This window comes from Oceanobacillus sp. GQ8 (genome assembly GCF_059758495.1).
Window position 1 is genome coordinate 1 of sequence record NZ_JCAXEV010000005.1, and the last position, 56079, is coordinate 56079.

The following is a 56079-nucleotide window of genomic DNA, read 5'->3' on the forward strand; positions in this document are numbered from 1 at the left end:
AAAAACCCCCTTGCATTTTCTATAAAAAATGCGTATAATATATCTTGTCCTTGTTTTTAAGAAGGTCTGGTAGTAATAGCGGAGAGGTCACACCTGTTCTCATGCCGAACACAGAAGTTAAGTTCTCCAGCGCCGATGGTAGTTGGGGCTTTGCCCCTGCAAGAGTAGGACGCCGCCAGGCCTTAAGATATATTTCTACTATTCAATAGAGGTAACCATTAAAATTGAATATTTTACTCACATCGCGGGGTGGAGCAGTCTGGTAGCTCGTTGGGCTCATAACCCAAAGGTCGTAGGTTCAAATCCTGCCCCCGCAACCAAATTTATTATTAAAGTGAAACAAATATAAACATTTTGGTCCGGTAGTTCAGTTGGTTAGAATGCCTGCCTGTCACGCAGGAGGTCGCGGGTTCGAGTCCCGTCCGGACCGCCATACTTATAAAACTTCGTACACATGAACTCATTAAGAGCATCATGTGTTTTTTAATGTTTTAATAATAAATAAATATATTGTTAACGCTAGATAGAGACTCTAATAAAAATACCAACTATTCTTTTTCAATTCCCTCTTTTTTTGCTATCATTAGGATTGTATATTAGTTGGGAAATGGTGATAAAAGTTGGATGAATTCTCTTTTATAAATTCAATTAAACAGATTAGTTATAAACAGCCATCTTTAGTAAAAGGGATTGGCGACGATGCTGCTGTATTTAGAAGTGAAAAGGATATCGTAACGGCAGTCGATATTTTTGTAGAAGGAATACACTTCAGTAGAGAGACTATGTCTCCATTTCAAACAGGTTATAGAGCCCTAGCTGCAAACATTAGTGATTTAGCTGCAATGGGAGCAATACCAGCATTTTATCTTGTTTCTGTAGTAATTCCTAAAACATGGACTTTAAAAGAAGTAGAAGAAATCTTTTCCGGAATGAAAGAATTAGCAAGGTATGATCATATGGACCTTATTGGTGGGGATACAGTATCTGGTTCAGAGCTGTCTATTTCTATTACAGTTATTGGCTTAGTAGAGAAGGGCATGGCTCGATTTCGTCACACAGCTCAACCAGGAGACCATGTTTTTGTAACAGGAACACTAGGAGATGCACGAGCTGGATTGCATATTTTAACGGATAAAACCAGTTCATATATCAATTCATCTTACTTTGTAAAAAGGCATCAAATGCCATCTCCCCGGTCCACTTTTGCTGTTTCTCTGGCAGGCATTGACCGAATCACGTTAAATGATGTAAGTGACGGCATTGGAAATGAGGCAAATGAAATTGCCGAAGCCTCCGGTGTTACGATTACGTTATATGATGAGAACATTCCTGTAAGCGACGACTTCCAACAGTTTCCGCCATCCTTTCAGCAAGAATGGAAGTACTTTGGTGGGGAAGATTTTGAGCTTTTAGGAACAGTAGCTGAAGAAAACTGGGATGCTCTTGTAAGAATGGCGAATGATACAGGTACCCAGATAACTAAAATTGGTTTTGTAACAGAAGCGGAAAAAGAGCCTTCTGTTTACGTAATAAAAGATAATAAAAAAACGCGTTTAGATAAAAACGGTTATACACATCTAAAGTAGGTGAATCAATGGATACACACCAAGTAAAGGTTCATACAGAAGTAGAAACAAGACAGGTTGCAGCACAATTAGCCGTACTATTAAAACCAGGAGATGTGGTTACATTAGAAGGCGAATTAGGTGCTGGAAAAACGACGTTTACGAAAGGCCTAGCAAATGGTCTTGGTGTTAAGCGCCATGTAAGTAGCCCAACATTCACTATTATCAAAGAATATCAGGGTGAACTTCCCCTATATCATATGGACGTATATCGACTGGAAAACTCGGAAGAAGATATTGGGTTTGATGAATATTTTAACGGTGATGGGATCTGTGTGGTAGAATGGGCGCAATTTATCAATGAATTCTTACCTGAAGAGAGATTGGAAGTTGAAATTCAATATGCAGGTAAGGAAAGTAGAACGATACAATTTAAAGCATATGGTACGCACTTCGAAGGGATATTACGAGAACTGTAAATAGCATCTAAAGAACCTTCGAGTACTGAAAACATGAGGAGTAACGTGAATGAATATACTTGCAATTGATACTTCTAATCAAGTGTTGGGGATCGCCATCGTAAAGGATAATAAACCTATTGGAGAAATGAAAACGAATTTAGCCAAGAATCATTCCGTGCGCTTAATGCCTGCTATAGATCAGCTTATGAGGGATGTCTCCATAACGCCTGATGAGCTTGATCAAATCGTTGTGGCTAAGGGGCCTGGTTCGTATACTGGTGTACGCATTGGACTCGCAACAGCGAAATCTATGGCTTGGGCATTAGAAATCCCAGTAATAGGTGTTTCTAGCTTGGAAGTCTTGGCATATCAAGGAAGATTCTTTAATGGTTATATCTGTCCCTTCTTTGATGCGCGCCGTGGGTTAGTCTATTCAGCAGTCTATGAATGGAAAAATGGACAGCCTGAAGTAGTATATAAGGAAGAAAATCTTTTAATGGCGGATTTGCTTGAAAATCTTGCTCAAGAAGATAAACCCGTATTATTTTTAAGTCCGGATATCGATATTTACATGGATGCAATCAACACACAGCTTGGGAAGCAGGCTGTGATACCAGAGTTAGTCTACCATGTAGCAGACGCCAGCCATTTAGTGTTAGCTGGAACAAGGAAACAGGCAGAGCCTACTCATGCACTGACTCCAAATTATCTTCGTCTTGCTGAAGCGGAGGCAAAGTGGTTAAAGCAACAGAAGGAACAGCAGAATAATGAGTGAGATAACGATTCGGAAAATGGAGATAGCTGACGTCGATCAAGTCATGGAAGTTGAAAGAGTATCTTTTACCACGCCATGGACAACAGATATCTTTTACCAGGAAATTGTTGATAATCAATATGCTTATTATTATGTGATAGAATGGAATGGAAGGATTGTCGGGTATGTGGGTACTTGGGTTGTCTTGGAGGATGCTCAAGTAACGAATATTGCGATCATGCCGGAATTAAGAGGTAACAAACTTGGAGAAAAGCTATTTCAATATATGCTTTTACAAGTTAAGCTAATAGGGGCGACACGTCTTTCGCTTGAAGTACGTGAATCGAATATTCCCGCACAAAAATTATATCGCAAATTTGGGTTGGTACCTGGTGGAATAAGAAAAAATTATTATACAGACAATCAGGAAGATGCCATCGTTATGTGGGTGAATATATTATGAAAAATGATACGATTATATTAGGAATAGAAACCAGCTGTGATGAAACAGCAGTTGCTATCGTGAAAAATGGAACGACGATTGTCTCCAATGTGGTAGCATCACAAATTGAAAGCCATAAGCGCTTTGGCGGGGTGGTTCCAGAAATCGCTTCAAGACACCATGTAGAACAAATGACACTCGTGCTTGAAGAGGCCTTTGCACAAGCGGAGCTCACATGGGATGAAATAGATGCAATTGCCGTGACAGAAGGCCCGGGCCTTGTTGGTGCCTTACTGATTGGAGTAAACACGGCAAAGGCTTTAGCTTTTGCAAAACAAAAGCCACTCGTCGGTGTTCACCATATTGCTGGTCATATTTATGCAAATCGTCTGGAGACGGAATTTCAATTTCCGCTATTAGCTCTTATCGTGTCAGGGGGGCACACGGAGCTAGTACTGATGAGAGAACATGGTAGCTATGAAGTAGTCGGTGAAACGAGGGACGATGCGGCAGGTGAAGCCTATGATAAGGTTGCTAGAATGTTAAGTTTACCGTACCCTGGCGGACCACAAATAGACCGACTAGCAACAGAAGGAGAAGCAAACATTAATTTCCCTCGAGCTTGGCTTGAAGAAGGTAGCTATGACTTTAGCTTCAGTGGCTTGAAGTCATCAGTGATTAACACGATTCACAATGCAAGCCAGCGTGGAGAGGAATTAAAGAGTCAAGATATTGCTGCTAGCTTTCAATCAAGTGTAGTAGACGTACTTGTTTCCAAGACATTGCGTGCTGCAAAAGAATATAAAGTAAAACAAGTAATCGTAGCAGGTGGTGTGGCAGCGAATAGTGGTTTACGTAATGCGTTGAAAGCTACCTTTGCGGATACGGAAGTCCCGCTCCTAATTCCTCCTTTAAAGCTTTGTACCGATAATGCAGCCATGATTGCGGCAGCAGGCACGATCGCTTATGAACAAGGGAAAAGGGCTTCTTGGGATTTAAATGCTAACCCATCTCTTATATTAGAATAAAAAGTATCCACAGTTATGCACAAGACTGTGGGTAACCTATGAAGAAAACGGTTTACAAAGGTGTTATCTGGGGATAAAAATAGTGGATAACTTATAATGTGTTTGTGGATAATGTGCATAACTGTGTTGACAACCTTTGTTTTCGCATTTAAGAAGAAATAGAACCTGTGGATATGTTAAAAAGATTTAAATCAATCGTTTGATTAAGCAAAATGGAAATTTGGTGAATGGAAGATGTCCAAAAAACAATCCTTTTATATACAGAATGACCTTATTACATTGTTTATCTTATTTGTTTCGGTGAGTCTGCTTGCAGTATACAATGCACAGCAATTGGAGCAATACGATGAAAACTTTGTATTGAAACAGATAGTCTGGTTCACGATTGGTATTTGTATTATTGCAGCAATACAGTATTTTGATCTGGATCAATTGTATAAGGCAAGTATTTTCATATACCTAACTGGCCTTTTAGTACTTGCGATCCTCCTTGTTAGTCCTGAAAGTATTGCCAAACCCGTAAATGGGGCAAAAAGTTGGTTTACCTTGCCTGGCTTATCCTTACAACCAGGGGAATTTGCTAAAATGACAACAGTGTTATACACAGCCGCAGTGATTAGTAAGCATAAAGAAAAGTTTGTTGTTAGCAATCTCAAAAGTGATTTCTTATTGTTGTTTAAAATTCTTGGTTTAACAGCACTTCCAGTCATGCTGATTATGTTGCAACCTGACTTTGGAACAGCAATGGTATATTTATTTGTCTGTGGAATGTTGATCATTTTGTCAGGTATTAGCTGGAAAATTATCGGTTCTCTTATTTTGGGGATATCTTCTTTAATTGGGGTTGTGCTTGGATTTATCGTAAGATTCCCGGATATAGCAAAGGAAATAGTCGGAAGTAGTAATGCATATCAGATTGACCGAATTATGACGTGGTTTAATCCAGATCAGCAATCACCAGATGCGACCTTCAACTTTGACCGGGCTCATATGGCACTTGGTTCTGGACAGTTATTTGGTAAAGGAATTGGTAGTTTGCAGGTTGCCACACCAGAAGCTCAAACGGATTTCATCTTTTCCGTCATAGGAGAAAGCTTTGGGTTTATTGGTAGTGCATTGGTCATTTTTCTTTACTTTATGTTGCTATATAAACTAGTTACGCTTGGGTTAAGTATGTTTAAACATTCTCCTTTTGGTTCATATGTTTGTTTTGGATTTATGAGCATTCTACTTGTCCACGTCTTCCAAAATGTTGGAATGAATTTGGGGATAATGCCTATCACAGGGATCCCGCTCCTGTTGATAAGTTATGGTGGTAGTTCTGTGTTATCCACAATGATCGGATTAGGGCTTGTGTACAGAGTGGCTGTAGAGCATTCTATACAAAATGATTATCTTTTCAAATAAAACAAAACCCGCATGATTGCATGCGGGTTTTGTTATGTTTAGCTATTACGCTTCTTCTTGTAAGGCTGTCCATTCTTCCATAAAACCTTCTACTTTTTGTTTTAGATTGCTTGTTTCTTCTGTTAGAGCAAGTGCCTTCTCATGATCTTGATATACTTCAGGCTCTGTCATTTTTTCTTCTAGCTTTTCAATCTCTAATTCATATTGCTCAATAATCGTTTCTAATTCTTGAATCCGTCGTTCTTTCTTTCGTCGCTGACTTTGAAGCTGTTTCTCCATTTTGAAGTCACGTTTACGCTGGTCGGCTTTTTGAACTACTTCTTCTGTTTGTTGTAATCTTTTGAGTTCTGCTTCTTCTTCTTTTTTCTCAATATAATAATCATAATCGCCCAAATATATGGTGATGCCATCCCGCTGCATTTCGGCTACCTGATCCGTAATTTTATTTATAAAATAACGGTCATGCGAAACAAATACAATGGTGCCAGGAAAATCGAGAAGAGCTGCCTCAAGTACCTCTTTACTGTCTATATCGAGATGGTTTGTCGGTTCATCTAGGATGAGCAAATTAGCTTTCTGCATCATTAGCTTAGCTAGGGCAAGGCGTGCCTTTTCTCCACCACTAAGAGCACTTACAGGCTTCAACACATCATCCCCAGAAAAAAGGAAATTTCCAAGAATCGTGCGGATATCCTTTTCATTTTCGGTCGGATATTCATCCCACAATTCTAATAATACAGTCTTGGAAGAAGTAAGATTGGCCTGTTCCTGATCATAATAACCAATTTGCACATTTGTTCCGATATGAATGTTGCCACTGTTAGGTGGGAGTTTACCCATGATGGCCTTTAGTAACGTCGTTTTACCGACCCCGTTTGGTCCTACCAAGGCAATTCTTTCGCCTCTATTCACATGAAGTTTAACGTCTTCAAAGATGTTTTCGGTTGCATCACCATAACCAAAAGCAAGCTGATCTATTTTTAATACATCATTCCCACTGCGTCGGTTAATCTGGAAAGAAAAAGAAGCGGAGGACTCATCGCCTTGAGGCCTGTCCAATCTTTCTATTTTCTCCAGTTGCTTTCTTCTGCTTTGTGCTCGTTTCGTGGTAGAAGCTCGTACAATATTTCGCTGCACGAAGTCTTCAAGCTTTTTAATTTCCGACTGTTGTTTCTCAAATTCCTTTAAATCCTTCTCATAATCCAAGGCCTTTTGATCAAGGAATTTACTATAGCTTCCATGGTACTTCTTTGTTCTGTGTCGAGAGATTTCGTAAACAATCGATACTGTTTTGTCCAAGAAGTATCTATCATGGGAGACAATTACAACTGCTCCTGGGTAGCTGACTAAATAGTTTTCAAGCCAACCAAGTGTATCAATATCTAAATGGTTTGTCGGCTCATCTAGAATAAGTAGTTGTGGTTTGGTGAGCAATAGCTTGCCTAAGGCAAGGCGTGTTTTTTGGCCACCACTCAGCTCTGTAATTGGTGTGCTATAATCATAATCTTGAAAATGTAGCCCTGTCAGAACTGCTTTAATATCCGCTTCATAGGTATATCCACCACTTTGTTGATATACCTGTTGTAATTGATCATAATCATGTAGTAATTTCTGATAAGCGGTTTCAGATAAACTTGCTGTATCCGCCATTTGGTTTTCAAGCTTGCGAATTTCTTCTTCCTTGCTTACTAGTCCAGAAAACACACCTAGCATCTCATCCCATATAGTTAGGTTGGAGTCGAGAGCAGTATGCTGCGAAAGATAACCTATGGTCAAATCCTTTGGTTTGAAAAGTTCCCCGCTATCATATGTCAATTCTCCGGCCATGATCTTTAAAAGCGTGGATTTACCAGCACCATTTCTGCCTACTAGCGCGATTCTGTCGTTCTCTTTTACTTCTAATTTTATATTTGATAGTATTTCATCCGCTCCGAAAGCCTTTGAAATTCCATTAACCTGCATAAGTATCATACCTGTCACCTCATCTCTCTTAGTTTACCTTACCTAGACACATCAGTAAAATACAAGATGCTGTCAAAAATTTCATAATGAATTGTGAAAAGAATCACGACTTATTATTAAGTTTCTGCTAAAATAGAGGGAGAGAGAAATGAAAAATAGACCAGTTTTACCAGATTACATAGCATTTTCAGCAGAGAGGGCAACGCGCTGCTCTGTGAATGATAATTTTAATACATAATTATTGTACCGAAAGAAGGAATAACGATGGATCAAAATAAAATACCACAAGCGACTGCTAAACGATTGCCATTATATTACCGCTTTCTTAATAACTTAAATCACCAAGGTAAAAAACGTGTCTCTTCCAAGGAATTAAGCGAAGCAGTAAAAGTAGATTCCGCCACGATACGCAGAGACTTCTCCTACTTTGGCGCGCTCGGTAAGAAGGGGTATGGATACAATGTTGAATATTTGCTCGGTTTCTTCAGGAAAACCCTGGACCAAGACGAGTTAACCGATGTTGCCTTAATTGGTGTCGGTAATCTTGGTACCGCATTCTTGCATTATAACTTTATGAAAAACAATAACATAAAGATCCAAATGGCATTCGACGCAGATGAAAACAAAGTCGGCTCTACCATTGGTGGGGTTCCTATTTATCACATTAAGGATATGGAAGAAAAGCTTAATGGGATTAAGGTCGCCATTTTGACCATTCCAGCGAGTGAAGCAGACGGGATAACAGATAGACTTGTTGAGCATGGCATCACGGGTATACTCAACTTCACCCCAGCAAGAATATCGGTACCTAGCCACATTCGTGTGCACCACATTGATCTCGCAGTAGAACTGCAAGCATTAGTGTATTTCCTAAAACATTATCCACTTGTATCAGAAGAGATAGAAGAAATAGAAGAATAAAGTCATGTTGACAAAGCCCTTCAAATTTGAAGGGCTTTTATTTTGTTTGATTAAAAGGAGTTTGGCAGATGAATAGAAAAAGAGAAGATCGAGGCTATTCCAATCAACCGGAAGAGCGATCCAATCGATCATAGAAGCGTTGCAATCAACCAAACACTTCATCACTCCCATACCTTGTACTAAACAAACGACATTTGATGAATATTCAAAAATACCTCTTTTATCTGAAAACTATACAGGGAATAAGACATCTGTCTATTCACTTAGTAATGAGGTATGATTATGACTGGTTTGCTGTTGCAGGATAACTTAACTTTAGGAGGTAAGGTAAATATGAAAAAATTTGTAGTTCTCATAACAGTACTTATTATCGCTTTATTCCTTAGTGCGTGCTCTGAGTCAACGAGCAGTGAAGAACCAAGTGATGAGAAAGAAAAAGAAGAAGAAACAGAAGCGGAGGAAGAGCCAGAGGAAGAGGCTGTTCCAGGCGATGAAGAGTTGTTTGAGGTACTAGAGGTGAATATTCAGTCTATGATGGATCAAGACATAGATGCACATATGGAAACCATACATAGCGAATCACCTGCCTATAACAGTACTAAAGACTTATTAGACCAAGTATCTGCTTATACATTGGATATGAAGTTGTCTGATCTAGCTGTTGAAGAGAAATCGGAAGAAGAAGCACGAGTAGCTTATATACAGACTTCCATGAAAGTAGATGGACCAGAATACCAGAATAACCTTACGAAGGGTGTTCATACATTGAAACCTGAAGACGGGGTATGGAAGATATATGGCTCAGAAGTAAAAGAAACCATTCCACTCGATGAAAACGGAGAAGAGATAGAAGAAGGAGCAGCTGAAGATGTTGCGATGGAAGGGCAGTATGCTGATTTGATCACCTCATTGGAAATGCCTTTTGATAGCGATAAATGGGTGCTTGGTAATTATAATGAAGCCCAAGGAGAAGGGATTGCAGAATTTCTAATTAATGATGAAACGTTTCAGAATTATACAGAGCTATTAACTGTTCACGTTTTCGCAGATGCAGCGTCGAATGGCGGTATTACCACATTTGTTGAAGCGATGGAAACGAATTTAACGAGTATGATAGATGGAGAACTGGAATTTAAGCGGCTGGATGAAACGGATCAGGAGGTTATCTACGAGTTTAGTGTAACGGACGATAGCACACACTATGATCAGGAAGAAGTAGCGCGTGCCTTTAGCAAAGATGGCCACCTTTATGTCGTTCGTTACACGACGATGGAAAAAATGATTGAGAATAAAGAGGATTGGTTAGATAAACTAAAGAACGTAAAATAAATCGCAACCATACAAAAGGAGCAGCATTCTACATGCTACTCCTTTTTATTCTTTTTAATACGAAAATGTAAACTGATTAATCGTATACTTACACCAAATTCAAGGGTGGCAAACAGCGCCAGAACCATTGTGGTGATATTCCAGATCGTGTCCTGTGCGCTAAGAATGGCAATGTAGATGAAAAACACTCCCATTACAAAGTAAATGGCGGCCATTGTTTTTGGTGAAATTTTCATGGGTAAACCTCCAACGTGGTAATCATTCACCTAGAATCCAAAGATAATTGCTTGCAAGTCCTGTAATTGCTTTTGCATTCTCTCAATATCTTCTGGTGTCAGATTATATTGCAGCAGGACAACAATTGTGTTCATTGCTGCATGTACAAAGATAGGAACTAATATGCGCTTCGTCTTTACATAAAGAAAGGCAAACACAAGACCCATCGAACCGTATACCAGAATATGCTGTGGTTCTCCGTGGATGATACCGAAAATAAAGGCGGAAATTAATGCTGCGATAAAAAAGTTTGTTCTCATGTAAAGTTGTCCAAAAATAATCTTTCGAAAGATTATTTCTTCGAGTACTGGTGCGATAATTGCTGGGACTAGGAGAAATAAAGGAGTAGCCCGAGCGATATTCATAATATTTTGCGTGTTTTCGGATCCTGGGTCGATTCCAAAGATTTGCATTTCCAGCATTGCTGCAATTCCTTGGGAAAAGTAGGCCATAAACACACCAATTATGGACCAGGCCACCGCAACTCCAACACGAGACGCCTCGTGACTTCGTGTCATTTGCATGTCTTTTCTTAAAAGTAGCAGTACAACAATTAAACCTAGTATAAAGCTAATAATTGCCCAATAAGTGACTGCCTGATACCTGGTAATTTCAAATGTAACAAGCAAAAGTGGGGCCATCAGAATCCCGGAGAACTGCATAATGATGTAAGAGATAATGACCCACCAATAACGTTTTGGCAAAATACAACGACTCCTTTAGCGAACATGTAGTGTTATTTTTATCCCGGTGCTACCGTCCGTAAGACTCCCACTTCAAAACATGAAGTGAGATTAAACGGACGCTAACACCCCGATTCGTTCAACTAACAATCAGTGGGAGAAGAACGAAAACCCCTACTGATGGAAGTTTCACTTTATTATATGTGCGTATTTAATGGACTAGTAGAATATTATTTGCATTCATTAAGTATTCTATCATAAATTAGTACGAGGTTATAACAGAAGCACTTTTCCTGACATAAACAAAAAATCTTAAATTCGTGAGTGCAATGCTTGCATTTTTTTAACAATTTATTTATCATATTAATTGGAATTAGCACTCGGTTATGCAGAGTGCTAATAACTAAAAATATATCTAGAATTAAGGAGGCTTTCTACATGATTAAACCACTAGGAGATCGTGTTGTCATCGAGCTTGTTGAACAGGAAGAAAAAACTGCAAGCGGTATCGTACTTCCAGATTCTGCAAAAGAAAAACCACAAGAAGGTAAGGTTGTTGCTGTAGGTTCTGGTCGCATAACAGAAAATGGAGAAAAAGTCGCGCTAGAAGTAGCAGAAGGCGATCGCATTATTTTCTCAAAATTTGCCGGTACAGAAGTTAAATATGAAGGCACAGAATACTTAATTCTTCGCGAAAACGACATTTTAGCTGTAGTTAGCTAGTCTGGCCGAATAAGTACATTCACATAATTCATATGTATTGAAAATAGATAATAATCAAGGAGGGCTTTATCAATGGCTAAAGAAATTAAATTTAGTGAAGACGCACGTCGTGCAATGCTTCGTGGTGTTGATACATTAGCAGATGCTGTAAAAGTTACTTTAGGACCAAAAGGGCGTAACGTCGTTCTAGATAAAAAATTTGGTTCTCCACTCATCACAAATGATGGTGTAACGATTGCAAAAGAAATTGAATTAGAAGATCACTTCGAAAACATGGGTGCACAGCTTGTATCTGAAGTAGCTTCTAAAACAAATGACGTTGCTGGTGACGGTACGACAACTGCAACAGTTCTTGCACAAGCAATGATTCGTGAAGGACTTAAAAACGTAGCATCTGGTGCTAACCCAGTAGGCGTTCGTCGCGGTATTGAAAAAGCAGTAGAAGTAGCTGTTAACGAACTAAAAGCTATCTCTAATCCAATCGAAAGCAAAGAATCCATTGCACAGGTTGCTGCTATTTCTTCTGGAAACGAAGAAGTAGGAAACCTAATTGCAGAAGCTATGGAACGCGTTGGTAACGATGGTGTTATCACAATTGAAGAATCTAAAGGATTCAACACAGAGCTTGAAGTAGTAGAAGGCATGCAATTTGATCGCGGATATGCTTCTCCATACATGGTTACAGACCAAGATAAAATGGAAGCAGTTCTTGAAGATCCATATATCTTAATCACAGATAAGAAAATCGGCAACATCCAAGAAGTATTACCAGTACTTGAGCAAGTTGTTCAACAAGGTAAGCCACTTCTATTGATTGCTGAAGATGTTGAAGGCGAAGCACTTGCTACATTAGTAGTAAACAAACTACGTGGAACATTCAATGCTGTAGCGGTAAAAGCTCCAGGATTCGGTGACCGTCGTAAAGCAATGCTTGAAGACATCGCAACACTTACTGGCGCAGAAGTGATCACAGAAGATCTAGGCCTAGACCTTAAGAGTGCTACAATTGAGCAATTAGGTCGCGCTTCTAAAGTTGTTGTAACAAAAGAAAACACTACAGTGGTAGAAGGTTCAGGTAACCCTGAAGCAATCTCTTCCCGCGTAGCACAAATCCGTGCACAAGCTGAAGAGTCTACTTCTGAGTTCGATAAAGAAAAATTACAAGAGCGTCTTGCTAAATTAGCAGGCGGTGTAGCAGTAATCAAAGTTGGTGCTGCAACTGAAACAGAATTAAAAGAGCGTAAACTACGCATTGAAGATGCATTAAACTCTACACGTGCAGCAGTTGAAGAAGGTATTGTTGCCGGTGGTGGTACTGCACTAGTAAATATCTACAACAAAGTAAGTGAATTAAGTCTTGAAGGAGACGAAGCTACTGGTGCTAACATTGTACGTCGTGCTATGGAAGAGCCAGTTCGTCAAATCGCTCATAACGCTGGACTAGAAGGTTCTATCATCGTAGAACGTCTTAAAGGCGAAAAAGTTGGCGTTGGTTACAATGCAGCAACTGGCGAATGGGTAAACATGGTAGAGGAAGGTATCGTAGATCCTACTAAAGTAACTCGTTCTGCACTACAAAACGCAGCATCTGTAGCAGCAATGTTCCTAACTACCGAAGCTGTAGTCGCTGACAAACCAGAAGAAGGCGGCGGCGCTGCCGGCGGCGGAATGCCTGACATGGGCGGCATGGGTGGAATGGGCGGCATGATGTAGAAAACATCATAAACCCCTTGATATACAAGCATTTAAAGGTCATGAGTTCATCTCGTGACCTTTTTTTGACCTTATAGATCAAAATTGAGGACATTTTTCATGAGGTTTCCAAACATTTCAGAGTCTCTTTTTCGTACAGCATCAGTTGTGTGTAAGTACACTTGTTTCGTTATTTCATCACTTGAATGTCCTAGTCTTTCCATAATTCTTTCAATGCTCACTCCTGCCTCAGCTTGAAGGGAAGTATGAGTATGTCTCAAAGAATGGGGAGTCAGACTTTCATTCAACTTAGCTAACTTTAATAATCTTCTCATTCGATATTGTATTTTCTTAATATATATTGGATATCCAGGGTAGAGAAGGTCATTTGTGAAAATAAATCCTTCGTCATGGTATTCATTACCAAATTCTCTTTTAACCTGATGATTCCTTTCTATTACATTTTCTAAAGATTTTACTACAATTAGGTCTATATTAATTTTCCTTCTAGAACTTTTGGTTTTTGGCGTTACTAATTGATAACCAGTAGTAATGTTTTTGGGATTATAATACGTTTTACTTATATTCAACATGTCCTCTGTTCCTCTAAGCAAGTCAGTTTCCTTCAAGGCACAAAGTTCTCCAACTCTAATCCCTGTGTAAGCCAACGTCAAGAAAATCTCAAAATCGCCTGGCAATCCATATTTGTGGCATACCTGCAGAAAATGTCCTAATTGTTCTTTTTCCATGTATTTAGGTAAGCTGGTCTCATTTTCTAAGTCCTCAACACTTTGGACTTTTTTAGGGATATAAGCAAATTCCGTGGGATCCTTTCTAACCACTTCAAGTTGAAGAGCCTTTTTAAATATCATTCTGGCGGTTCCGTGTATTCCACTTAACGTATTAATGGAAAACTTTAAATTTAAGTCAAGGAGAGCCTTCTGATATGTTTGCCAAGTAATATCACTAATCATTACATTCTCAAAAAACTTATATAGATTATTTAATTCATGTTTTCTTACACGAATAGTACCCGGTTTCACTCCATTTTCTTCCTTATACAATTCAAGCCAACGCTTGGAAAACTCGCTAAAAGTCACAGATTTATTACTTAGATCTAGACCTAAATCTATATCGTTTTCTAGATATCTTGCAGCTGTTTCAGCTTCCCTTTTGCTATTAAAGCCTCTTCTAGTAGTAGATTTTTTTCTACCAGTAACAGGGTCAATTTTATCCGTATATATTTTAAACAGCCATTTCTCACCGTTTTTTGTTTTATACTTCTGAAAGCTTGCCATATTTTCCCCTCTCCTCATAAATAAATTTGCTTTTATACATTTCCAGTCTTTTTTCGGCAAACCCCCTTTCAACGTTGAACGTGTGCATGATTGCTTGTACAGATAATTTTGGGAGGTTATGCAGCATGAATGTCGGAACGCATAGATGATAGCTAAAATATTCAGCTTGCCATTCTTGGAGTTCAACAAAGGACTTTGGAAGGTGCTCTTGCCTTCCTACATGCCAAAGGATATGACAGAGCTCATGCGTGAACTCCTGCCATTGTGTTTGCTCAGATTGCTCCTCATTGAGAAATACGATGCATTGGTTTCTCCTTATAACTGTTTCACTGGAAAACTCCCAATACTTCACAGTCAGATTCATGGAGGCTGATATCCTTTGGATTGAGAGTCCAGTCGGATCAACAATAAATAATCTTTTTAGAAACTTCTTTACGTAATCTTCTGTTTTTGTGTAAAAGAACATAATATCTCCCCTTAAATAGAATATACGTTCCCTTTTAATGTATAAGAGAAGGCGTACAAATTGTACACCCTTTATTTATTGTCTTCTTCCTTGAATGCTTCCCACACCCTACGTAATCGGCGAAGATCTTCTTCACTTGTTCTTGGAAGTTCCTTGTACCAACGTTGTAAATCAGGGTCATCTATGAATTCTCGGAAGTCTTCATCATTAGCACCAATATTATTAGTTCTACCTAGTAAATAGTCTGTGGTGGTGTCTAGCACATTCGCTAAATCCTTTAATACCTCATTTGATGGAGAACTATACTCATTTTCATAGTTGCTTATAGTGCTCTTGGTGGAATTAATCTTTTTCCCAAGTTCCTCTTGAGATAGCTTTCTTTGTTTTCGTAAGTATTTTAATCTCTGAGAAAACACTGTTTTTCCCCCATTCTTACTCTGTACAAGTATATTGTACTGTAAAGATATGCATGAATAAACAAAAGTATGAAAAAATTGTACAAAATTATTGACATACAAATTATTTGTACTTATAATGAAATCAACGTACAAGTTATTCATACTTTGGGAGGTGAAAGAAATGAAAAACCATAGGCTGATTGAATCACGCAAAAAGAAAAGACTCAATCAAACTGAACTGGCTAAACTACTAGGATTTAAAGGTAAACAATCAGTCGCAAATTGGGAGAATGGCCATTCAACTCCAACATTAAGTACAGCCATAGAAATCTCAAGAATCTTAAACAAAGATGTTGAGTTTTTATTTGGTCAAAGTGTACAAGATACTCATACAAAAGAACAGGGGGCTGTGTAAATGCACTTAAAACCGATTGAAAACAATGGACAACGTGTTTTAACTACACTCCAAATAGCAGATTCTTTCCAAACCTCAACCAAGATCATTAACCGAAACTTCCAACGTAAATCGGAAAGATATGTACATGGCAAGCATTATTATTCCCTAACTGGTGATGATTTAAAAGCATTTAAAGGGTCACGTCAAAATGACGACAGCCTTAAATATGCATCAGTTCTGTACCTTTGGACAGAAAAAGGAGCCTGGCTACATGCCAAGTCATTAAATACAAAGGCTGCATGGGAAGCATATGAAATGTTGGTTGATGATTACTACCAAACACGCGAATTATTCGATTATAGTAATGAGCTTGAATCTATGAAACAAGCATTATCAAGCGCTGAAAAAAAGGTAGAAATGAGGTTAAGCATGATAGAAAACAAGATTGAAGAACAGATCACGCTAAATCATGGTGAACAACGTCGCTTTCAAAAAGGTATTGCAAGCCGAGTTTACAAATTATCTACTGATCCAGACACAAGAAGTTTTCTCTTTCGTGAACTTCATCGTGAAATCAAAGATCGCTTCGCAGTTGCTAGTTACAAGGATGTAAAACAGAAGGATTTACAAACTGCTTTACGCTACATCGATAACTGGATCCCAAGGAAGGTGTCCTGATGCAAATATCATTAGATTCGCTTGAAGCCAAGCTACTAGAGGAAAATTTAAAGCAATTATTCCAGACTGCCTACGATCAAGGTATGGCAGATGCAAAAGAAAAACTATCACTGCCACAAATGTTGAGGAAAACAGATGTAGCAGCAATATTCCAAGTTGAACTTGCAACCGTTGAAAAAATCATTCGCATGGAAGGTTTCCCGAAATCCAAAGTTGTCACTGCCCGTTACCCAAGGGATCAAGTATTGGAATGGGCCAACGAAAACATTGAAAGAGTTAACTTCCACCATCGGAAAGCAATTTAATTTACCGAGTGAGGGGTCGGTAATTACAAGTATAGACCTTTCCACCAAAGTTTTGGGTGCACCCCTTGCACATGTGCAGATATGGCACGTGAGGGGAGGTGAGAACAATGGAGACTGGAATGAAATTTCGAATGATGCGCGAACGACGCGGAATGACTCAACAAGAGTTGTCCGATGAATTGTATATATCACGTAGTAACATTTCAAGGGTTGAAAGTGGCAAGTTGAAGTTAGCATTTGAAGACGCTGTGTTATGGGCGCGAAAGACTGATTCGCAGGACATGCTGATTGCGTTAGTGTGTGGCACAGACATACCAGGAGCATTGCAAATGTTATCTGATCTAACGTCAACAGCTGGAACGATCTTATTAATACTAGGAGGGTTAATTTGAATAACGAACCAAACAAAAAAGAAGAAACAAGTGATCAACCATTAGGGTTCTTAATGCTTCTAGTAACAATCGGATTTGTAGTTTCACATTGCTATAACTATTTCTAGGAGGGAGGTACAAGTCTTGAAGAATAAACAGGATTGGTTTTATAACATTACGGCGATCTTAGTAGTTATTTTCTTGTATGTAAGCATGATCAATAGTTAGGAGGAATTGAAGTGAAAGCATCTATAAAACTTTGGGTTTGCAAAAATGTAGACATGAAAAAAATGCCCTTTGCCGAGGACATTTAAACGATTTCGTTTGATTAACTTAAGCCCATTATACGCTATGCAGCTTTTTAAGACAAGGGTGGTGAGGGATAGATGTTTGTGCCTTATAAGGTATTGTTGACCGATTGGGTATTTGCCCAGCTAGGGAAAGAAAGGGAGCTTACTGAGACGTATTTAAAGCGATACCCTCACTATCACTTGATCAAGATAGATAATCGCTTGGCAGTATGCGAGCGTTTGTCAAAGGAGGAACAAAATGGCTAAATTTCGCATGATTCATACAGAGTTCTGGAACGACCCAAAAGTGGTGGAGGAAATGACACCAGAAGATAAGTTTTTCTTTCTCTACCTTTTAACTAATTCAAACACTACTCAGGTAGGGATATATCAAATCACCAAGAAGCAAATAGCTTTTGATATTGGCTACTCCATTGAAAGTATTAATTCTTTGCTAGATCGTTTCGTAAACCAACATAAATTAGTCCGTTACAGCCCTGAAACAAGGGAAATTGCTATCAAGAACTGGGGGAAATACAACTTCAATCGTGGAGGAAAGCCAGTTCTAGATTGTGTCACTTCTGAACTAAAAACGGTGAAAGATAAGTCGCTTATCCAGTTCGTAGGAGAACGAATTGAGAAGAAAGACATAAAAAATATTTACGAGACGTACTACGATACGGGTAACGATACGCAACACGATTCGTATAACGATTTGATAAAAACGGAGAAACCCAATAACGACAAGGGTTTACACGATACGTACCACGATACGCCTACGATAAGTGGACAAGAAAAAGAAAAAGAAGAAGAAAAAGAAGAAGAAAAAGAAGAAGAACAACAACAAGAAAAAGAAGCCGTATCGGAGATTGTTCAATTTTGGGACGAGAACGGTTTTGGATTAAATAATATCCAAGGTAAAAAACAGTTGTTGTCGTGGTTAGATGATTCTCCATTCTCTGTTCCTAAACAAATGATTCTAAAAGCAATGAATATAGCTTGCTCTAATAACGCTAGAAGATTGAATTACGTTGAGGGCATATTACGAAATTGGCAAAACGAGTCGTTGCTAACTCCTGAGGAAGTGGATCTGAGAGACTCAAAAAAGAATACCAGGCAAGAAAGCCGTTATGGAAACTCGTGGTAGGGAGGTAACGTGATGCAAGGTGTCCAAGAAGGATTAGGAAAAGTTATGCAAGATACTGGAATTGGTCGGATCAAGAAGACTGGTGAAAGAGTTTGTGAAGTATGTGGCTCTAATGTTCCTATCATGGAGCGTACCGACAGAGAAGGCAATGTTCATGAAGAGTCGCTTTGCTTAACCTGCGAGACTAACAAAACACGAAATAGGTTTCCCGGATTAGATGGCTTATCGAAAGCCAAAGCACAAGGTTTTTCGGTTAAATACGAGAAGGTTCCAAAAAAGCTAATAGGAAAAACAGTTGCAGAGTATAAGCCTGAAACAGAGTCTGAAAAGGATATGAAATCCACTATAAAGGATTTTATAATCAACTTTGGTAAGACGGAACATAACTCATTGATCTTAGCTGGTCAAATGGGAGTAGGTAAGAGTCATTTAGCTTATGCAGTGGCTGCGGAATTAAGAAGACGAGGATATAGCACCATGTTCATTGCTGCAGATGACTTTCTGAAGTTAATAAAAAGCACATATGAAAAAGACATCGACCTATCAGAAAAGACCATTTTCGAAATGATCGAGGAGATTGATCTACTGGTTTTCGATGAAATAGGAGCCGAGTACAACAATCAAAAAGGAGAATTTGAAAGCTGGGCATCTGAGAAAATACTTAAAGTCACAGATCTGAGAGAAAACATACCAACGATTTACACCACAAATTATGCACCAGTAGATTTCGAGAAAAAGTATGGGCATATCCAAGGCGGGAGAATCGTCTCGAGAATGCAAGCTGGAGCAAAAAGAATCAAAGTAGAAGGTCGCGATAGAAGGTAATCGTTAAAAGATTTTAGGAGGGGTTAGGATGATCGATACAGTAGAATGCCCATATTGCGGACATGTAAATGATATGACTGACGGATTAGTTGATTTACCAAGTGACAATAGATTTGATAACGAATGTGAAAATTGCGAGAGGGAATTCGAGGTAGAAGTTGAATTTGATCCAATTTTCTCATCTTCCGAAATTGTGTATGAGAAATGTGAAAACTGCGGAAACAAAACTAGGGATCTTGCAAAAAGGGGATCGATTTTTCCTTGGCCAAAATCAATGAAAAAGAATAATTTATGCCGTCCATGTTTTAGGGAAGCGCATCACTCCGAATTAGAAACGCTATACAAGGAAGGTGTTTAACGTGTGTAAAACATGCAAAGGTACAGGCGGTTTAAACACGGAGCATAGTTGGGGATTATCGTTTGATCCTTGTCCAAATAGAGCTTGCAGACGTGATGGAAATGAAGTCATTGATGAAGCTGTCAGAATCTTGGAAGGAAAGCTTAGGGAAATGGAGGAGAAGAGGAGGATCAGCGCATGATAACACTAATTGGTGAAGGGAAGCCATTAGAAAGGTCAAAGGACAGAGAAGTCGGTGAAGGATTAGTTAGGTTATTGGGCGATATGGAAGAATTTATCACCAATGAAGTCTTGGAAGAGATCACAGGTTTTTACAACCAAGGTCACAAAATTGTAGACATAGCTGCAACCTTCAGGATGGATCCTGACTTTGTATTTATAGCTTTATTCCATCAAGCAAGGAACGGAAATGTTATGTGGCCATTCGCTTACCGAATCTCTTAAGGATGGTGGGACTATGAATCAATTAAATATCTATGATCACATTGGCATACAAAGCGATCCACTCGTGCAAAAGCTAGAACAGTTAAAACGTGGAAAGTCGGTTGTGATGGAAGACATGAAAGTATCGCATAATCATTCGGGACTTTATGAAATTTCCACAGAAGATACACATGATTGTTTTAGTGACAGTAGACGATGTTATGAGTATTTAAACAATTGTATAAAACGTAGATTGATGAGTACTTAGGAGATAGAAAAAGAAAAAGTAGGTATGGAAATTAAAACTGTCTAATCAAGAGAGGTGTGAAGGGATGAGTAAATGTATTGAATGTGGGGATGTAACTAGAAATAAAAGCAGTAGCCTATGCCAACAATGCTTCTCTAAAGAACTAAAGAAATCATAGGGGGAACGGATAATGCCGGACAACAAGAAACATATAGAAATAAGTTCATATAAAGATGGTGTGTACGTAATGGCCAGTGGAAACTGGTTAAAGATCAAAAGCCCAGAATCAGGGTTTGGGGAAACCAAAATAGTTTGGAAGGACAACAAAATCATTAACGCAATACCATCTGAAATAATTAGCCTACGAAAATAAATAAACAATGTCACGACCGACGAACGGAGGACATCATTCAAGCACTAAGCTTGTTTGGTGTCTTTTTTTTATATTGAGGGAGGGGTCAAAATGCAGTTAGCATTTAATTTGCCAAAGATTAATCGTGAGGAAACGAGGAATGTTGTAGAAAAAGCTTTAGAGGATTACAAAATTTATTTGCTTATGGATCCAGAAGACAATGAGCCAAAAGTTACTGCTACATTTAAGTTGGTACCATCTGGCCCTAGCAATCAATTTCATTCATCGACAGAAGATGCTGCCATTAGAAAGATAGATCAAGAGAATAAAAGAAAAGTCTATATCAGCAAGATTCAAAAGGCTGTTAATCGTCTTGCCTTCCAAGAGCGTTCTATTATTATCAATCGGTATCTAAAAGATGAGGAAGTCTTTGACTATGAGGTATATAACGAGCTTGGTTATAGCGAGCGTAAGTATTATCGCCTTAAGGCAAGAGCCTTTTATAAGCTGGCCTTTATCTTACGTATTGAGGTTTATGAAGAAGGAGGTGAAGCGAGTTGAATATCGTCCAACCTATAAGAGATTATGAAAAGCTAGAGGAACTTAAGAGAAGGCTGAAACAGAAAAGTGACCGGGATTATATTTTAGTTATGATCGGCTTATATACAGCTCTAAGGATATCCGACATATTACGAATCCGGGTAGAGAATGTGAAGAAGGACTATATCACGTTGAGGGAAAAGAAGACATCTAAGTTCCGGCGCATTTACCTCAATGCTGATTTAAAGAAAGCATTGAGGGATTATATACATGATAAGGAGCCACATGAATTCCTGATTCGAAGTAGAGAAGGCACAAATAAATCAATCACCAGAGCAAGGGCGTATGGCGTTCTAAAGGACATTGCAGAAGAAGTAGGGTTAGAATCCATTGGAACACATTCCTTACGTAAGACCTTCGGTTATTGGGCTTATAAAGATACAAAGGATGTAGCTGCGCTACAGAAGTTATTTAACCATAGCTACCCAGAAGAAACCTTACGGTATATTGGCATTGAACAAGATGGCGTAGATTTACTCTTAAAAAACGCTTATCGCAATGCCAGGTAGCTTTTTTACCTATTAATTGTACTTAAAAAAGAGGTGTCAAACTCATTTTATCCTAACGGCTAAATTAACTAATATAATTGGCTTTAAGGACGCTGTGTGAGTTTGACAAACCCAATATTATGTTAAACTAACAAAGGGAGAATTTGGTGTGAAAGTAGAGAAGGCAAAAGACTTGATTGAAGAGTTAAAGAAATATGTTGCTGCATATGAAAAGTATCAACCTCAGAATGTTAAACAAGAAGCTATTAAACTTTACGCAGAACTAGAGAGTGTTAACAAAGTGGCTAAGGAATTAAACCACAAGGGTTATAGAAAGGGTGGAAAACCAGTCGCTGGAAAGATTCGCCAAGTTAAATTAGAGAGTAATGATGTGACAGAATTGCTTAAAGGGGAAGTTGAGGATCGTGATGGATTACATGTAATAGTGAAAAAAGCACTTAGTAGAAATAGAAAAAGAATTAACTAGAACATAAGATATGGGTACTTATTAAGGAGGAGTTATGAAAAATATTACTTATAAGATTTTCTTTGGTTTCTTGATTTTTATTAGTCCGATATCGATGATTGTGTCGGCTGAGGATAATTCTAGTTTATCAATTGAAAACCAAAATAAAATAAATGAATTAGAAAAGATATTAAACCAAATAGAAGAAGAGAGTACGCAGTTTAATGAGAATAATAATACTGAGCTGTCAAAGGAAGAACTCTTTGAAATGTTATTAGAATCTCAAGAAAATAACAGTAATGGATTTTATAATTTCTTAAACATATTTATTATCGTTATTACTTTATATGTAACTGTAGTAGGAATAGCTATTGGTTATTTCGTTAATAAACTCAAGAAACACCAGGAGAAAATAGACAAGATTTATACAACTGGAGAATTTGATCAAAAACTTAAGGATATGGAAAAGAGAATTGCTGAATTTAGAATGCGGGAAAGAAAAACAAAACTCAAGCAAACAAAGAAGTCATTGAATAAATTACTGGAAAAGTTAAATAGAGATATAAGAAGTTTAAGTTATGTTGCATATGAGACTGGAGAAGAAAGTTTAAAAAACATACTAGAAAAACATGAATTTGGATATTTAAAAGAATCTGTAGAAGGAATAGAAGAGAAATTTAATAATAGTGATTTCAAATTATCTCAACAGGATGAGTTAGATGATGACAATTGGAATCCAGAGGACGAACTAGAGGATTTATTAGAAGAAGCAGAAGTGATTGAAAGGGAATTTAAATCTATTGAGAATTCATATTCAGAAGAAATATTAAAGTAAGTGGCAGACAAATGGCAGATAAAAGGCAGAAAGATGGCAGGTTATTCCTGTTTAAATCAGTTATGATGGTAATGTGCAATACAAATAAGGACCTGACTTGACGGCTACAGGTTCCTTTGCTGCAAAGCGTTATATGTGAAAAAGGCATTCACTGCATCAGGTGGGTGCCTTTTTATTTTTTGTTAATAATTAAACTACCTATAAATCCTATTTGAAAGGGGTGAAAATAATGCCAGCTAAAAAGAAGGAAACAAAGACAGAGGAACAATCAAACACAGAACAGCAAACAGAAGAAGTAAAGAGAACCGAAGAAACATTGGTTCTCCGTGCTAGAAAGCCATTAAAAGAAAGAGAGTTTCAATTGCTTTCTGATCTAGTTAAGGAAGAGCAAGAAAAAGCGGGCATGAAGATCGTGCTAATACCACATTCAAGTGAGTTGATTGACGATGGCGAGGAGTAAATGGCCGGAAGTTAAGAAGAAATTTGATGATATAGAGAAGTGGTTAAAAGCTGGTCTTGCTGAATATCAGATCTGCAAAAACCTCTCTATAGGTAAGACAACGTGGGAAAAATACAAGAAAAGCCATCCCGAACTAAGGGAGCTATTAAAAAAGGGCAGAGAAAACCAAATTTCAGAGGTAGAAAATTCCCTTTTTAACAATGCTACTGGATATCACTATTTTGAAGAAGTTGCTCAGAAGGTGAAAACAAAGGTTAAAACAGCCGATGGAGAGATTCGAGAGGAAGAGCATTTGGAGACTGTGACAATCAGGAAATATAAGCCAGCTGAGACTGGGGCAATTGCTTTCTTTCTTAAGAATAAGAGCAAGGGACTATGGGCAGATAATCCTCAAGCAATGGATTTAAAGCGTGAAGAAGTAGAACTACGTAAAAAAGAGTCTGAGTTTAGGATGTTTTAACATGGCAAAACATGCGGTATTAAAGTCCTTCTATGCATCGGAGAAATGGATTAACTTACGATTGCAGTTAATCGCAGAAAGAAAAAATAAGTGTGAGCATTGTGGTAATACCATTGCAAGGTCCAAAGATTTAATAGGTCATCATACGATAGAGCTTACTCCTGAGAATGTACACGATCATATGATTAGTCTTAATCCTAAGTTGATAGAGATTGTCTGCTTTGATTGCCACAACAAAGAACATAAGCGTTTCGGATATAAGGGTGCCAAAGAAGTGTACTTAGTCTATGGTCCACCAATGAGTGGTAAGTCCACGTTTGTCCGAGAGCATGTAGAACGTGGTGATCTGGTAGTAGATATGGATGCATTATATGCTGCAGTATCTATGCTACCTTCATACGATAAGCCGGACAATCTATACAACAATGTGATAGGCATACACAGCACGCTGATAGATAACATACGTACACGCTATGGTAAGTGGCACAATGCTTGGATCATTGGTGGATATGCTGACAGATATAAGCGCGAGCGATTGGCTGATGATGTAGGCGCTGAGCTTATCTTCTGTGAGGTTAGTAAGGAGGAGTGCTTGAGTAGGTTAGAGCATGATGAATCCAGAAGATATAGACAGGATGAGTGGCGTGGTTATATTGATAAGTGGTTCGATACTTATACTGAATGAGGAGTGGTGTCATGAATAATAAAGTAAGAAGCGATCAACTAATTAATTACTTGTCTGTATTAACTGAGTTAACGAAAGCTAATCCTAATCCTATTGGAAATGTACGAGAACAAGTGGACGCTAGTGTAGTTACAGTCACAAAAGAACTTAATGAATTACTTTCAGAACAATATCAGTCTGTAAGAATTGATGGAATTAAACATAAGATCCCCCCGGATACTGAGTAATTTTTAAATCTCTAGGGACCGAAGGGGGAAGTCTTTTTTCACACACGCCTCAAATTTTGAAAATGTCTGGAGGTTTTTCGATCGATGTCAAAATCCAAGGAGTATCAAAAAGAACTTGAAAAATTATCCAAATTGTTCGCGGATGTGGAAGAATCAAAAAGGCAGCTTGTCGAGGGTTTGATTGAGGATGCAGCATTCCTTAAATCAGAAAATCATGCATTAAGGATCCAGATCGAAGCCACAGGCATGGTAAAAGTTCATCCCGATAAACCCGAAATGCAAAAGTCCATGGAGACTGCAAAACAGTACCTGAAGAACATTAATAGCTATTCGGTCATAATTAAGACCTTAAATGGAGTACTTAATAATAAAAATGATGATGATGAGGACGAATTGAGCGAATTTGCGTGAAGAATAACGAGCATTTATATCCTTATCTGGCTCATTCATATTTACTCCAATACATTAGCAAATGTAAATCAGGTGAAATAATTGTCGGCCATGAATTAATGCTGCAGTTTGATATTTTACTTGAACACTTTGAGGATCCAGAAATAAAGATTGACTTTGAAGACGGCCATAAGCGAATAAAGTTCATTGAAACCAAGTGCAAGCACTTTGAAGCACCATTTGCTGGCAAACCATTTCAACTGGAACTATTTCAGAGGGCTTTCGTTGAAGCAATCTATATGTTTAAAATCTATGATGATGAAATTAATAGATACGTAAGACTCTATCAGGACGTTTTGTTCCTGGTAGCTAGAAAAAATGGAAAAACACCACTTATCTCAGCGCTATGTCTCGCTGAGTTTTTTTGTGGAGAAATGGGTACCCGTATTCTTTGCTCAAGTAATGATTATGAGCAAGCTGACCTCATGTTCCAAGCAATCAACTCCATGCGTGAAGAAAGTAGCACATTGGAGAAGGTAACACGTAGCAACATTAAGGGAATTTTCTTTGGCAATCCTAAGAAACCGAAGAAGAAAGGGAAGTTCTCGTACAAGAATAAGGGGCAGATTAAGAAAATATCAGCAAAAACGGGTGCCAAGGAAGGTAAGAACATAAAAGTTGGTGCGGTCGATGAGGTTCACGAGTTAAAAGACAATACATCGGTCATGCCAATTCGTCAGGCTGTTTCCACACAGGATGAACCACTATACATTGAATTGACCACTGAGGGTGTTGTTAATGACGGTTATTTGGACGAAAGACTAAGAGAGGCTAGGAAAGTACTCAATAAGGAATTAGAGCGTCCTAGATGGCTTATATGGCTTTATACGCAGGACAGCGAAAGAGAAGTTTGGCAAGATGAGGATTCTTGGGTTAAATCTAATCCGGGTGTAGGGGTAATTAAGAAACGGAGCTTCCTTCGCAAAATGGTAGAAGAAGCAAAGACCAGTAAGTCCATGCGTGTTTTTGTTATGTCCAAAGACTTCAATATCAAACAAAATAATGCGTCTGCATGGCTCACACCTGAGGAAGTGAACAATGAAGACGAATTTGACATTGAAGAATTCCGAAATTGCTTCGGTGTTGGTGGTGTCGATTTATCCAAGACAGGTGACTTGGCTAGTGCTAGAGTGATTCTGATGAAACCGGGAAGCCAGAAGAAATACATGGTGCAAAAATACTTTGTTCCGGAGTCGAAACTAGAAAACTTGTCCAAAGATGAAAAGAAACTCTTCAAAGAATGGATAAGGAAGGACCTTATAGAAGTTTCCCCAGGTAATGAAAACGACTTTAGCCTGGTTACGAGATGGTTTGTGAGGCTTTACAAAGACTTTGGCATTAGAGTTTACAAAGTTGGCTACGATAAATGGTCGGCTATCTATTGGGCGAAGGAAATGGACCAATACGGTTTCGATTGTGTCCGTGTTACACAGGATTGGGGTAGCATGTCAGAACCTATGAAGCTAGTTGAAACAGATTTGAAGAGTCAGATGATCAATTATAATAACAATCCGATTGATCGATGGTGTCTGGAAAACACCGCATTGAATATTAACTCGAAGCAAGAAATAATGCCAGTCAAAGTGCAAGGGCAAGAAGATAAAAAGATTGATGGTGCGGTAACAATGATAATTGCTTACAAAGTTTACATTGATAACCGTAACGAAATCATGCAGCTTGTCGGGAGGTGATCGAACTGGCGCTAAAAGACTTATTTAAAAACATATTTACTACTAATGCTAATCGGCAGCTGCAGCAAGCGAAATTTATGAATGGTTACAGTCCGATATTCTCACAATTTGGGCAAGATGTATTTGCTTCAGATGTTGTTCAGATGTGTGTAGATGTTATCGCAACCGAGATAAGCAAATTACAGCCAAGACATATTCGTCGTGACGCTAACGACATGCAAACGGTGGTCAAAGGTGACATTAACCGTTTATTCCGTTTTGCACCGAATGATCTCATGACCACTAGAGACTTTCTCGAAAAGGTCATATGGCTACTCTATACGAACTACAACGTTTTTATTTATCCCATGTATGAAATACGGAGAGACGATAAAGGAAACGAGTATAAAAGCTATACTGGCTTCTATCCACTCAATCCAACTATTGTAACTTTCCAACAGGACAGCACAGATAAGTTGTTTGTGGAAATGCAGTTTGAAAATGGTGTGAAATTCACACTTGCCTACTCTGATGTTATCCATATGCGGAAACGTTTTGGGAGAAATGACGTAATGGGTGGCGGTGCAAATGGTGAGCCAGATAACGATGCGGTGCTGAACGTATTGAAAATCAATGATTCGCTTATGCAAGGTATAGAGAAGGCAATTAAAACGAGTATGACAATGCGAGGCATCTTGAAAATTAATTCTATGCTTGATGGCGACTCTTTAAGAGAGGAAAGGAAAAAGGTTGAGGAAGAAATCGCGAGTGGTAAGAATGGGATTATTCCTATTGATCTTAAAAGTGATTATATTGACCTTAAACCGAACCCTAAAGTCATCGACAAAGAGACATTAGAGTTTCTGGACAACAAAATTTTGCGAAATTATGGTGTGTCTCTCCCAATCCTTACAGGAGATTATACTGACGAACAATATCAGGCCTTTTATGAAAAGACGCTGGAACCATTGGTAATAGCATTGGGGCAAGCTTTTTCCAAAACGTTATTTACCAAACGAGAACTAGACTTTGGGAATGAAATGGTCTTTTTCCAGCGCGATATGATGTATCTCAGTACAAAAGCCAAGCTAGATTTGATTAAAACAGCAGGAGAGCAAGGCTTGTTATCCGATAATCAGAAGTTAAAAATACTTGGTTATCCTCCAATCGAAGGAGGAGAAAAGCGAACACAGTCACTCAATTATATTGATGTGAACCTAGCAAACTCTTATCAAATGAATAGCACGAAAAATACTGCCAAAGGTGGTGGAAATGATGAATGATAAAGATTTCCCAAACATAAATCATCCTGTTAAACGAAATTTCAACTTAATGGATCTCCGAGCACAATCAGATGATCAAAATGGTACGTTCATTGAAGGGCATCCAGCCATTTATGACCAGAAAACTACCATAGGTGGTTATTTTTATGAAGTTATTGAGCGTGGCGCATTTGATAGTTGTGATTTTGATGATGTATTGTTCTCCGTTAATCATGATCTAAGGAAAATACCTTTAGCCAGGAGTCGGAGAAACAATGGTAACTCGACCATGCAGTTACAGACGAATGACAAAGGACTTTATATTCGAGCCAACTTAGATGTTGAGGAAAATAGTGAAGCAAAATCCTTATATAGCGCAGTAAAACGTGAGGACATCGATGGGATGTCTTTTATTTTTTATGTTAAGGAACAAAAATGGGAAGACATGGACAGCGAAATGCCTACCAGACGTATTCAAAAGATCAACAAAGTTATTGAAGTTAGCGCAGTCAATTTCCCAGCATACATGGGAACTGACATAAATGCTCGTGACAAGTCTGTGTTGGATAACGCAGCAAAGGCATTGGAAAATGCCCGGTCTCAGTTGGATAACTCGAAAAGCGAGCTAGAAGTATTGCAATTACGAAACCAAATACTATTGAACATGGAGGAAAGATAAAATGAAAAAGAAATTACTAGCATTACTAGACAAAAAAGAAGCAAGAAAGAAAGAACTTGGGAAAACTAGTCAGTCCACTGAGTCTGTTGAAGAATTGCGCAGCATGAACAAAGAAATTGAATCTTTAAATGCTGAGATTGCTGAACTACGCAGCATGATTGATGAACTTCCTGATGACGATGCAAGTAATGATGAAGGTGGAAACGGAGAAGGCGGTAGTGAAGGCTGTAGTCAAACACCTCAGCAACGTAATACGCCACAAGGACCTGTCAATGTTATGGCAACTTATGGACTAGGTGGTGGATCCGGTAATCAAAATAACCAACGTTCTGCAGATCCACACGATACACCAGAATATCGTTCTGCATTTATGGATTACGTAACGAAGGGAAGTAAATCAGACGAGTTGGAATTCCGTGCTGACCAAACAACGGGTACAGGGGACGTTGGTGCTGTTATCCCAACTAATATCCTAAACAAAATAGTCGAAAAGCTTAATGACTATGGTCGTATTTGGGCTAGTGTTACAAAAACAAATATGCAAGGCGGTGTCCAAATCCCACTTGCTAATGCTAAACCAACTGCAACTTGGGTTAGCGCTGGTGCTATGTCAGATAAACAAAAGAAAACTGTTTCTGGTAATATCACGTTCTCTTATCACAAATTGCAGTGCCGTGTAGCTGTTGAATTGGTTGCTGGTACTGTAGCAATGCCAGTGTTCGAACAAACTGTTACAGACAACATTTATGAAGCAATGATCTATGCACTGGAAGAAGGAATAATTAATGGTTCCGGAACAGGTCAGCCATTAGGTATCACGAAAGATACAAACATTCCTGGAACACAAGTTATTGACGTAACCGCTGAAGATTTTGGGAAATATAACAAATGGACTGAGTTTTACGGTAAGATTCCACGCAAATACAGAAACGGCGCAGTACTAATTGTTGCTGATGCAGATTGGACTAAGTATCTTCAAGGAATGGTAGATGCAAACGGGCAACCTGTCGCTCGTGTTAATTATGGTCTTGATGGTACACAACAAGAAAAACTAATCGGTAAAGATGTAATTCCTACAGAAGATTATCTACAGTCCATTGACGATGCGTCAGAAGGTGATGTCGTTGCCATCCTTGTGAAGTTAAAAGATTACATGTTTAACAGCAATATGCAACTACTGTTCAAGCGTTATTTCAACGAAGAAACAGACGAGTGGGTTAGCAAATCAACGTTAATCGGTGATGGAAAACTAGCAGACCGCAACGGTGTTGTGCTGTTGAAAAAAGGCCCTGAAGAAGCCGCAGTATAAGGTGGTGAGCCTTAAATGGCTATGACAGCAGAACAATTTCTGGAATCATGCAAAATAGGAATGGGGATGTCGCCAGAACCAAACGAGGCGATAGACCCTATCCTTAGGCAAAAGATACTTGCTGCAAGAATGTTCATGAAAGGCGCAGGAATATCAGATGAAAAGATAGAGAGTGATCTTGGCATGGGGATTTTAGTCATGGGAGTCACGGATCTCTGGGAGTTGAAGTCGGGGGAAGTTAAGTTTTCCCCGGCTTTTTTCACATTAACGACACAGCTATCGATGGGGCGAAGTTATGAGACGTGATAAGGTTATTTTTCTATTTTCCAAATACCATATTGGCGATAACGAGATAGGGGATGCCATTAAAACCCCAGAAGACCCAAGAAGATTGTTGGCAGAAAAGAACTCTGTTCGCCAGTCAGAGTTTTACCAGGCACAGGCGAATGGGTTTAAACCAGAATTAGTTTTTACCATTTGGCTACATGAGTATAAAGACGAAGCTTTTCTAATTTTCAATGAGAAGAGTTATAAAATAATCCGAACGTTTGAAAAGAACAGCAAAGAAATAGAACTGGTTTGTGAGGGGCTGATAAACAATGGCCCGATTACCTAAAGCAGTAAAGATTAAAAAAGATGGGGTCGAATTTACCTCAAAGGTGGATCGAGCGAATTACCTGATCAGTGAGTTAAACCGTGCTGCCTTATTGGACACTGGAAAACTTATGAGAAGAAGAATGCTACCGAAGGCAAAACAGATGCCAGGCATGCGCCGATCTAAAAGACCTTTGTCAGCATTCCAGTATTGGGTAAGGCGAAGAGAAACCGATTTGGTTGTTGGTTCGAAGCATAGAACTTGGTACGGAAAAGACCAAGAACTAGGTACGAGTAAACAGCCAAAGCGATCTATCATTAAAGGGACTGTCATGGAAAACGTAAATGATATTAGACGTATTCAAGGGCAATACCTATCTGCAATAGAAGCTGAAAACAAAGCAATGGGTCTCATCCAGCCAAACGAGGAGGGTGGTAATGACACAAGTGATTCGAGTAATTAGTCTACGGAAGGCACTTAATGAGGTGCTGAAACCTATCCATCCTAATATCAATTATGAAACTGCAAATGAGTTGCCGTATCCTTATGCCGTGTATTTGCTTGATGATTCGGTAGATGATGGTTTGGTAGAGACCTTTTCTTTGGAAATTGATGCATGGGACCAACCACCTAATGGCGATACAATCAGATTAGAACAGTTAATCGGAAAAATCGATAATGCATTAAATCGGTTGGTGATATCCCGTGATGGTCTGTCTTTCCGTTTTTACAGACAAAACAGGAGACCCGTCCGGGATCCTAACAGCCTTCTGCGAAGAAGACAATTAATCTATCAAATTAAAGTAATGGGAGTGAATCGATAATGTTCAAAATGCCAGCAGCACCAAAGCCGGAAAATGTGCAATTGGGCGAAGGTGTTCTTATATACAATTTCAATCCAGACGATTGGGACGATCCAGAATCCATTCCGTTTGGCGCAACCCGTGGAGGTGGGACGTATACAGTCGAACCTACCAATAAGGCTATCCGTTTTGACGGAGACAAAGGGGAAAATACGAAAAACAACAAACGTATTACAGAATGGGTTATTACGATTGTAGCCAACGCTCTAGAACTGGATATGGAAAATTTAAAACGCATAAAACCAGGTACCATAGAGAGCAAAACATCTGAAACCACACCAAACTATAAAAAGTACCGTCCTAAAAGCACCTATGAAGAAGAGGATTACCAGAAAAACATTGCGTATGTTACCAAAACACATGCTGGAACTATCGTGGCATATGTAATCGAGAACGCACTTGGTGATGGTTCATTATCTGCAGCGTTTGAGGATAAAGAAGAAGTGGTCAGCGAATCTACTTTCACGGCTCACTTTGATCCAAACAACATGAGTGAAGTACCTACTTATGTTATTCACTATGATGCGCAAACGGAAGAACCGGCACAAGCAAGTACGGAAACGCAAACAGGAACAGAAGTCTAAGAAGGGGAGCGTAATGCTCCTCTTTTATTTATATCAGGAGGGATTTAACCATGGCCGAACAAGCAAACCAAGTAGAAGAGCAAGCGATTAATAGTGAACAAGCATTTGATATGCTGCCATTCGTTGCAGATATTTATGACAAGATAAATTTTGATAAATATCGGAAAGACTTGCAAAAGAAATATACTGAAATGAAAAAAGCGAATAAGAAAGTTGATGCTATAGACGCAGCAACAGATGCAACAAAGTACATTCTTAAAAACTCTCCTAAGATCAAAGAAGAGTTTTTTACAATTGTGGCCATTGCAGAAAATCGAAAAAAAGCTGATGTGAAAAAGCAATCGTACATTAAAACAATGAAATCCATTAAGAAAATATTTATGGATCCTGATTTAGTCGATTTTTTCAAGGAAGCTATGGAGTAGGCTACGAGGAGACCATTGCCTTACTGCATAGCAATTACGACATAAACTTTGTCTTGCGTCAGCCAATACCCGTTATTACACGTCTATTGGTGAAAGCCCATGAGAAGCGCGAGAAACGGAAGACGTGGGAAATGTGGCTAACCAAGTATCCAAACATGACGAAGAAAGATTTTGTGGAGTATAACGAGTTTCATGCCATGATGACCAAGCCAAAGGTAAATGTGGAATATTCGAATGAAACAGTACAAGACACATACTCCCGATTTAAAAATAGCGTAAAGAAGGTGAAAAAGTGAGAGAAATTAAATACGATGGCATGCCTCGTCAAGAAGAAGTTGACCCAGCAAACGGAGAACTTAATGAGGACGAAATGGTTGGGTATATCATGAGAAATACAAAAGGGTTTTCCCTTGACTATGAGCAAGTTAAGGCAGTCCTAGATGCAGAAACAGCATTCTTAACAGAAAAAGGCTTTATTGATTCTGAATAGAAAGGTAGGGTGATTCCCATATCTCGGTGCTATACCGTCATATAGCAATCAAAACACCTATGATAGGTGCTTTTTTTTATGCCTTTTTTAGGAAGAAGGTGAGTATTTGGAAATATTTAAGCTCTTTGGGCGAATCCTTGTAGATGACAAAGAAGCACAAGATAGTATATCGAAGACAGATAAAAAAGCAAAGTCATTAGGTGATCGATTTAAAAAAGGTATTAAAACAGCAGCAAAATGGGGAGCTGGGATTGTAGTTGGTGCTGCAGCTGCAGGTGGTGCCATGTTAGGTGCTGCCAATAAGGCTGCGGAGTCAACAGATAGAATTGATAAGCTATCTCAGAAGATCGGTATTTCCGGTAAAGCATTCCAAGAGTGGGATTTTATTCTTTCACAATCAGGTACTGATATTGAAAAAATGCAGAATGGTTTGAAAACCCTTGTTCAGCGAATGGACGAAAGCGCCACAGGAGTGGGCGAAGGGGCAGAAACCTTCAAAGAACTAGGCTTATCTGCCACGGACAGTGCTGGCAAGATGAAAAGCCAAGAGCAAATGTTTGAAGAGACCGTTAAGACGTTACAGGGTATGCCTGAAGGTGCTGATAAATCACGTCTAGCATTTGAAATGTTTGGGCGTGCCGGCACGGAACTTATGCCATTACTAAATGGTGCTGCAGGTAGTGTCGATGAAATGAAGAAAAAAGCCGAGGAGCTAGGGCTTGTTTTAAGTGATGATGCCATTGACTCAGGGGTTAAATTTACTGATACGATGGATCAACTGAAACGGTCGATGGGTACGGCTTTTACCCAAATAGGTGTCACGGTGATGCCGATGCTTCAAACATTTTTTGAGTGGATTATTGCAAACATGCCTGTTATACAGGGCGTGTTTTCTGCAGTATTTGGCGCTTTTTCATTCGCTATTTCGACAGCTGTAACGTGGATCCAAACTCTGGTGTCTTGGCTTACCCAATGGTACACCAATAACGAAACAACTTTATTGGGAATCTGGGAAGCCTTCCAGTTGTATCTTGGCATGCTGATCGAATACTGGCAGACGATTTTTCAAACGTTGAAGACTGTTCTAGAGGAAGCGCTAAATTATATTCTTCCATTTATCCAAGAAAAACTCGCAATGCTCCAACAATTTTGGGCTGAAAATGGTGCTCAGATCATGTTGGCCGTGCAAAATGCTTTTCAATTTATTAAAACCATAATCACTACAATCATGCCAGTTGTGTTTGCCGTGATTCAGGCTGTCTGGAATTCCATTAAGGGTGTTATAAATGGAGCTCTAAATGTCATTATGGGGATCATAAAGGTTTTCTCAGGGATTTTCACTGGCGATATGAGCAAATTGTGGGAGGGCGTCAAGCAGATTTTCAAGGGAGCCCTTGAATTTATCTGGAATTTTATCAACCTAACCCTTATAGGGCGCGGTTTAGGACTAATTCGCTCCTTCTGGAAATCAGGTATTGCGATTTTCAAAAGTCTGGGAACTGGAATCGTAAATGTCTTTAAGAGTTTAGGATCCTCTGTAACCGGATCTATTCGGAGTTTGTTTTCTAATGCGGTTAGTATTTTCCGGAATCTTGGCAGCACAATTGGGGGCATTGCCTCTAAATTGCTCACGAAGGTGAAAAATGTATTTAAGGGCATGCTTTCTTTTGTCACTGGTTTAGGTGGCTCCTTCCTCGATGCAGGTAAGGGACTTATTGATCAGATGGCTAAAGGGATAAAGAACGCAGCAAAGAAAGTAACCGACACAGTGAAGAATGTTGCCCAAAAAGTACGTGACTTTCTACCTTTCTCCCCAGCGAAAACGGGGCCATTAAGTGATTTGGACAAACTGGACTTCGGTGGACCAATCGCAGACTCCATTGACGGGGCAGAAAGTAACGTGAAAGCTAAGATGGCTCACATGCTGGAATTACCTGATCAAGAAGGTACAAACGGTTCTGGTCGTGCTCAAGAAGGCGTTAGAGTAGAAAATCTATTGCTCGAATTGATTACTGCAGTAAAAGAAGGACGCAATATAAGCCTTTTCCCGAACGGTAATACCTTCGCTAGGGAAACGGGACCTTATACAGCTGCAGAAGGTGGGAATCGAGTCAGAAAAGTAGAAAGGGGGCTTGCTACGTAATGCTAGGAATATCATTCATGGGTAAACATTCATACAAAGATTTCGGTGTTACGATGGCCCCTGGTAAGGAGATCGGACTTCCATCTAAAGAAAAGATTAAAGTGAAGATTCCATTCTCTAATGTGGAGTATGATTTTAGCAGAGTATACGGGGAAGAAACATACAGCCCAAGACCATTAAGTTATCCTTTTAACATTGCAGAATACTCGAAAGCAAACATGAATACGAAAAAGACAGCCATAACCAATTGGTTAATGAATAGCAATGGAAAACAAAAGCTATACGATGATGCTTTTCCCGGATACTATTTTCTGGCCGAAGTAGAAACTAACCCAACTTTTGAAGAAGACAATGACATTGGCATATTAAAGGTATCTTTTGAAGCGTATCCTTTCATGATTGCAGAGCTTGAAGAAGGTAATGACATATGGGACTCGTTCAACTTTGAATTTGATGTAGCACAACCAGTTAATTTTGACGTGGAGGGATCCTTGGAAGTTGTTTTATTAAATGCCGGCACTCCTTCCATTTCACCAACTATCAAGGCATCAAGTGAAATGTCAGTTCTGAAGGATGGCATTACGTACAATTTTCCATCCGGTGAAACTAAGAGTAAAGAGTTTCGCCTGTTTTCCGGGGAAAACAAGTTAAAAATAACAGGGAATGGTACTATTTCTTTCGTGTTTCATAAGGAGTTGATCTAGTTGTATAGAGTTACCATCAATAATGGCGGGGAAGATATCACGGTTCATGATCCACAGGTTAATGATCTGAAATTGGAATCAGGCGTGGTTAAAACCGAGATTAATAAAATTGATTCTTTCAATATAGGTCTTCATCCTAACAACCCGGGTTACGGTTTACTCCGTCCCTTAAAAACACGAATTAAGGTCTGGAATACGTTGAAAAAGAAATATGAATTTGAAGGAAGGGTGCTTGCCCCGAGTGAGGATATGAGCGACTCCGGTTTAATTACAACCAAGTTCGATTGTGAAGGGGAATTAGCTTATCTACATGACTCCATGCAACGGCATTTAGAGTTTCGGGGCACACCTGCAGCATTACTGGAAACTATCTTGGAATACCATAATACGCAAGTTGAGCCTTACAAACACTTCCAGATGGGAGAAATGGATTTCACGAATTCCACTGACAATCTATATCTCTATTTATCTGCTGAGAATGACACCTACGATACGATTATGGACAAACTAGTAGATAATATAGGTGGCGAACTCCAAATCAGAAAGGTTGACGGGGTTCGCTATTTGGATTTGTTGGAACAAGTTGGCGGCGAAAGTAGCACAGAAATACGCATTGCGAAGAATCTGCAAAGCATGAGTAGGGACATTGATCCTACTGAGATCGTGACCCGATTAACTCCATTAGGTACTAGAATTGAAAGCGACAATGAAGGAGATACAGATGCATCCGAAGCACGGTTGACTATCGAATCTGTTAATAATGGTGTTCCCTATATAGATGTTCCAGAACTTATTGAGGAATTCGGCATACAGGGTGGATCCATCACATGGAATGATGTGACCTTAGCCGAGAACTTACTATCCAAAGGTCAAGGCTGGCTTGCTTCCCAGAAAACAGCCCAGGTGCAATATAAATTATCTGCAATTGATTTATCATTGATTGGTCTGGACATTAATTCTTTTGACAAGGGATGGACTTATCCAGTGATCAATCCTATTATGGCCATCGATGAAAGATTACGAGTCATTGGGAAATCCACGGATATTATTAATCCAGAAAAAGCTGAGCTGGCAATTGGAGATAAGTTTAAAGACTTGGAGGAATATCAAAGGGACGCGAATAGATCAGCACGTAAGGTCGTTGACTTAGAAAACATCGTCGGCAATCAAACAGAGCGTATTGGTCAATTGCTGGGACAAGTGAAGGAAGTAAACACCCAAGTAGGTAATGTGCAAAAGATTATCGATAGCGCAGATCTTCCAGAATTAAATGATGCTATTGACGGTTTGCAAGGTGCAATTAATGATCTTAATGAGGCGTTAGATGGAATACCTATCTATGGTCCAGTAACACAGACTGATAATGGTCTTATGACATTTGAGGATAAGATCAAGCTTGATGAGTTAAAAAGCTATGAGAATTCTACAGAGACTACTGCCGGATTGATGAGCACGGAAGATAAGAAGAAAGTGAATCGATTGACCGTCACTCAAGCAATTGATTTAGATCAATTATATCAAGACGTACAGATCCTTATGAATAGTTAGGAGGTATTTTTATATGGGGAAAACAGCAGCGCAAAAGCTGAGGGATATGGCAAAATCCTTGAGAGAACAAGCAGAGGAAATTAAACGCAAAACACAGAGGAGCGATGCATAATGGCAGTACCAGAAAAAATAGAAGAACTGGCACATAAAGTAAGGACAGAAATTTACGGCAGAGATGTCAGAGAAGCATTAGCAACTTCAATGGAAGCTACTGCCGAAGTATCAGAGTGGTCACGCACTGTAGCGCAACAAATAATTGATGGTAATTTTGATGAAGGGGCATTGCAAACTGAAATCAAACAAAAATTGACTGAATTAGAAACTCAGTACGCTCCTAATTTAACTAGCTTAGAGCAAGAAATTGATGGAGCACGAGGGAATAACCCAACATTACAGGATAGGCTAACTTCAGCTGATAACCGAATAGAAGATAACTTAGAATTAGTTTCTGATTACACGTTATACCCACAATCTCCTAAACCGCAGAAAAACGGAGTGCTAACTAACTCACCAAAAATCATACAGAAAACAAGTGATAACGAGATTATAGTAGTTCAGAAAACAAATAAGGGATACGTTAAATACCTTTTAGCGAAAAACGTTGGAGCTAGTGGTGCCAATGATTATGGAGTAAATCATGAAGCTATTCGCCTTGTCGGAGCCTATCACCTACAAGATGCCTATGTTTATAAAGATATTTCAAACCCTGAGACAGGTCAGTTAACAGTGCTTAATGCACCAGGACAAAAAAATGTGGTTGAAAACACCTTGTTTGATTTACCAGAATACGAAGAAGCAAACAATTTTTCTTCTAATGGAGACGGTAAAGGGTTAGGAGCATATAGCTTAGCATCATCTTCAGAAGTAACATACAACGTGGAGGTTACAAAAGAAGGGAAAGCCAACGCACTATTTTTGGGAACACCAGGTAGCGCTAATGATTGTCAAATATATGTTAATAATATCCTTGTTAAAACTTTCAATGTTCAATCTTTTGTTACGGACTCCGCGTCACCTAGTGCTTTAGCGTTGATTGAGTTTGATATCCCGAAAAAATCAGCTATAAGCGAACACGCGACAATAAAAATCAGGAATAACGCAACTGCTGGAAATGTTTTTCTTTGCGCTATTAATTTCTATTTATTGAAAGAGTATAAATCTCAAGATGTAACAGACTTCAAGTGCTTCGGATCTACCCGAGGTGGATGGATAAACAACACAGGAGCTTCAGATTACGCACTTTATGATGCAGTAGAAGAGAAATGGTTTGGTAGTTATCACGGCGGTGAGATATCTGAGAACGAACAAATATTATGGAATAGAGACAACCTAGAGAGTGATTATTTTCTCCGAAATGTAGCTTTAGACACTATACTTGTTAATGAATGGAGACTACAAAACTCTTTCCAAGTTTACCAACGTACGGATTTAGCTAACGGTGGAGCCAAGATGGTAAGAAAACTTAACTTTGACATAGACGGTAGCTTAGAAATGGAGTTTGGATATAATCAAGGAACCATTGATTTAGGGACATTTTACACGGCGCCCACATCGACTAGCGTTGATTTTAACTATATTTTTCAACCTTTTTATCATTACTTCGGTAACACACCAGCAAATTATTATTTTTCATTCCCTTTAACAGAAGGTTTTTTATCTCAGACAAGTCCGTCCAAGGTTCTTCAATTAGATATAAGGTTCAGTAAGTTTAATAATATGCATGATTCGAGAGGACCGACCATATTCGATTCTGATTCATACAGAAAATTTTATTATGGTCCTATATATGGACAGGCATCTACTCCTATCAATCTAACTTCACTGAACTTCTCGAAAGGTTTAGATTTTTTAGCCCGATAGAGATAGAAATCATGTATAATGGCAGTATGAAATATACACACAAAGGGTGAATTGTATGTCTTAATATTCTTTTGAAGATGTCTATATCAATAAGAAGTATGGCGAAGTAGAAGAATGCAGCCAATGCTTCGGATGGGCATTGTACAATACGAAGATAAATGTCCGAAGTGTGAGGGTGAAGGTTTTGTTAGAAAAAACACAGAAGGAATTAACGCATAAAAGGGGTTACTGATATGTTTAAGGGGGAAAAGATATTTAAATCAGAAAAAGATATAAAGTATCTCTTTCAACCATCCTATCAAAAAACGGATAAGTTGATCGTGGTTTTTTCGGCTTTTTCAGCAATCGGAAAGCCGCCTAGATACAATTATATAACCACTTTAGATGGTTTTGATTGCAACAAATTGTTTATTTTAGATGATTTCGGGCCAAGGGCCACATATTATCTGTGTGAAAATCGAGACTTTTCCATTGAGAGATCGGTATGGAGTTTAATTGAATATATAAAGGAACAACATTCTATTAAAACCATCATGTCTTGTGGATCTAGTAAAGGTGGATATGCGGCGTTATATTACGGTGTTAAGTATGGGTTTGATCACGTAGTTATAGCATCACCACAATATTATATAGGTGATTACTTGCTTGTACAGACAAACTCACAGGAATCTGCTACATTTATGTCTGGCTCCGACACAGAAGAGGATAGATTATTTTTAAACAGTATCATGACAGAAATGATAAAAAGCTCTAATCATATACCTAATATTTTTATACACTTGGGCGAGGGTGAAGCGCATCTTAAACAGCACGTGAAACCTTTACTGGAATTACTAGAGGGTAGAAATGTTGGGTATGAATTGGATTTAGGAAATTACAGCAATCATAATGAGGTTGCTAATTACTACCCTAGATTATTGAAGCAGAAAGTCAGAGATTATTTCGGTTATCCATTATTGGAATTCGATAAAGAATTAACGAGAGTAAAACAAGGTACAAAGCACATATTTAATTTAAACACTGACTCTGCCGATAACAAGATAGCGTGGTACTTGTATTTAAACGGTAAGAAAATTAAAACATCAAATTATTCTTTTGATAGATTCGCTGAAGTTGACTTTGAGGATGAGGGTGTTTATAAAATAAAAGCATTTGCTCTAAACGACAGAAGGCAAAGAACTTCTATAACATCAAAAGAAATCGAAGTCCTTCTCACATAACTAGGATTAATAAGAGATTAAATAAAAAATTAAGCCATCCGGTCGGGTGGCTTTTTATTATGCCGAAGAAGGTGATAACTAAATAGAAATCAGGGGAGCCACCACTCCCCTTACCCGTCATGAGGGGAACATGACGGGTTCTTTAAGTTTTACGTAATTATGTCAGAACGTTAGGGGGTCGAGAATGACACAAGCGAAGGAAGTGGAGGACATGAAAGAGTTCATGACAGTGCTCATGGAAGTTAAAGTGTCACTTGCCGAACAAAACGGGAAACTAGACAACTTGCTCGATATGAAGGACAAGATTAATGAGACCTATGACATTGCTAAAGGAGCTCATAACCGAGCAAAAGAAAACGAGAAAGACATTGAAGTATTGAGTAAGAAATTATCTTTTTCAGCAAACAAAGAAGATGTAGAACGCATTGTTAAGCAAAGAGAAAATACTTTTAGAAACTTACCGTCATGGTTGGCACTAGTCATATCATTAGCGGTTTTTTTATTGACTTATTTAGTAAATTGAAGGGAGGTGAAACAAGATGGACAAAGGTACTATCGTTAGAACAGTAGCGCTAGCTATTGCGTGGATAAACGCATTGCTGGCTCAATATGGATTACAACCTATTCCAGTATTAGACGAAGAAACTATCGCTTATGGATTGGCTTTTCTCGCTTCTGTTTGGACTTGGTTTAAAAACAACTACGTCACCGCTAATGGTAATAAGCAAAAACAAGTATTACAGCGAAATAGTCTGATTAAGTAGGTAGCTAGTCCAAACGGGCAAGCTATTTTTTTAATACAACTAATGGAAAGGCTAATTTTGTCGTACGCTGGCGTGGAAACTCAATTAAGAAAGACATTATAAGGAGGAATAATTTATGGTAAAAATCTATATTGATCCAGGGCATGGTGGCACAGATCCAGGGGCTTCTGGAAATGGTATTCAAGAAAAAAATATTGTATTACAGATTGGTTTACAGATGAGAGATTATTTATTAAATGGATATAATGGCGTATCTGTTCGTATGTCTCGCGCTAATGATACTTATCCTTCATTGGATGAACGTACAGATGATGCTAATTCATGGGGAGCTGATGCTTTTGTATCTATACATGTAAATTCATTTAATGGGACGGCCCAAGGTTATGAAGATTTCATTCATACTTCACTTTCTGATAGTTCTTCCACAGCCCGGTTTCGTTCCGTTCTTCATAATGAAATTATGAAAGTGAACGGGTTGAATAACCGGGGTAAGAAGAAAGCAGATTTTCATGTATTACGTGAAACTGCTATGTCTAGTGTATTAACGGAGAATGGTTTTATTGATCATCCAAGTGATGCAGCAAAAATGAAGCAGTCTTCATGGATTAATGCTGTGGCGAAAGCGCATGCTGAAGGAGTGGCAAAATACTTTAATCTATCTCCAAAATCCAATAATCAATATATAGTAACAGGCGGACTGGGAAACGCTCCAATTGTAACTGCTGCTACCTATATGACACAAAATCAAATTGCAGGCGACATTATCTTTGACGGTTCTGGTAACAATCCAAAACTAAATACCGATGTATTAACTTCTGGTGAGCTTGATGCAATGATGGAATGGTTAGACGAACAAGGGTGGTATTACACTGTACGAACTGAAACTAATACGATTTCAGCTAATAGCCTTAGTGGTAAGTATATTCTTACAGGAGGTTTAGTTAATAACCTATTACGCACTGCAGCAGATTATATGAGAGAGAATCGTCTGGAAGGTGCCTTTAATTTTGACGGGCAAGGAAATAATCCAAAATTAAAAACGAACGAGCTAACAACGTCTGAACTAAACAATATCACTAGTTGGTTAGATGGGTTAGGTTGGTACTATAGTGTAAGAAATATCTAAAATTAATGACAAGAGTGAAGGTCAAGGTGTATAAAACCATCTTGACCTTTTTATTGCATAAATTTAAAGGAGGTTACTATGGCTAAAATAGCAATTGGAGCAGGTCACGGACTTTATACAGCAGGAAAGCGCACACCAGATGATGAAAGAGAATGGTCATTTAATAACAAGGTAGTCATTGCTGCTAATAAACAATTGGAAGCAGACGGCCATCAAGTTTTACGTTTGGATGACCCAACAGGTAAAATGGATGTACCTTTAAGAGAAAGAACTAATAAGGCTAATGCATGGGGTGCTGATATTCTTATTTCAGATCACCACAACGCTTATTTAGGTAGATGGGGTACTCACACAGGTACAGAGACCTTTATCTATGACAACGCATCTAGTAACTCTTTAAAACTCGCAAAAGCTGTACAAGCTAAGGTGGTAGGTGCATATGGTTTATATGACAGAGGGGTTAAACGAGCAAACTTTCATATGCTTAGAGAATCTAAAATGCCTGCCATTCTCGTAGAAGGTGGATATATGGATTCTGCAATTGACATCATTAAAATGCGTGATGATCAGGTACTTGAACGCGCTGGAAAAGCTATTGCGGATGGTGTTAATGATTATTTTGGAGTTGAAAAAGAGTCCAAGAAAGAAGAAGCACACAAGGTTGAAGTTAAGTCCAGTGCAACTAGAAAGAGCAAACCAAAAGCAAACCTTAAAGTAGATGGGAAGTGGGCAGAAAAAACCACGAAGGCGCTTCAAGTAGCATTAGGAACTCCGGCAGATAGTAAGATAAGTGATCAGTTAAGTAATTCTGTTACAAGGGCCTTTTATGGTGATACTATCGAATTCGGTAATGGCCAAAAAGGCAGCATGATGGTTGGGGCTTTACAACAAAAAATCAGATCCAAAGAAGATGATTTGCTCGGACCAGAAACAATCGGTGATTTACAGAAATATCTAGGTACTCCTTATGATAAAGTTTTAAGCCGACCTTCTGAAGTAGTTAAAGAATTGCAACGCAGACTTAACGCTAGTACATTCTAAATAAAAAAGCCCTCATTTTTGTGGGGGATACATATTTATTCTATAAAAATGTGAAAAAAATACAGGGAAATAGTCCTCTTCTATAGAAATGATTAATATAGAGAAAGAAAGGGGATAAATAAATATGGCGTCAATTACAATGTTTAAGCTGAGCACAGCTGAGCAATTAGATCTATTCTATACTTTAAATGGGGAGTTAGATCTTGATAAAGTAAACTCAGAAATGGCTAAAAGGATGGCGATTATAGAAGATACAGGAAGAATTAATGGACAAGGATTTCTAAAACCGGTATTAAATCAGAGACAAAATATAAAAGTACTTGAAGCATACGGGACTGATTTAATTAATTTGGGTAATTATTTTGACACAACTTTCAGTGAAGAAGATGTCACTACAGATGAGAAGCAGTTTACTTTTTATTCAAAAGCACGTATTATGATAACAACAGAAAGTGACTTGATTTTAAGGTTTGAAAATAGTACAGAGGAAAAGCTACGAAGTAAATTAAAAGCATTAGTTGAAAGCTTAGGATTTGAAGCATCATATGTAAAGATGGAAGATGTGCTATTAAGAAAAATAATGGATAATGGACTTTATGAATGGTCTGCCGCTAAAATCGATAGAGTTGACAGACAAGAAGACAAGACTACAAAAGTGTCATATGAGATCGACTCTGCTAATGACGTTCACCGCTCAGAAGTGGATGAGACCTATCGGGAGCACGGCAAAATATCTCACATAAAGTTTCAATTGCCGTTAAACCATCCAAATGCCCCTAATTATGTAACTGTAAACCTGTATAATAATGGGCATAGAGCATATTTTGAATCCAACGAATTAGGTTCTTTAGATATAGACGAATTTACAGTGATTTTGGCAAATGCAATAAAAGAATTATAAAAGGAGGTTGTTTTCACATGAACTTTTCATTATTAAACATTGAAAATCCGGGTAAGTTAAAGAAATTGTCTAAGAATAAAATTAACCTGTTTAATAAAGCTGAGGAAATTTCATTGTTCCACTTTAATGAAATTAGTAATGGATTGTTTCATGCTGTTTACAACATTCAAGATGAATATAGAATTAGTACTAAGTTTTTAGGTGAACAACACAATCAATTATATTCTTCATTGATAAATTTCTTCTTTCAGCAAAATAGTAATTTTGCCTTAGTAGAACTTGTTAATGAAGAATATGAATCGAAAGTAATTCAAGAGATAAAAGATAAAACAGGTACTAATATTCATAAAATTCATTTTACTAATAGTTATTTCAATAATATATTTAATGAACTAGGCGGAGAAATAAAGAAGATAAATTATACAACTGACTCAGGCGAGCTCTTGGATAAAGATTTTATTGATGAGAAAACTTTTAATGAAATAGAAAAACACCATATAATTGAGGATATTACTCTTTTATACGGGGATTATTTCGTTACTGCTACTAACAAGGGCAGGCTTTCAGTTAATAATAGTGATCAAGACTATCTTATTAAATTTACAAAAAGGATATTAAATGCAAATCTTTCTTAGTGTTTTTTTTCAACTCGGACTGCTAGCAATAGGTTCTTTTCTCAGTATAATTTATGAAAATCTCTGGTATCTTCTTGGTCTCATTTTTATTGCTGGATTAATCATATACACACAAGTGTTAAATCATAGGTTAAGTATTCAATCTAAAGACTTAAAAAACGCTGAAGATAAAGTATCTTTTTTTTCAATTTTAAAAGGTAGTGGAAACAAGATTATTCAAATTAGTTTGTTTCCTGAAAAGGTAATATACTCTCAACGTGATGTAAAGGTAAATGTTTATATAACAAGTTCAGTTGCATTAAAAAAACGCCTTCTATGAAGTTGATAACCTCTAAAGAATGTTCAATCACTATATTTAATCAAGAACCGAAGAACTTTTCATTTGCAGATGAATATGAGTATAATGTTACAAATGCATTTGTAGAAAGTATAGATAATTATTTTTACAAGTATAGTTTTTATATTAGGATAGATAACTCTGGCAGATTTGATTACAAGATTGAGGTAAGTGATGGTGCAAATAGTGGATTATTAAGTGGAGAAATTAGAGTAGCTAATAGTTAACTTACCAAGTTATAAAAGATTTTAAAAAGCCCTCACGCTTGTGAGGGCTTATATTCTGTTTTACGATATTTTCTCATGTCATCAAGGATATAGTTAATTATGTCTTGGTAAGCTTCGTACATTTTTTCTTTATACTCCTCTTCATTTCCAACAAGTTTAATTTGTTCCAGTTCACCGTCCAGTTGAATAGTGTTATGTACTATAGTACCATCAAACAAATATAGATTTTTATATAGTACATCTCTAACATTATTTTCATACTCCTCCCAGTCAAAACTATTTCGAGTATTAGTCGGAGCTCCATGGAGAAGAGGTTTTCGCTTCTCCATACGTAGTATTTCGCTATATGCTTTAAATTTCTCTACTCTTTCCTTTTTGGCTTCTCTTTTCCTTTCAGCTTTAGTTTGAATTATATAAGTAATATAACCACCTATGATTACACCCACCAATGGCATAATAATTTTTATAATCTCAAGAACGTTTTCCCACATATTCACACCTTCTCTTATAATATAATTCTTAATAAATTGACGACTTAATTATACTTTATTTTGTTTTAATTTACCATTGCACTAAGAACAACTATTCGGGAAACGAATGTTCGTGAAAGGTTAGGTGCATAAGATGATTATCAATGACAGAGGAACAATTAAATGGACCTCTATGATGATGCCGGAACGCATAGAAATCTTAAAAAAAATACATGAACAGCAAGAGTGGAAAGAAAAGCCTATGATCTCTGATTTCCAAAAGGAAGAGATGAATCTTGCGTTGCAGTCTCACCATTGAGATAGAGTATTTTAAAAATCACGACTACCATAAGATAAAAGGCAAGCTGTTAGGCGTAGATGTGGTTAATCAGTACGTGAAGATAGAAGATGAAGTGCTACCTTTAAATAGCTTAACTGGTGCCTGGATAGAATAAAACCCTTACACCGAGGGTTTTTTCTTTTGTACTATTTTAACCTCACCAGACAACTTCTCACATAATCGATCACATTCTTTAGTAGTTAGATCACTTCTAAATACAAGCTCATTCATCCCCGCATCCGTAAACTCAACTTAGTAATCTTACTTCGTTCTCTCTATATCCCTCAAAGTTCCAGATTCATAAATATGCTGCTAACCTCTTCTCCATAAAAAGCTCCTCCTATAACTGAAATGGCTAGCGAGAGGAGGCATGTGATTAGACTTTTTATATGTTTTTCCAAAGAAGTAATAACGCTCAATAATTTTTTAAAAGCTACCTTCAATACTAACCGTTCAAGCATCACTACATGCCCCATGGAGTATCGGCGTTGTGAAGATTGAGGTAAACTTGATTGCTATCCAGGTAATTGTTGTGACAAGCTGGGCAACCATTTTAGCCATCGTTACCACTTCCTTATATTTAATCCTTTGTATGCTTTCTTATACTTCTTTTCTTTGGAACGAGAAATAACTCCTTATATCTATTAAACAATTTATAATATGTGGTTTTCACTAGTTGATGTTTTGTTTGGGTGGACTATAAAGAATTAGTTATTTAATGGGTAATTTAAATCATTTGTAAATTTGCAATAGGAAGTAAACAACATTATAATAGGAACATACGTTCCTATAAATTGATTGGTTTTAATTAAGGAGGGATTTCATGCAGGGACAATGTTATTTCAATAAAGAAAGAATTTTAGAAGAAATTAAGGCAACTCAATGGTATTCACATTCCTTTAATAATCCGTTAATCCGATCTTTCTTAGACGATTATGATCATCTATGTGCGGTACAAAACTATATAACAAGTCCTACACAAAATAACAAAAATATCTTAGATGAAATATTTCAAGAATTTTATACAAGAATTATGATAACAAATTATCTCTCTAAAACACTCTATTGGGCATCTGTTAATTTCGATAAAAAAATAAGATCTTCAAAAAAACGTTTTTTACCTATACCGTATGGGACACAAGATAAAGACCATAATCCTTCTAGATATCTATCAAGTGAGGATAATGTTGAAGCTGAAGTGCTCGATGCCTACAACTTACCACTAGATAAAAGAATCGAGAATTCTTCATTAAGAGAAGGCTTTAATAAATTAACCAAACGACAAAAAGAGGTCTTACAGCATATATACGGCTACAAAAAGAGTACTAACGAAACATCCTTAGAGTTAAAAATTACCCAGCAGGGTGTATCTAAACATCATAAATCCGCAATTACTCGTTTAAGAAAAGAAATGTTAAGCGGTAAAGAAAAGGAGAAAGTACATGACAAATTGGATTAAACTAATGGAACGGGCTCAACGGGGAGATCTGGAAAGTATGGTAACCCTAATTAATAGGTTTAAGCCAAAAATTAAGAATCTTTTAAATCAGACTTGCTATCAAGAAAGAGAAAACTTAGAACAAGAACTTGTTATTATTACAATAAATTACTTCAATGCATTTAATACAAAAGAAGTTCCTGGATTTTGTGAATTTTTAAATCAGGCAAACAAATAAATTTAGTTTTTTAATTTAGGTTGTATTTTTTTATGAAAACCCCCTTTATAAAGTATAATGGCCGACAATTTTGAAGGGTGCATTGTTGTCGGCCTCACCCTAATAGAATTTCTAATATTAGAAGGGATGCATGATTAAATGAGTATACCTAGTGGAACGGTTTTAAGAACAGGAGATTCTGGTGAGTATGTACGTTTGTTACAACAAGCATTAGTTGATAATAACTTTTATCCGGATGTTAATGCTTCAAACAACGGGGTTGATGGAATCTATGGGCCAAACACAGTAGATGCAGTACGAAGATACCAAGTTATGAATGATTTAACAGTAGATGGGATTGCAGGTGCTCAGACATTACATTTGCTAGGTCTATTGGATAGCAGTCCAGGTGGGGGAAATGAAATTACTTTACGTCCCGGTCATTCTGGATCCGAAGTTAGGCGACTTCAAGAAGCTTTGGTAGCCAAAAATTTCTACCCAAATATAGAAGCTCCAAATAATGGGGTGGATGGAGTTTACGGACCAAACACGGAAGATGCGGTACGTCGGTACCAGATTATGAATGGTTTAACAGTAGACGGAATTGCTGGTCCCCAAACATTGGCGTCTCTTGGATTGAGTGGTGGAGGATCAGGTGGCTCAGGATCTATTACAATCCGTGTAGGAGATAGAGGAGAAAATGTACGATTACTACAACAAGCATTAGTTGATAATAATTTTTATCCAGATATTAATGCAGCCAACTATGGTGTTGATGGAATTTATGGTCCAGATACAGAAAATGCAGTACGTAGGTTCCAAATTATGAAAGGATTATCGGTCGATGGAATCGCAGGCCCTCAAACATTAAATGCGCTAGGAATTGATGGAGGAGGATCTGCTAGTTCAGGTAATTCAGGTTCTTATAGAGGTACCTTACGTTCTGGAGACTCTGGGGATGCAGTAAGGCTATTACAACAAGCATTAGTTGATAATAACTTCTACCCAGACAGAGATGCACCTAACAATGGAGTAGACGGAATCTATGGTCCTAATACCAAAGATGCGGTACGTCGATATCAAATTATGAACGGTTTAACAGTAGACGGAATTGCTGGTCCCCAAACACTAGCTTCCTTAGGTCTTAATGGTGGGAGTTCAGGGAGTGATGGATCAGGAGAAAGTGGAGGAGAAGTTGATTTCTCAGGAGGGCATTTTAAAGATTTTACTATTTCACAATTATTTATCCCAAAGAGTAATTATAACCGCCCTGGCTATGGAATGAGCCCTCGGTACATTACTGTTCATGAAACAGCTAATACATCTCCTAGCGCCACAGCGTTCATGCATGCTAATTATGTTCGAAATCGAAGTACCTTAACTTCATGGCATTTTACCGTGGATGACAGCGGAGTTATTTATCAACATCTTCCATTAAATGAAACGGGTTTTCATGCTGGTGATGGAGCTGGTGATGGAAATCGAAACAGTATTGGCATTGAACTATGCGTGAATAGTTCAGGTGATTTTAGCAAGACTAGGAAAAATGCTGCCACATTAATCAGATCCCTGATGAATGATTTTGTTATCCCTATAGAAAATGTCGTTCCACACAATCGTTGGAGTGGGAAAAACTGTCCTGCAAATCTATTATATCAATTTGGACGATTTCAAAATCAAATTATGGATTCCACTCCTCCTGATATCAAATCATATGAGGTGACTTCACCATTCGCAGAAGTCAGTGAATGGTATTCATCAAGGGATAAAGAAAAAGGAACTACAATCAGTTTTGATACTGCATATGATGTTAAGATTGGCCCTCTTAGTGGGCAATTAACTGGGTCTATAATTTTTGGTGACCCTAGTAAAGTAGATTGGAAATTAGATGCTAGCAAAGTGGTAAAAGGAGAATATTTACAAGACAATTTTAATCAAGCGATAAATGCCTTATTTGATGCTAGTTTGTTACCTTTCTTTAGCAGTGTCGCTGAAGCTAGATCAGAACTCAGTGAAATATTATCCGATAATATAAATAGCAATATTGAAACACGTATTTCTGGACCAGATTTCCAATTTGACATCGGTAAACTGTTTTTTGTAGATGTAACATGGCTTCGAATGGAAGTACTACGTAAAAGCAGGGCTAATGTATATGTGAATGAGAAAATAGAATTGAAGGATATTGATTGGGATGACTATAGAGAAAGGCTACAACCTGCCTTAGTATTTGTTCTAGTTTTAATCGCGGCTATTTTGTTAAGAAATGGTTGGGCTATAACACGTGTTGTATCTTATCTTAAAAATCCAGCAACTATACCTGCATAATGTGTTTTTAAAAAGGGGAAATATGTAACATGAGAGGGTAGTTCATTGTTTGATCCCCACTAAGGAAAATATTACGCTTTTATAGGAACACAGTTTCAAACTCCTGGAGAAGCAAAGTCTTTTTCTTCTAGCTTATGCTTATTAGGGCTTTACCTATTAAAGTATTATTTGTTTAGAAAGTAAAAAACTGAACAATCATCAAATCTTTGATGATTGTTCGGTTTTTATTTTTACATACCTTTCTTATGCCATGCTCTTTATATACTTTAAAGAACAAAGTTTGAAAGGGTTCTAATTATGTGATAAGTTTGGAACTATAGATAAGTTAAGAAAGGGGTAAAGCATGAGGTTTTTACCAGCTTTATTATTAGTGTTTATTTTAGGTGTTGTTAGTGGGTGTAGTAATGGTGAAAACACACATCAATCTGATCAGGAGAGAGAGCCAATTCTAATAAAGGAGAATCAATTTGGGCTCGGCACTGAAGGTGGTGGTGAATTTTATAGATATAAAAAAATAGAGGATATTGGTACATATGAAACTGGCCCCGTTGTTGTTCATCTTGAAAGTGCTGAGTTAGCTCGAGGAAGTTTTAATGAGGATCACTCTGAAGTATATAATATTAAAGCAAATGAGACAATTGAAATGATAAATTTCCATGCTAAATTCGAATTAAATAGTAAGATAGACGATTTCACTTTTAACGAAAAACATCTTCACTTAGTTACAGAGAACAAAGAAAAAATTGAGAAGCCAAATGAACTTTTAAGTAGTGTTGTTCATGAATCATTTCTCAAAAGTCCGGAGGATAATAGTGAAAGATTCTTGCGTCAATTTTCTTTTAGACTAAAGGAAACTACTGCAGAAGAAATCGAGAAAGCAACACTAATTATAGATCCGCCTGTTGATAGTAATGGCGATCCTTTAGGAGAAGAGATAGAGATAGAAGTTGATTTTTCTACAAGTGATGATTAAAAAGAGGGGATTTTTAAGATAAAAGGTTTTCTTAACTAAGTAATTAACAATAGTTATAAAATCTGAATTGCTACATACCTTATCTCAGCCCGTATATATGAAGCTTAAAATCGTTCCACATCCCTCAACGTGATTTGGCCATCTAGTAATGAATTTACTATGATTTGGGGGGAAATTAACAGAAGAAAAAAGAGCCAAAACCAATCAAAGAGATCAGATACAAACTCGGCTGACCTTTTTGACTTCATTTTGACTCTAAAAAATATAATAACTGGTATAAAATAAGAAAATAAAACGAGATCACAAAACCTAATAAATACTATTATAACAGTGTTAATACACATCCAGATAAGACTAAAAAACATGCACTGTTATGGGCGGCATGATGTAATAAGCCGTTCCAACGCTCGATATGAGAGGGTTTTAAGTAAGATGAAAATGTGATGTTAACATTTTGTTAACATTGAGGATAATTAATCGAGGCTTCTCATAAGTTGAGCAAACTTTTGGGAAGCTTCTTTTTTCATTTCTTGTGTTACGTGAAGATATACATCTTTGTTAATTTTGTCATCAGTATGATCGAGGCGATCCATGATTTGTTGCAGTGAGACACCGGTCTCGGCAAGAAGTGACGTATGAGTGTGTCTTAAACTATGCGGAGTCAATTCTTCATTTTGGTTAGCTATTCTAAGTAGCCTTTTCATTCGGTCACGTACATTTTTAATCACGATAGGATAACCGAATTATGAAGCCTGCTACATTATACAGGATAATAAATTCAACCATTGAATTTGAAGAAAAGGTCTCCGTTAAATACAACAAGGATGCTAAGGACTTAACCTAGCAGATAGTGAAATCATGAAGAGCATGGTAACAAGTGATTTCTTCGATAGGAAATATGAGTGTCTTTATACCTTTATAGATACAGCAAACACTATTGAAATCAATAAAGGCAAAAACTAAAAATAGACTAGAACATGCGATAACGAACTATATCTAAAGGATCTCCAGAGACGGAATGCGTCTAAATTAAGAGTTGATAAGATGAATCAGCAAGTTAAGCATCACTTTACATGGCTGTTAAGTTACAGGGAGTTTGAAGGGTACACGATAATAGTATTCCTGTCTGGCTTGTAAATAGAGAGCACCTAATAGAATACTAGTTTTCTTGTAAAAGCTGGAATACCAACTGCATGGTAAGAAGTCACTTGGGATATAGGAGTATAGATACAGTAACTAAAGTCTTAGAAACTCAATTTCTGGACCTTAACATCGCAACCCACCTCTTTAGTCTGAGATAAATAAAAATTATAATAGTGAGGATGAAAACAACTTAAAAGATTGATTGCTTAATTTAAAAAGAAGTTCAAACGTGATTGAACTGACCTAGTAATATGAGACAAGAAAAAGCACCTATGTTGCCTTTGCCCTGAATTGAACAGGGGAAAGGCAGTTTAATTACTGGTTTTAAAACAAGTAAATGAAAAAGGTAATGGGTTGATTCAACCCACCACCACATTTGACATAGAACCTTAATTCAAAGGGTTGTTGAATAATTTATAAAAGGAAGTTTTATAGATTTTTTATGGTGCTATTCGTACCTAAGTGCTTCAGTAGGTTCAAGCTTTGCAGCTTTACTTGCAGGTATAAGACCAAAAGTTACTCCTACTGCAATTGAAATTATCATCGAGAAAAAAACAGCTTTCCAGTTTATTAAAGCTGGCCATCCTAAAAGATACGGTATAGTCAAAGCAATTGCCCCTCCTAATAATAATCCTATAATTCCACCTATTATTGAAATAGTTACAGACTCAATAAGAAATTGAGATAGGATCCTTGAATGTGTAGCACCAAGCGCTTTTCTAATTCCAATTTCTTTTGTTCTTTCTGTGACCGATACAAGCATAATATTCATCACGCCAATCCCCCCTACAAATAAGGATAGAGCAGCTACACTACCAATAACAATAGTCATTATACTTGTCACCTTACTTATACCTTGAGACATTTCTTTCATATCTAATACATGATATGAATTATCAGTTTTATGTGATATATTCAAAAGTTTAGTAGCTTTAGCACCAACCTTTTCTAACTTTTCTAATGAACTTACTTCAACTGTTAATTGACTAAACGTGTCGTTACCATATAATGAGCTATAAGTAGAAAAGGGTAGTATAACCTCTGGCAATTCTGTCGCAAGTAAACCACTTTCTTTATTTAAAACCCCTATAACCTTTATCGACTGACTACCAATCCATATTATCTTTCCAATTGGATCCTTATTATTAAAATATTTTACTTTTAAAGAATGACTGATAATACCTATTCGTTTTCCTCCAATAAAGTCAGCCTCTGTAAATGATCTTCCAACATACATATCCATAGGGTTTATTTTAAAGTAGGAATTTGTTACAGCTCGAACACTCCCTTCAGATGTTTGTTGTCTAAACCTTATATTTGTGATATCCGAGTTTACTCCATAAGCGTGTTTTACTTCATCAATTTTTTTTATATTTTGCAAATCTAAATTATTAAAATTATTTTGACTAGTTGAGTTGTAAATTTCTTGGTCCAACAATCCTTTAGGGGGCTGGTAGAAAATTTCTATTGTATTATCGTTCCCAACAAACGATTTTTTTAATAGTGCTTCCGCGCCTTGCCCTATAGCCACTATAATAATTACTGAAGCTATTCCAAAGATAATACCTAACATTGTTAAAAAAGTACGAAGTTTATGCTCAATAATTGAAGAGAAAGCCATAAGAAAATTATCTCTCATTATAAGCAACCCCTATATCGATTATCTTACCCTCTACTAACCTTAATACTCGTTTTGCATATTGAGAGATATTATCATCGTGGGTAATTAAGATTACTGTAGTACCCTTTCTATTAAGGTCGGATAGAATCTCCATTATACTTTCGGCGGTTTGAGAATCCAATGCACCTGTTGGTTCATCTGCAAGGATTAAAAGGGGATTGTTTACAATGGCTCTAGCAATAGCCACTCTTTGTTTTTGTCCACCAGATAATTCGCTAGGTAATCTCTTAACAAAATTAGTTAAGCCAACCTTTTCAAGAGCTTCTTTTGCTTTTTTTTTTCTTTCACTCTCATTGTAATTAGCATACACCAATGGCAATTCTACATTTTTTAAGACGTTCAATTTTGGAAGCAAGTGAAAACTCTGGAAAATAAAACCTATATATTTATTTCTTATTAAAGCTAATTCATCGTTGGAGAGAGTAGATGTATTTTTATTGTTAATAAAATAGCTACCATTAGTCGGCTTGTCTAAGCATCCTAGAATATTCATTAAAGTAGTTTTACCTGAACCCGAAGAACCCATTATAGAGATAAAATCACCTTTATTTATTGCCATTGAGACATTATCAATGACCACCAATTGGTCATCACCGTCATAATATTTTTTAATAATTTTATTCAAGACTATCATTTTTTATCTCCACTTCTGCGCCTGAATCAAAGTTTTTGCCACCCACCACAATCTTATCATTTTCATCAATGCCACTTATAATTTCAATATTTTTTTCGTTTGAAACCCCTATTTTCACTTCTTTCTTTTTTATTTTTCCATCTACAACTAAATATACTAAGTATTTTTCTTCTTCTTGCCTTACTGCATCAATTGGAATAGAATTTACAACTTTCCTATTTGTCTCAATATTCATAATCATATTAAATCCAGGCTTAATTTTAACATTTTTACTGCTCAAAGATACAGTTATCGGATATCGCACTAACCCTTCGTATTGTTCTGTAAGATCTTCATTATTTTCTGGAACTTCTCCCACATTTTTTACTTTACCTTGCCAATTCTCATCTGGGAGTACTTCGGAAGTTATTTCCACCGGTTGTTCTTCTTTAACTGAAAGGACTTCATATTCTGAAACAGATCCTTTAATAATATAATTATCTGGTTTAACAAGAGTGATATAAGAATTATCAATAATTGTGTCCTTAATTGTGTCCTTTGCGTTTGCATGGTTAATTGATAATACTTCACCATCAATTTCACTGTATACATTAAGATTTTCTATAGATTCTTCTATAGAATTTTCATTTAGTAAATTTCTCCTTAAAGCTAAATCCTCCATACGTTTAGATAAATTCAATTGCTCAAGTTCTTCTTTAAGTTGTAATTCGTCAATTTTTTCTAGTTCATTTTCTTTTAGAGCTTTCTCTTTTTGATAAAACCTTTCAATTTGCTCATTAATTTGATTGATTCGATAATAGTTTTCTTCAATTGATATTTCGATTTGTTTTTTTTCTAATTCAAGCTGATCACTGTCATAAGAGAACAATAAATCTCCCTCTTTAACAACATCTCCTTCTTTAAAGTGTAATTCTTTAATACTCCCAATAGTTTTATCAAAATATATGTTTTGCTCTTTTGCGTAAGATAATCTGCCTGTTAAAGTAATTGTCTCTGCAAACTC

At 37.5% G+C, this 56079-nt stretch carries 70 protein-coding genes, 2 tRNA genes, 1 rRNA gene and 1 pseudogene (1 of these 74 only partly in view); 63 read left to right on the top strand and 11 right to left on the bottom strand.

The genetic code is table 11. From position 1 onward, the window contains the following. Positions 1–65 precede the first annotated feature (65 nt). The 9 genes from rrf to AC6CHS_RS15240 all read left to right on the top strand — a co-directional run bounded on the left by rrf (position 66) and on the right by AC6CHS_RS15240 (position 5657). Positions 66–181: ribosomal RNA gene (gene rrf, locus AC6CHS_RS15200) — 5S ribosomal RNA — on the top strand. Between the two features lie 62 nt (positions 182–243). Then, positions 244–320: transfer RNA gene (locus AC6CHS_RS15205), tRNA-Met, on the top strand. A gap of 36 nt (positions 321–356) precedes the next feature. After that, a tRNA-Asp gene (locus AC6CHS_RS15210) sits at positions 357–433 on the top strand. A gap of 187 nt (positions 434–620) precedes the next feature. Continuing rightward, a complete protein-coding gene (gene thiL, locus AC6CHS_RS15215) occupies positions 621–1586 on the top strand; it encodes a thiamine-phosphate kinase (RefSeq protein ID WP_498237370.1) in 966 nt (321 codons plus the stop codon). 8 nt (positions 1587–1594) lie between these two features. After that, positions 1595–2044: a tRNA (adenosine(37)-N6)-threonylcarbamoyltransferase complex ATPase subunit type 1 TsaE gene (gene tsaE, locus AC6CHS_RS15220; protein ID WP_498237371.1), complete on the top strand. Its 450-nt coding sequence runs from the start codon at positions 1595–1597 to the stop codon at positions 2042–2044. A 49-nt stretch (positions 2045–2093) separates the two neighbouring features. Then, on the top strand, positions 2094–2801 hold the full coding sequence (gene tsaB, locus AC6CHS_RS15225; protein ID WP_498237373.1) for a tRNA (adenosine(37)-N6)-threonylcarbamoyltransferase complex dimerization subunit type 1 TsaB: 708 nt from the start codon (positions 2094–2096) through the stop codon (positions 2799–2801). Then, positions 2791–3243 (top strand): ribosomal protein S18-alanine N-acetyltransferase, encoded by a 453-nt coding sequence (gene rimI, locus AC6CHS_RS15230; protein ID WP_036577179.1) that lies wholly within the window; start codon positions 2791–2793, stop codon positions 3241–3243. The genes tsaB and rimI overlap by 11 nt, the downstream gene beginning before the upstream one ends. Then, positions 3240–4250, top strand: a complete 1011-nt coding sequence (tsaD, locus tag AC6CHS_RS15235; protein WP_498237375.1) for a tRNA (adenosine(37)-N6)-threonylcarbamoyltransferase complex transferase subunit TsaD — start codon at positions 3240–3242, stop codon at positions 4248–4250. Before rimI ends, tsaD begins: the two co-directional genes overlap by 4 nt. A 234-nt stretch (positions 4251–4484) precedes the next feature. Further along, positions 4485–5657, top strand: a complete 1173-nt coding sequence (locus tag AC6CHS_RS15240) for an FtsW/RodA/SpoVE family cell cycle protein (protein ID WP_498237377.1) — start codon at positions 4485–4487, stop codon at positions 5655–5657. Positions 5658–5702: 45 nt separating this feature from the next. Here the strand turns inward: AC6CHS_RS15240 and AC6CHS_RS15245 are convergent, their stop codons facing one another. After that, positions 5703–7628: an ABC-F family ATP-binding cassette domain-containing protein gene (locus tag AC6CHS_RS15245; protein WP_498237378.1), complete on the bottom strand. Its 1926-nt coding sequence runs from the start codon at positions 7626–7628 to the stop codon at positions 5703–5705. Between the two features lie 255 nt (positions 7629–7883). Here AC6CHS_RS15245 and AC6CHS_RS15250 point away from each other — a divergent pair, with 255 nt between their 5' ends. Then, positions 7884–8540 carry a redox-sensing transcriptional repressor Rex gene (locus AC6CHS_RS15250; RefSeq protein ID WP_036577183.1) on the top strand — a complete coding sequence of 219 codons (657 nt, stop codon included), beginning with the start codon at positions 7884–7886 and terminating at the stop codon, positions 8538–8540. 333 nt (positions 8541–8873) lie between these two features. After that, positions 8874–9869: a hypothetical protein gene (locus AC6CHS_RS15255; protein WP_498237380.1), complete on the top strand. Its 996-nt coding sequence runs from the start codon at positions 8874–8876 to the stop codon at positions 9867–9869. A gap of 35 nt (positions 9870–9904) precedes the next feature. On the opposite strand, the gene AC6CHS_RS15260 is transcribed toward AC6CHS_RS15255, so the two are convergent. Together AC6CHS_RS15260 and AC6CHS_RS15265 are read right to left on the bottom strand one after the other, a co-directional pair. Then, positions 9905–10105, bottom strand: a complete 201-nt coding sequence (locus AC6CHS_RS15260) for a YdiK family protein (protein ID WP_036577186.1) — start codon at positions 10103–10105, stop codon at positions 9905–9907. 30 nt (positions 10106–10135) lie between these two features. Then, complete coding sequence (locus AC6CHS_RS15265; protein ID WP_058950899.1) at positions 10136–10849, bottom strand: CPBP family intramembrane glutamic endopeptidase; 714 nt, start codon at positions 10847–10849, stop codon at positions 10136–10138. 417 nt (positions 10850–11266) lie between these two features. Here AC6CHS_RS15265 and groES point away from each other — a divergent pair, with 417 nt between their 5' ends. Both groES and groL read left to right on the top strand, forming a co-directional pair. Beyond that, a complete protein-coding gene (gene groES, locus AC6CHS_RS15270; RefSeq protein WP_498237383.1) occupies positions 11267–11551 on the top strand; it encodes a co-chaperone GroES in 285 nt (94 codons plus the stop codon). Between the two features lie 72 nt (positions 11552–11623). After that, positions 11624–13264: a chaperonin GroEL gene (groL, locus tag AC6CHS_RS15275; RefSeq protein ID WP_119578637.1), complete on the top strand. Its 1641-nt coding sequence runs from the start codon at positions 11624–11626 to the stop codon at positions 13262–13264. Between the two features lie 71 nt (positions 13265–13335). Here groL and AC6CHS_RS15280 read toward each other — a convergent pair whose 3' ends face one another. From AC6CHS_RS15280 to AC6CHS_RS15290, 3 genes are all read right to left on the bottom strand, one after another. Next, complete coding sequence (locus AC6CHS_RS15280; RefSeq protein ID WP_498237385.1) at positions 13336–14541, bottom strand: site-specific integrase; 1206 nt, start codon at positions 14539–14541, stop codon at positions 13336–13338. Continuing rightward, a complete protein-coding gene (locus AC6CHS_RS15285; RefSeq protein ID WP_498237387.1) occupies positions 14519–15007 on the bottom strand; it encodes an ImmA/IrrE family metallo-endopeptidase in 489 nt (162 codons plus the stop codon). The genes AC6CHS_RS15280 and AC6CHS_RS15285 overlap by 23 nt, the downstream gene beginning before the upstream one ends. A 71-nt stretch (positions 15008–15078) precedes the next feature. Further along, a complete protein-coding gene (locus AC6CHS_RS15290; protein WP_498237389.1) occupies positions 15079–15423 on the bottom strand; it encodes a helix-turn-helix domain-containing protein in 345 nt (114 codons plus the stop codon). A gap of 163 nt (positions 15424–15586) precedes the next feature. Between AC6CHS_RS15290 and AC6CHS_RS15295 the strand changes: the two genes are divergently transcribed. The 43 genes from AC6CHS_RS15295 (at position 15587) to AC6CHS_RS15505 (ending at position 45288) form a co-directional block, all read left to right on the top strand. Further along, complete coding sequence (locus AC6CHS_RS15295; protein ID WP_498237391.1) at positions 15587–15820, top strand: helix-turn-helix transcriptional regulator; 234 nt, start codon at positions 15587–15589, stop codon at positions 15818–15820. Continuing rightward, positions 15821–16480 (top strand): ORF6N domain-containing protein, encoded by a 660-nt coding sequence (locus AC6CHS_RS15300; protein WP_498237393.1) that lies wholly within the window; start codon positions 15821–15823, stop codon positions 16478–16480. Beyond that, entirely contained in the window at positions 16480–16785 is a 306-nt protein-coding gene (locus AC6CHS_RS15305; protein WP_498237395.1) for a hypothetical protein, read from the top strand. The genes AC6CHS_RS15300 and AC6CHS_RS15305 overlap by 1 nt, the downstream gene beginning before the upstream one ends. A gap of 107 nt (positions 16786–16892) precedes the next feature. Beyond that, on the top strand, positions 16893–17177 hold the full coding sequence (locus tag AC6CHS_RS15310; RefSeq protein ID WP_498237396.1) for a helix-turn-helix domain-containing protein: 285 nt from the start codon (positions 16893–16895) through the stop codon (positions 17175–17177). Positions 17178–17542: 365 nt separating this feature from the next. Continuing rightward, positions 17543–17713: a hypothetical protein gene (locus AC6CHS_RS15315; protein WP_498237397.1), complete on the top strand. Its 171-nt coding sequence runs from the start codon at positions 17543–17545 to the stop codon at positions 17711–17713. Then, positions 17706–18593, top strand: a complete 888-nt coding sequence (locus AC6CHS_RS15320; RefSeq protein WP_498237399.1) for a DnaD domain-containing protein — start codon at positions 17706–17708, stop codon at positions 18591–18593. Before AC6CHS_RS15315 ends, AC6CHS_RS15320 begins: the two co-directional genes overlap by 8 nt. 12 nt (positions 18594–18605) lie before the next feature. Beyond that, positions 18606–19418, top strand: coding sequence for an ATP-binding protein (locus AC6CHS_RS15325; RefSeq protein ID WP_498237400.1), 813 nt, complete (start codon positions 18606–18608; stop codon positions 19416–19418). Between the two features lie 28 nt (positions 19419–19446). Continuing rightward, entirely contained in the window at positions 19447–19776 is a 330-nt protein-coding gene (locus AC6CHS_RS15330; protein WP_498237402.1) for a hypothetical protein, read from the top strand. A gap of 177 nt (positions 19777–19953) precedes the next feature. After that, entirely contained in the window at positions 19954–20220 is a 267-nt protein-coding gene (locus tag AC6CHS_RS15335; protein ID WP_498237404.1) for a hypothetical protein, read from the top strand. A 13-nt stretch (positions 20221–20233) separates the two neighbouring features. Next, a complete protein-coding gene (locus AC6CHS_RS15340; RefSeq protein WP_498237405.1) occupies positions 20234–20467 on the top strand; it encodes a hypothetical protein in 234 nt (77 codons plus the stop codon). A 169-nt stretch (positions 20468–20636) separates the two neighbouring features. After that, positions 20637–20819, top strand: coding sequence for a DUF3954 domain-containing protein (locus tag AC6CHS_RS15345; RefSeq protein WP_498237406.1), 183 nt, complete (start codon positions 20637–20639; stop codon positions 20817–20819). Positions 20820–20909: 90 nt separating this feature from the next. Then, positions 20910–21359: an ArpU family phage packaging/lysis transcriptional regulator gene (locus tag AC6CHS_RS15350; RefSeq protein WP_498237408.1), complete on the top strand. Its 450-nt coding sequence runs from the start codon at positions 20910–20912 to the stop codon at positions 21357–21359. Continuing rightward, complete coding sequence (locus tag AC6CHS_RS15355) at positions 21356–21907, top strand: tyrosine-type recombinase/integrase (RefSeq protein ID WP_498237410.1); 552 nt, start codon at positions 21356–21358, stop codon at positions 21905–21907. Before AC6CHS_RS15350 ends, AC6CHS_RS15355 begins: the two co-directional genes overlap by 4 nt. 148 nt (positions 21908–22055) lie before the next feature. After that, positions 22056–22373 carry a hypothetical protein gene (locus tag AC6CHS_RS15360; RefSeq protein ID WP_498237412.1) on the top strand — a complete coding sequence of 106 codons (318 nt, stop codon included), beginning with the start codon at positions 22056–22058 and terminating at the stop codon, positions 22371–22373. 34 nt (positions 22374–22407) lie between these two features. Further along, positions 22408–23187, top strand: a complete 780-nt coding sequence (locus AC6CHS_RS15365; RefSeq protein ID WP_498237414.1) for a hypothetical protein — start codon at positions 22408–22410, stop codon at positions 23185–23187. A gap of 229 nt (positions 23188–23416) precedes the next feature. Next, a complete protein-coding gene (locus AC6CHS_RS15370; protein ID WP_498237416.1) occupies positions 23417–23647 on the top strand; it encodes a hypothetical protein in 231 nt (76 codons plus the stop codon). Then, positions 23634–24107: a hypothetical protein gene (locus tag AC6CHS_RS15375; RefSeq protein WP_498237418.1), complete on the top strand. Its 474-nt coding sequence runs from the start codon at positions 23634–23636 to the stop codon at positions 24105–24107. The genes AC6CHS_RS15370 and AC6CHS_RS15375 overlap by 14 nt, the downstream gene beginning before the upstream one ends. A gap of 1 nt (position 24108) precedes the next feature. Further along, positions 24109–24792 carry an HNH endonuclease gene (locus AC6CHS_RS15380; protein ID WP_498237419.1) on the top strand — a complete coding sequence of 228 codons (684 nt, stop codon included), beginning with the start codon at positions 24109–24111 and terminating at the stop codon, positions 24790–24792. An 11-nt stretch (positions 24793–24803) separates the two neighbouring features. Further along, positions 24804–25019 (top strand): hypothetical protein, encoded by a 216-nt coding sequence (locus AC6CHS_RS15385; protein WP_498237421.1) that lies wholly within the window; start codon positions 24804–24806, stop codon positions 25017–25019. Between the two features lie 84 nt (positions 25020–25103). After that, the gene (locus tag AC6CHS_RS15390; protein ID WP_498237423.1) at positions 25104–25430 is read left to right on the top strand and encodes a hypothetical protein; all 327 of its coding nucleotides are present in this window, start codon (positions 25104–25106) and stop codon (positions 25428–25430) included. A gap of 98 nt (positions 25431–25528) precedes the next feature. Further along, complete coding sequence (locus tag AC6CHS_RS15395) at positions 25529–27160, top strand: terminase large subunit (protein WP_498237425.1); 1632 nt, start codon at positions 25529–25531, stop codon at positions 27158–27160. A gap of 77 nt (positions 27161–27237) precedes the next feature. Beyond that, on the top strand, positions 27238–28422 hold the full coding sequence (locus AC6CHS_RS15400; RefSeq protein ID WP_498237427.1) for a phage portal protein: 1185 nt from the start codon (positions 27238–27240) through the stop codon (positions 28420–28422). Further along, positions 28415–29080, top strand: a complete 666-nt coding sequence (locus tag AC6CHS_RS15405) for an HK97 family phage prohead protease (RefSeq protein ID WP_498237429.1) — start codon at positions 28415–28417, stop codon at positions 29078–29080. Before AC6CHS_RS15400 ends, AC6CHS_RS15405 begins: the two co-directional genes overlap by 8 nt. Position 29081: 1 nt before the next feature. After that, positions 29082–30389 (top strand): phage major capsid protein, encoded by a 1308-nt coding sequence (locus tag AC6CHS_RS15410; RefSeq protein WP_498237431.1) that lies wholly within the window; start codon positions 29082–29084, stop codon positions 30387–30389. A gap of 15 nt (positions 30390–30404) precedes the next feature. After that, complete coding sequence (locus tag AC6CHS_RS15415; RefSeq protein WP_498237433.1) at positions 30405–30695, top strand: hypothetical protein; 291 nt, start codon at positions 30405–30407, stop codon at positions 30693–30695. Then, complete coding sequence (locus AC6CHS_RS15420) at positions 30685–31005, top strand: phage head closure protein (RefSeq protein ID WP_498237435.1); 321 nt, start codon at positions 30685–30687, stop codon at positions 31003–31005. Before AC6CHS_RS15415 ends, AC6CHS_RS15420 begins: the two co-directional genes overlap by 11 nt. Continuing rightward, a complete protein-coding gene (locus AC6CHS_RS15425) occupies positions 30989–31447 on the top strand; it encodes an HK97-gp10 family putative phage morphogenesis protein (protein WP_498237437.1) in 459 nt (152 codons plus the stop codon). Before AC6CHS_RS15420 ends, AC6CHS_RS15425 begins: the two co-directional genes overlap by 17 nt. Then, the gene (locus AC6CHS_RS15430) at positions 31422–31808 is read left to right on the top strand and encodes a hypothetical protein (protein WP_498237438.1); all 387 of its coding nucleotides are present in this window, start codon (positions 31422–31424) and stop codon (positions 31806–31808) included. Before AC6CHS_RS15425 ends, AC6CHS_RS15430 begins: the two co-directional genes overlap by 26 nt. Further along, positions 31808–32431 carry a hypothetical protein gene (locus tag AC6CHS_RS15435; protein WP_498237439.1) on the top strand — a complete coding sequence of 208 codons (624 nt, stop codon included), beginning with the start codon at positions 31808–31810 and terminating at the stop codon, positions 32429–32431. The genes AC6CHS_RS15430 and AC6CHS_RS15435 overlap by 1 nt, the downstream gene beginning before the upstream one ends. A gap of 50 nt (positions 32432–32481) precedes the next feature. Next, positions 32482–32856, top strand: coding sequence for a hypothetical protein (locus AC6CHS_RS15440; protein ID WP_498237441.1), 375 nt, complete (start codon positions 32482–32484; stop codon positions 32854–32856). A 155-nt stretch (positions 32857–33011) separates the two neighbouring features. Continuing rightward, positions 33012–33152, top strand: coding sequence for a hypothetical protein (locus AC6CHS_RS15445; RefSeq protein ID WP_498237443.1), 141 nt, complete (start codon positions 33012–33014; stop codon positions 33150–33152). Continuing rightward, positions 33149–33346 carry a hypothetical protein gene (locus tag AC6CHS_RS15450; protein WP_498237444.1) on the top strand — a complete coding sequence of 66 codons (198 nt, stop codon included), beginning with the start codon at positions 33149–33151 and terminating at the stop codon, positions 33344–33346. Before AC6CHS_RS15445 ends, AC6CHS_RS15450 begins: the two co-directional genes overlap by 4 nt. 106 nt (positions 33347–33452) lie before the next feature. Then, on the top strand, positions 33453–35489 hold the full coding sequence (locus AC6CHS_RS15455; RefSeq protein ID WP_498237446.1) for a phage tail protein: 2037 nt from the start codon (positions 33453–33455) through the stop codon (positions 35487–35489). Between the two features lie 17 nt (positions 35490–35506). Beyond that, positions 35507–36193 carry a phage tail protein gene (locus AC6CHS_RS15460; protein WP_498237448.1) on the top strand — a complete coding sequence of 229 codons (687 nt, stop codon included), beginning with the start codon at positions 35507–35509 and terminating at the stop codon, positions 36191–36193. Further along, complete coding sequence (locus tag AC6CHS_RS15465) at positions 36194–37741, top strand: phage tail protein (RefSeq protein ID WP_498237450.1); 1548 nt, start codon at positions 36194–36196, stop codon at positions 37739–37741. A gap of 111 nt (positions 37742–37852) precedes the next feature. Continuing rightward, complete coding sequence (locus tag AC6CHS_RS15470) at positions 37853–39601, top strand: hypothetical protein (RefSeq protein WP_498237452.1); 1749 nt, start codon at positions 37853–37855, stop codon at positions 39599–39601. 233 nt (positions 39602–39834) lie between these two features. Beyond that, positions 39835–40821, top strand: coding sequence for a Two component regulator three Y domain-containing protein (locus AC6CHS_RS15475; RefSeq protein ID WP_498237453.1), 987 nt, complete (start codon positions 39835–39837; stop codon positions 40819–40821). Between the two features lie 184 nt (positions 40822–41005). Continuing rightward, positions 41006–41344 (top strand): hypothetical protein, encoded by a 339-nt coding sequence (locus tag AC6CHS_RS15480; protein WP_498237455.1) that lies wholly within the window; start codon positions 41006–41008, stop codon positions 41342–41344. A 16-nt stretch (positions 41345–41360) separates the two neighbouring features. Then, a complete protein-coding gene (locus tag AC6CHS_RS15485; RefSeq protein ID WP_498237457.1) occupies positions 41361–41585 on the top strand; it encodes a phage holin in 225 nt (74 codons plus the stop codon). 115 nt (positions 41586–41700) lie between these two features. Further along, on the top strand, positions 41701–42711 hold the full coding sequence (locus AC6CHS_RS15490) for an N-acetylmuramoyl-L-alanine amidase (RefSeq protein WP_498237459.1): 1011 nt from the start codon (positions 41701–41703) through the stop codon (positions 42709–42711). Between the two features lie 78 nt (positions 42712–42789). Then, positions 42790–43752: an N-acetylmuramoyl-L-alanine amidase family protein gene (locus tag AC6CHS_RS15495; protein WP_498237460.1), complete on the top strand. Its 963-nt coding sequence runs from the start codon at positions 42790–42792 to the stop codon at positions 43750–43752. Positions 43753–43876: 124 nt separating this feature from the next. Then, entirely contained in the window at positions 43877–44653 is a 777-nt protein-coding gene (locus AC6CHS_RS15500) for a hypothetical protein (protein WP_498237462.1), read from the top strand. A 17-nt stretch (positions 44654–44670) separates the two neighbouring features. Beyond that, positions 44671–45288: a hypothetical protein gene (locus AC6CHS_RS15505; protein ID WP_498237464.1), complete on the top strand. Its 618-nt coding sequence runs from the start codon at positions 44671–44673 to the stop codon at positions 45286–45288. 596 nt (positions 45289–45884) lie between these two features. On the opposite strand, the gene AC6CHS_RS15510 is transcribed toward AC6CHS_RS15505, so the two are convergent. Then, positions 45885–46343 (bottom strand): hypothetical protein, encoded by a 459-nt coding sequence (locus tag AC6CHS_RS15510; RefSeq protein ID WP_498237466.1) that lies wholly within the window; start codon positions 46341–46343, stop codon positions 45885–45887. A gap of 124 nt (positions 46344–46467) precedes the next feature. On the opposite strand from AC6CHS_RS15510, the gene AC6CHS_RS15515 reads away from it, so the two are divergent. The 7 genes from AC6CHS_RS15515 (at position 46468) to AC6CHS_RS15545 (ending at position 51618) form a co-directional block, all read left to right on the top strand. Beyond that, complete coding sequence (locus AC6CHS_RS15515) at positions 46468–46641, top strand: YolD-like family protein (RefSeq protein ID WP_498237468.1); 174 nt, start codon at positions 46468–46470, stop codon at positions 46639–46641. After that, complete coding sequence (locus AC6CHS_RS15520) at positions 46619–46777, top strand: YolD-like family protein (RefSeq protein ID WP_498237470.1); 159 nt, start codon at positions 46619–46621, stop codon at positions 46775–46777. Before AC6CHS_RS15515 ends, AC6CHS_RS15520 begins: the two co-directional genes overlap by 23 nt. 375 nt (positions 46778–47152) lie before the next feature. Next, positions 47153–47293: a hypothetical protein gene (locus AC6CHS_RS15525; RefSeq protein WP_498237471.1), complete on the top strand. Its 141-nt coding sequence runs from the start codon at positions 47153–47155 to the stop codon at positions 47291–47293. Positions 47294–47485: 192 nt separating this feature from the next. Further along, on the top strand, positions 47486–48121 hold the full coding sequence (locus AC6CHS_RS15530; protein ID WP_498237473.1) for a sigma-70 family RNA polymerase sigma factor: 636 nt from the start codon (positions 47486–47488) through the stop codon (positions 48119–48121). Further along, complete coding sequence (locus AC6CHS_RS15535; protein WP_498237475.1) at positions 48105–48338, top strand: helix-turn-helix domain-containing protein; 234 nt, start codon at positions 48105–48107, stop codon at positions 48336–48338. The genes AC6CHS_RS15530 and AC6CHS_RS15535 overlap by 17 nt, the downstream gene beginning before the upstream one ends. A gap of 138 nt (positions 48339–48476) precedes the next feature. Continuing rightward, positions 48477–50645, top strand: coding sequence for a peptidoglycan recognition protein family protein (locus AC6CHS_RS15540; protein ID WP_498237476.1), 2169 nt, complete (start codon positions 48477–48479; stop codon positions 50643–50645). A 343-nt stretch (positions 50646–50988) separates the two neighbouring features. After that, a complete protein-coding gene (locus AC6CHS_RS15545; protein WP_498237478.1) occupies positions 50989–51618 on the top strand; it encodes a hypothetical protein in 630 nt (209 codons plus the stop codon). Positions 51619–52091: 473 nt separating this feature from the next. Here AC6CHS_RS15545 and AC6CHS_RS15550 read toward each other — a convergent pair. The 4 genes and pseudogenes from AC6CHS_RS15550 to AC6CHS_RS15565 all read right to left on the bottom strand — a co-directional run. Beyond that, positions 52092–52358, bottom strand: a pseudogene (locus AC6CHS_RS15550) (tyrosine-type recombinase/integrase); the annotation flags it as partial. 851 nt (positions 52359–53209) lie between these two features. Continuing rightward, positions 53210–54400, bottom strand: coding sequence for an ABC transporter permease (locus tag AC6CHS_RS15555; RefSeq protein WP_498237480.1), 1191 nt, complete (start codon positions 54398–54400; stop codon positions 53210–53212). Further along, positions 54390–55076 (bottom strand): ABC transporter ATP-binding protein, encoded by a 687-nt coding sequence (locus AC6CHS_RS15560; RefSeq protein WP_498237481.1) that lies wholly within the window; start codon positions 55074–55076, stop codon positions 54390–54392. Before AC6CHS_RS15560 ends, AC6CHS_RS15555 begins: the two co-directional genes overlap by 11 nt. Next, positions 55060–56079, bottom strand: partial view of an efflux RND transporter periplasmic adaptor subunit gene (locus AC6CHS_RS15565; RefSeq protein WP_498237483.1) — the 3' portion only. It continues 126 nt past the right edge of the window; 1020 of the gene's 1146 nt are visible here — the last part of the coding sequence; the start codon falls outside the window, past its right edge; the stop codon is at positions 55060–55062. The genes AC6CHS_RS15560 and AC6CHS_RS15565 overlap by 17 nt, the downstream gene beginning before the upstream one ends.

Excerpts from the sequence above, each read along its gene's own strand:
- tsaE (WP_498237371.1), top strand. The coding sequence starts at position 1,595 with ATGGATACACACCAAGTAAAGGTTCATACAGAAGTAGAAACAAGACAG.
- tsaB (WP_498237373.1), top strand. The coding sequence starts at position 2,094 with ATGAATATACTTGCAATTGATACTTCTAATCAAGTGTTGGGGATCGCC.
- tsaD (WP_498237375.1), top strand. The coding sequence starts at position 3,240 with ATGAAAAATGATACGATTATATTAGGAATAGAAACCAGCTGTGATGAA.
- AC6CHS_RS15240 (WP_498237377.1), top strand. The coding sequence starts at position 4,485 with ATGTCCAAAAAACAATCCTTTTATATACAGAATGACCTTATTACATTG.
- AC6CHS_RS15245 (WP_498237378.1), bottom strand. The coding sequence starts at position 7,628 with ATGATACTTATGCAGGTTAATGGAATTTCAAAGGCTTTCGGAGCGGAT.
- AC6CHS_RS15250 (WP_036577183.1), top strand. The coding sequence starts at position 7,884 with ATGGATCAAAATAAAATACCACAAGCGACTGCTAAACGATTGCCATTA.
- AC6CHS_RS15255 (WP_498237380.1), top strand. The coding sequence starts at position 8,874 with ATGAAAAAATTTGTAGTTCTCATAACAGTACTTATTATCGCTTTATTC.
- AC6CHS_RS15260 (WP_036577186.1), bottom strand. The coding sequence starts at position 10,105 with ATGAAAATTTCACCAAAAACAATGGCCGCCATTTACTTTGTAATGGGA.
- groES (WP_498237383.1), top strand. The coding sequence starts at position 11,267 with ATGATTAAACCACTAGGAGATCGTGTTGTCATCGAGCTTGTTGAACAG.
- groL (WP_119578637.1), top strand. The coding sequence starts at position 11,624 with ATGGCTAAAGAAATTAAATTTAGTGAAGACGCACGTCGTGCAATGCTT.
- AC6CHS_RS15280 (WP_498237385.1), bottom strand. The coding sequence starts at position 14,541 with ATGGCAAGCTTTCAGAAGTATAAAACAAAAAACGGTGAGAAATGGCTG.
- AC6CHS_RS15285 (WP_498237387.1), bottom strand. The coding sequence starts at position 15,007 with ATGTTCTTTTACACAAAAACAGAAGATTACGTAAAGAAGTTTCTAAAA.
- AC6CHS_RS15295 (WP_498237391.1), top strand. The coding sequence starts at position 15,587 with ATGAAAAACCATAGGCTGATTGAATCACGCAAAAAGAAAAGACTCAAT.
- AC6CHS_RS15300 (WP_498237393.1), top strand. The coding sequence starts at position 15,821 with ATGCACTTAAAACCGATTGAAAACAATGGACAACGTGTTTTAACTACA.
- AC6CHS_RS15305 (WP_498237395.1), top strand. The coding sequence starts at position 16,480 with ATGCAAATATCATTAGATTCGCTTGAAGCCAAGCTACTAGAGGAAAAT.
- AC6CHS_RS15310 (WP_498237396.1), top strand. The coding sequence starts at position 16,893 with ATGGAGACTGGAATGAAATTTCGAATGATGCGCGAACGACGCGGAATG.
- AC6CHS_RS15315 (WP_498237397.1), top strand. The coding sequence starts at position 17,543 with ATGTTTGTGCCTTATAAGGTATTGTTGACCGATTGGGTATTTGCCCAG.
- AC6CHS_RS15320 (WP_498237399.1), top strand. The coding sequence starts at position 17,706 with ATGGCTAAATTTCGCATGATTCATACAGAGTTCTGGAACGACCCAAAA.
- AC6CHS_RS15325 (WP_498237400.1), top strand. The coding sequence starts at position 18,606 with ATGCAAGGTGTCCAAGAAGGATTAGGAAAAGTTATGCAAGATACTGGA.
- AC6CHS_RS15330 (WP_498237402.1), top strand. The coding sequence starts at position 19,447 with ATGATCGATACAGTAGAATGCCCATATTGCGGACATGTAAATGATATG.
- AC6CHS_RS15335 (WP_498237404.1), top strand. The coding sequence starts at position 19,954 with ATGATAACACTAATTGGTGAAGGGAAGCCATTAGAAAGGTCAAAGGAC.
- AC6CHS_RS15340 (WP_498237405.1), top strand. The coding sequence starts at position 20,234 with ATGAATCAATTAAATATCTATGATCACATTGGCATACAAAGCGATCCA.
- AC6CHS_RS15345 (WP_498237406.1), top strand. The coding sequence starts at position 20,637 with ATGCCGGACAACAAGAAACATATAGAAATAAGTTCATATAAAGATGGT.
- AC6CHS_RS15350 (WP_498237408.1), top strand. The coding sequence starts at position 20,910 with ATGCAGTTAGCATTTAATTTGCCAAAGATTAATCGTGAGGAAACGAGG.
- AC6CHS_RS15365 (WP_498237414.1), top strand. The coding sequence starts at position 22,408 with ATGAAAAATATTACTTATAAGATTTTCTTTGGTTTCTTGATTTTTATT.
- AC6CHS_RS15370 (WP_498237416.1), top strand. The coding sequence starts at position 23,417 with ATGCCAGCTAAAAAGAAGGAAACAAAGACAGAGGAACAATCAAACACA.
- AC6CHS_RS15375 (WP_498237418.1), top strand. The coding sequence starts at position 23,634 with ATGGCGAGGAGTAAATGGCCGGAAGTTAAGAAGAAATTTGATGATATA.
- AC6CHS_RS15380 (WP_498237419.1), top strand. The coding sequence starts at position 24,109 with ATGGCAAAACATGCGGTATTAAAGTCCTTCTATGCATCGGAGAAATGG.
- AC6CHS_RS15385 (WP_498237421.1), top strand. The coding sequence starts at position 24,804 with ATGAATAATAAAGTAAGAAGCGATCAACTAATTAATTACTTGTCTGTA.
- AC6CHS_RS15390 (WP_498237423.1), top strand. The coding sequence starts at position 25,104 with ATGTCAAAATCCAAGGAGTATCAAAAAGAACTTGAAAAATTATCCAAA.
- AC6CHS_RS15395 (WP_498237425.1), top strand. The coding sequence starts at position 25,529 with ATGCTGCAGTTTGATATTTTACTTGAACACTTTGAGGATCCAGAAATA.
- AC6CHS_RS15400 (WP_498237427.1), top strand. The coding sequence starts at position 27,238 with ATGAATGGTTACAGTCCGATATTCTCACAATTTGGGCAAGATGTATTT.
- AC6CHS_RS15405 (WP_498237429.1), top strand. The coding sequence starts at position 28,415 with ATGAATGATAAAGATTTCCCAAACATAAATCATCCTGTTAAACGAAAT.
- AC6CHS_RS15410 (WP_498237431.1), top strand. The coding sequence starts at position 29,082 with ATGAAAAAGAAATTACTAGCATTACTAGACAAAAAAGAAGCAAGAAAG.
- AC6CHS_RS15415 (WP_498237433.1), top strand. The coding sequence starts at position 30,405 with ATGGCTATGACAGCAGAACAATTTCTGGAATCATGCAAAATAGGAATG.
- AC6CHS_RS15420 (WP_498237435.1), top strand. The coding sequence starts at position 30,685 with ATGAGACGTGATAAGGTTATTTTTCTATTTTCCAAATACCATATTGGC.
- AC6CHS_RS15425 (WP_498237437.1), top strand. The coding sequence starts at position 30,989 with ATGGCCCGATTACCTAAAGCAGTAAAGATTAAAAAAGATGGGGTCGAA.
- AC6CHS_RS15430 (WP_498237438.1), top strand. The coding sequence starts at position 31,422 with ATGACACAAGTGATTCGAGTAATTAGTCTACGGAAGGCACTTAATGAG.
- AC6CHS_RS15435 (WP_498237439.1), top strand. The coding sequence starts at position 31,808 with ATGTTCAAAATGCCAGCAGCACCAAAGCCGGAAAATGTGCAATTGGGC.
- AC6CHS_RS15440 (WP_498237441.1), top strand. The coding sequence starts at position 32,482 with ATGGCCGAACAAGCAAACCAAGTAGAAGAGCAAGCGATTAATAGTGAA.
- AC6CHS_RS15445 (WP_498237443.1), top strand. The coding sequence starts at position 33,012 with ATGACGAAGAAAGATTTTGTGGAGTATAACGAGTTTCATGCCATGATG.
- AC6CHS_RS15460 (WP_498237448.1), top strand. The coding sequence starts at position 35,507 with ATGGGTAAACATTCATACAAAGATTTCGGTGTTACGATGGCCCCTGGT.
- AC6CHS_RS15470 (WP_498237452.1), top strand. The coding sequence starts at position 37,853 with ATGGCAGTACCAGAAAAAATAGAAGAACTGGCACATAAAGTAAGGACA.
- AC6CHS_RS15475 (WP_498237453.1), top strand. The coding sequence starts at position 39,835 with ATGTTTAAGGGGGAAAAGATATTTAAATCAGAAAAAGATATAAAGTAT.
- AC6CHS_RS15480 (WP_498237455.1), top strand. The coding sequence starts at position 41,006 with ATGACACAAGCGAAGGAAGTGGAGGACATGAAAGAGTTCATGACAGTG.
- AC6CHS_RS15485 (WP_498237457.1), top strand. The coding sequence starts at position 41,361 with ATGGACAAAGGTACTATCGTTAGAACAGTAGCGCTAGCTATTGCGTGG.
- AC6CHS_RS15490 (WP_498237459.1), top strand. The coding sequence starts at position 41,701 with ATGGTAAAAATCTATATTGATCCAGGGCATGGTGGCACAGATCCAGGG.
- AC6CHS_RS15495 (WP_498237460.1), top strand. The coding sequence starts at position 42,790 with ATGGCTAAAATAGCAATTGGAGCAGGTCACGGACTTTATACAGCAGGA.
- AC6CHS_RS15500 (WP_498237462.1), top strand. The coding sequence starts at position 43,877 with ATGGCGTCAATTACAATGTTTAAGCTGAGCACAGCTGAGCAATTAGAT.
- AC6CHS_RS15505 (WP_498237464.1), top strand. The coding sequence starts at position 44,671 with ATGAACTTTTCATTATTAAACATTGAAAATCCGGGTAAGTTAAAGAAA.
- AC6CHS_RS15510 (WP_498237466.1), bottom strand. The coding sequence starts at position 46,343 with ATGTGGGAAAACGTTCTTGAGATTATAAAAATTATTATGCCATTGGTG.
- AC6CHS_RS15530 (WP_498237473.1), top strand. The coding sequence starts at position 47,486 with ATGCAGGGACAATGTTATTTCAATAAAGAAAGAATTTTAGAAGAAATT.
- AC6CHS_RS15535 (WP_498237475.1), top strand. The coding sequence starts at position 48,105 with ATGACAAATTGGATTAAACTAATGGAACGGGCTCAACGGGGAGATCTG.
- AC6CHS_RS15540 (WP_498237476.1), top strand. The coding sequence starts at position 48,477 with ATGAGTATACCTAGTGGAACGGTTTTAAGAACAGGAGATTCTGGTGAG.
- AC6CHS_RS15545 (WP_498237478.1), top strand. The coding sequence starts at position 50,989 with ATGAGGTTTTTACCAGCTTTATTATTAGTGTTTATTTTAGGTGTTGTT.
- AC6CHS_RS15555 (WP_498237480.1), bottom strand. The coding sequence starts at position 54,400 with ATGAGAGATAATTTTCTTATGGCTTTCTCTTCAATTATTGAGCATAAA.
- AC6CHS_RS15560 (WP_498237481.1), bottom strand. The coding sequence starts at position 55,076 with ATGATAGTCTTGAATAAAATTATTAAAAAATATTATGACGGTGATGAC.